General features: G+C 72.8%; 49 protein-coding genes. 21 read left to right on the forward strand and 28 right to left on the reverse strand.

Annotated features, from left to right (window positions below):
* Positions 1-181: 181 nt before the first annotated feature.
* Positions 182-1,438 carry a phosphoserine phosphatase SerB gene (gene serB / locus IE274_RS16465; protein WP_229909593.1) on the forward strand — a complete coding sequence of 419 codons (1,257 nt, stop codon included), beginning with the start codon at positions 182-184 and terminating at the stop codon, positions 1,436-1,438.
* A 153-nt stretch (positions 1,439-1,591) separates the two neighbouring features.
* Here the strand turns inward: serB and IE274_RS16470 are convergent, their stop codons facing one another.
* From IE274_RS16470 to IE274_RS16480, 4 genes are all read right to left on the reverse strand, one after another.
* Positions 1,592-2,110: a SixA phosphatase family protein gene (locus tag IE274_RS16470; protein ID WP_190116536.1), complete on the reverse strand. Its 519-nt coding sequence runs from the start codon at positions 2,108-2,110 to the stop codon at positions 1,592-1,594.
* Positions 2,111-2,327: 217 nt separating this feature from the next.
* Positions 2,328-2,597 carry a hypothetical protein gene (locus tag IE274_RS16475; RefSeq protein WP_307822210.1) on the reverse strand — a complete coding sequence of 90 codons (270 nt, stop codon included), beginning with the start codon at positions 2,595-2,597 and terminating at the stop codon, positions 2,328-2,330.
* A gap of 140 nt (positions 2,598-2,737) precedes the next feature.
* A complete protein-coding gene (locus tag IE274_RS40065) occupies positions 2,738-2,854 on the reverse strand; it encodes an SGM_5486 family transporter-associated protein (protein WP_268255577.1) in 117 nt (38 codons plus the stop codon).
* A 99-nt stretch (positions 2,855-2,953) separates the two neighbouring features.
* The gene (locus IE274_RS16480; RefSeq protein WP_372447290.1) at positions 2,954-4,351 is read right to left on the reverse strand and encodes a CynX/NimT family MFS transporter; all 1,398 of its coding nucleotides are present in this window, start codon (positions 4,349-4,351) and stop codon (positions 2,954-2,956) included.
* Positions 4,352-4,463: 112 nt separating this feature from the next.
* On the opposite strand from IE274_RS16480, the gene IE274_RS16485 reads away from it, so the two are divergent.
* Positions 4,464-5,150 (forward strand): FadR/GntR family transcriptional regulator, encoded by a 687-nt coding sequence (locus IE274_RS16485; RefSeq protein ID WP_190116538.1) that lies wholly within the window; start codon positions 4,464-4,466, stop codon positions 5,148-5,150.
* Between the two features lie 31 nt (positions 5,151-5,181).
* Here IE274_RS16485 and IE274_RS16490 read toward each other — a convergent pair whose 3' ends face one another.
* The 3 genes from IE274_RS16490 to fabG all read right to left on the reverse strand — a co-directional run bounded on the left by IE274_RS16490 (position 5,182) and on the right by fabG (position 7,212).
* Positions 5,182-5,562: a hypothetical protein gene (locus tag IE274_RS16490; protein ID WP_229909594.1), complete on the reverse strand. Its 381-nt coding sequence runs from the start codon at positions 5,560-5,562 to the stop codon at positions 5,182-5,184.
* A 148-nt stretch (positions 5,563-5,710) separates the two neighbouring features.
* Entirely contained in the window at positions 5,711-6,487 is a 777-nt protein-coding gene (gene fabI / locus IE274_RS16495; protein WP_190116539.1) for an enoyl-ACP reductase FabI, read from the reverse strand.
* 5 nt (positions 6,488-6,492) lie between these two features.
* Positions 6,493-7,212 (reverse strand): 3-oxoacyl-[acyl-carrier-protein] reductase, encoded by a 720-nt coding sequence (fabG, locus tag IE274_RS16500; protein ID WP_190116540.1) that lies wholly within the window; start codon positions 7,210-7,212, stop codon positions 6,493-6,495.
* A 233-nt stretch (positions 7,213-7,445) separates the two neighbouring features.
* Here fabG and IE274_RS16505 point away from each other — a divergent pair, with 233 nt between their 5' ends.
* The 3 genes from IE274_RS16505 to tyrS all read left to right on the forward strand — a co-directional run bounded on the left by IE274_RS16505 (position 7,446) and on the right by tyrS (position 11,730).
* The gene (locus tag IE274_RS16505; RefSeq protein WP_190116541.1) at positions 7,446-8,969 is read left to right on the forward strand and encodes a TldD/PmbA family protein; all 1,524 of its coding nucleotides are present in this window, start codon (positions 7,446-7,448) and stop codon (positions 8,967-8,969) included.
* Positions 8,966-10,366, forward strand: coding sequence for a TldD/PmbA family protein (locus tag IE274_RS16510; RefSeq protein ID WP_190116542.1), 1,401 nt, complete (start codon positions 8,966-8,968; stop codon positions 10,364-10,366). The genes IE274_RS16505 and IE274_RS16510 overlap by 4 nt, the downstream gene beginning before the upstream one ends.
* Positions 10,367-10,464: 98 nt before the next feature.
* The gene (gene tyrS, locus IE274_RS16515) at positions 10,465-11,730 is read left to right on the forward strand and encodes a tyrosine--tRNA ligase (RefSeq protein ID WP_190116543.1); all 1,266 of its coding nucleotides are present in this window, start codon (positions 10,465-10,467) and stop codon (positions 11,728-11,730) included.
* A gap of 119 nt (positions 11,731-11,849) precedes the next feature.
* Here the strand turns inward: tyrS and IE274_RS16520 are convergent, their stop codons facing one another.
* The gene (locus IE274_RS16520) at positions 11,850-12,125 is read right to left on the reverse strand and encodes a GlsB/YeaQ/YmgE family stress response membrane protein (RefSeq protein WP_190116544.1); all 276 of its coding nucleotides are present in this window, start codon (positions 12,123-12,125) and stop codon (positions 11,850-11,852) included.
* Positions 12,126-12,339: 214 nt separating this feature from the next.
* Between IE274_RS16520 and IE274_RS16525 the strand changes: the two genes are divergently transcribed.
* Positions 12,340-12,729 carry a DUF3099 domain-containing protein gene (locus IE274_RS16525; RefSeq protein WP_190116545.1) on the forward strand — a complete coding sequence of 130 codons (390 nt, stop codon included), beginning with the start codon at positions 12,340-12,342 and terminating at the stop codon, positions 12,727-12,729.
* Positions 12,730-12,907: 178 nt separating this feature from the next.
* Complete coding sequence (locus IE274_RS16530) at positions 12,908-13,132, forward strand: hypothetical protein (protein WP_190116546.1); 225 nt, start codon at positions 12,908-12,910, stop codon at positions 13,130-13,132.
* 19 nt (positions 13,133-13,151) lie between these two features.
* Here IE274_RS16530 and moaA read toward each other — a convergent pair whose 3' ends face one another.
* The 3 genes from moaA to IE274_RS16545 all read right to left on the reverse strand — a co-directional run bounded on the left by moaA (position 13,152) and on the right by IE274_RS16545 (position 16,396).
* A complete protein-coding gene (gene moaA, locus IE274_RS16535; protein WP_229909595.1) occupies positions 13,152-14,195 on the reverse strand; it encodes a GTP 3',8-cyclase MoaA in 1,044 nt (347 codons plus the stop codon).
* 192 nt (positions 14,196-14,387) lie between these two features.
* Positions 14,388-16,031, reverse strand: a complete 1,644-nt coding sequence (locus tag IE274_RS16540) for a monocarboxylic acid transporter (RefSeq protein ID WP_190116548.1) — start codon at positions 16,029-16,031, stop codon at positions 14,388-14,390.
* Positions 16,028-16,396, reverse strand: a complete 369-nt coding sequence (locus IE274_RS16545) for a DUF485 domain-containing protein (RefSeq protein WP_190116549.1) — start codon at positions 16,394-16,396, stop codon at positions 16,028-16,030. The genes IE274_RS16540 and IE274_RS16545 overlap by 4 nt, the downstream gene beginning before the upstream one ends.
* A gap of 375 nt (positions 16,397-16,771) precedes the next feature.
* On the opposite strand from IE274_RS16545, the gene IE274_RS16550 reads away from it, so the two are divergent.
* The 5 genes from IE274_RS16550 (at position 16,772) to IE274_RS16570 (ending at position 23,392) form a co-directional block, all read left to right on the forward strand.
* The gene (locus IE274_RS16550) at positions 16,772-18,355 is read left to right on the forward strand and encodes a S8 family peptidase (RefSeq protein ID WP_190116550.1); all 1,584 of its coding nucleotides are present in this window, start codon (positions 16,772-16,774) and stop codon (positions 18,353-18,355) included.
* Between the two features lie 13 nt (positions 18,356-18,368).
* Positions 18,369-19,970, forward strand: a complete 1,602-nt coding sequence (locus tag IE274_RS16555) for a S8 family peptidase (RefSeq protein ID WP_190116551.1) — start codon at positions 18,369-18,371, stop codon at positions 19,968-19,970.
* A gap of 69 nt (positions 19,971-20,039) precedes the next feature.
* A complete protein-coding gene (locus IE274_RS16560) occupies positions 20,040-20,609 on the forward strand; it encodes a hypothetical protein (protein ID WP_190116552.1) in 570 nt (189 codons plus the stop codon).
* On the forward strand, positions 20,606-22,066 hold the full coding sequence (locus IE274_RS16565; protein ID WP_190117025.1) for a CoA transferase: 1,461 nt from the start codon (positions 20,606-20,608) through the stop codon (positions 22,064-22,066). The genes IE274_RS16560 and IE274_RS16565 overlap by 4 nt, the downstream gene beginning before the upstream one ends.
* 291 nt (positions 22,067-22,357) lie before the next feature.
* Entirely contained in the window at positions 22,358-23,392 is a 1,035-nt protein-coding gene (locus IE274_RS16570) for a CopD family protein (RefSeq protein WP_190117026.1), read from the forward strand.
* Here IE274_RS16570 and IE274_RS16575 read toward each other — a convergent pair.
* The 7 genes from IE274_RS16575 to IE274_RS16605 all read right to left on the reverse strand — a co-directional run bounded on the left by IE274_RS16575 (position 23,361) and on the right by IE274_RS16605 (position 30,222).
* On the reverse strand, positions 23,361-23,990 hold the full coding sequence (locus IE274_RS16575) for a lysoplasmalogenase (RefSeq protein WP_229909597.1): 630 nt from the start codon (positions 23,988-23,990) through the stop codon (positions 23,361-23,363). The genes IE274_RS16570 and IE274_RS16575 overlap by 32 nt on opposite strands.
* A 197-nt stretch (positions 23,991-24,187) precedes the next feature.
* Positions 24,188-25,075 (reverse strand): sterol desaturase family protein, encoded by an 888-nt coding sequence (locus IE274_RS16580; RefSeq protein WP_190116554.1) that lies wholly within the window; start codon positions 25,073-25,075, stop codon positions 24,188-24,190.
* Positions 25,076-25,198: 123 nt separating this feature from the next.
* Positions 25,199-25,921, reverse strand: coding sequence for a VIT1/CCC1 transporter family protein (locus tag IE274_RS16585; protein ID WP_190116555.1), 723 nt, complete (start codon positions 25,919-25,921; stop codon positions 25,199-25,201).
* 55 nt (positions 25,922-25,976) lie between these two features.
* Positions 25,977-27,215, reverse strand: a complete 1,239-nt coding sequence (locus IE274_RS16590) for an amidohydrolase family protein (protein ID WP_190116556.1) — start codon at positions 27,213-27,215, stop codon at positions 25,977-25,979.
* Complete coding sequence (locus IE274_RS16595; RefSeq protein ID WP_190116557.1) at positions 27,212-28,528, reverse strand: amidohydrolase family protein; 1,317 nt, start codon at positions 28,526-28,528, stop codon at positions 27,212-27,214. The genes IE274_RS16590 and IE274_RS16595 overlap by 4 nt, the downstream gene beginning before the upstream one ends.
* Positions 28,529-28,538: 10 nt before the next feature.
* On the reverse strand, positions 28,539-29,423 hold the full coding sequence (locus tag IE274_RS16600; protein WP_190116558.1) for an SDR family NAD(P)-dependent oxidoreductase: 885 nt from the start codon (positions 29,421-29,423) through the stop codon (positions 28,539-28,541).
* Between the two features lies 1 nt (position 29,424).
* A complete protein-coding gene (locus tag IE274_RS16605; protein WP_190116559.1) occupies positions 29,425-30,222 on the reverse strand; it encodes an acetoacetate decarboxylase family protein in 798 nt (265 codons plus the stop codon).
* Between the two features lie 72 nt (positions 30,223-30,294).
* Between IE274_RS16605 and IE274_RS16610 the strand changes: the two genes are divergently transcribed.
* From IE274_RS16610 to IE274_RS16635, 6 genes are all read left to right on the forward strand, one after another.
* Positions 30,295-30,936: a TetR/AcrR family transcriptional regulator gene (locus tag IE274_RS16610; RefSeq protein ID WP_190116560.1), complete on the forward strand. Its 642-nt coding sequence runs from the start codon at positions 30,295-30,297 to the stop codon at positions 30,934-30,936.
* A gap of 182 nt (positions 30,937-31,118) precedes the next feature.
* The gene (locus IE274_RS16615) at positions 31,119-32,267 is read left to right on the forward strand and encodes a DEDDh family exonuclease (RefSeq protein WP_190116561.1); all 1,149 of its coding nucleotides are present in this window, start codon (positions 31,119-31,121) and stop codon (positions 32,265-32,267) included.
* Between the two features lie 122 nt (positions 32,268-32,389).
* Complete coding sequence (locus IE274_RS16620; RefSeq protein ID WP_190116562.1) at positions 32,390-32,623, forward strand: metallothionein; 234 nt, start codon at positions 32,390-32,392, stop codon at positions 32,621-32,623.
* A 146-nt stretch (positions 32,624-32,769) separates the two neighbouring features.
* Positions 32,770-33,564, forward strand: a complete 795-nt coding sequence (locus tag IE274_RS16625; RefSeq protein WP_190116563.1) for an SURF1 family cytochrome oxidase biogenesis protein — start codon at positions 32,770-32,772, stop codon at positions 33,562-33,564.
* 145 nt (positions 33,565-33,709) lie between these two features.
* Positions 33,710-35,530, forward strand: coding sequence for a glycoside hydrolase family 15 protein (locus IE274_RS16630; RefSeq protein WP_190117027.1), 1,821 nt, complete (start codon positions 33,710-33,712; stop codon positions 35,528-35,530).
* A gap of 4 nt (positions 35,531-35,534) precedes the next feature.
* Positions 35,535-36,290 (forward strand): SDR family oxidoreductase, encoded by a 756-nt coding sequence (locus IE274_RS16635; protein WP_190116564.1) that lies wholly within the window; start codon positions 35,535-35,537, stop codon positions 36,288-36,290.
* Positions 36,291-36,362: 72 nt separating this feature from the next.
* Here the strand turns inward: IE274_RS16635 and amaP are convergent, their stop codons facing one another.
* The 5 genes from amaP to IE274_RS16660 all read right to left on the reverse strand — a co-directional run bounded on the left by amaP (position 36,363) and on the right by IE274_RS16660 (position 38,898).
* Positions 36,363-36,941: an alkaline shock response membrane anchor protein AmaP gene (gene amaP / locus IE274_RS16640; protein ID WP_190116565.1), complete on the reverse strand. Its 579-nt coding sequence runs from the start codon at positions 36,939-36,941 to the stop codon at positions 36,363-36,365.
* Between the two features lie 7 nt (positions 36,942-36,948).
* Positions 36,949-37,635 carry a DUF6286 domain-containing protein gene (locus IE274_RS16645; protein ID WP_190116566.1) on the reverse strand — a complete coding sequence of 229 codons (687 nt, stop codon included), beginning with the start codon at positions 37,633-37,635 and terminating at the stop codon, positions 36,949-36,951.
* Positions 37,632-38,012: an Asp23/Gls24 family envelope stress response protein gene (locus tag IE274_RS16650; protein WP_229909598.1), complete on the reverse strand. Its 381-nt coding sequence runs from the start codon at positions 38,010-38,012 to the stop codon at positions 37,632-37,634. Before IE274_RS16650 ends, IE274_RS16645 begins: the two co-directional genes overlap by 4 nt.
* A gap of 18 nt (positions 38,013-38,030) precedes the next feature.
* Entirely contained in the window at positions 38,031-38,216 is a 186-nt protein-coding gene (locus tag IE274_RS16655) for a hypothetical protein (protein WP_190116568.1), read from the reverse strand.
* Between the two features lie 196 nt (positions 38,217-38,412).
* Positions 38,413-38,898 (reverse strand): Asp23/Gls24 family envelope stress response protein, encoded by a 486-nt coding sequence (locus tag IE274_RS16660; RefSeq protein ID WP_190116569.1) that lies wholly within the window; start codon positions 38,896-38,898, stop codon positions 38,413-38,415.
* 91 nt (positions 38,899-38,989) lie between these two features.
* Here IE274_RS16660 and IE274_RS16665 point away from each other — a divergent pair, with 91 nt between their 5' ends.
* Positions 38,990-39,799, forward strand: coding sequence for a nucleopolyhedrovirus P10 family protein (locus IE274_RS16665; RefSeq protein ID WP_190116570.1), 810 nt, complete (start codon positions 38,990-38,992; stop codon positions 39,797-39,799).
* Positions 39,800-39,834: 35 nt separating this feature from the next.
* Here IE274_RS16665 and IE274_RS16670 read toward each other — a convergent pair whose 3' ends face one another.
* The 3 genes from IE274_RS16670 to IE274_RS16680 all read right to left on the reverse strand — a co-directional run bounded on the left by IE274_RS16670 (position 39,835) and on the right by IE274_RS16680 (position 43,068).
* Positions 39,835-40,671, reverse strand: a complete 837-nt coding sequence (locus IE274_RS16670) for an enoyl-CoA hydratase/isomerase family protein (RefSeq protein ID WP_190116571.1) — start codon at positions 40,669-40,671, stop codon at positions 39,835-39,837.
* Between the two features lie 186 nt (positions 40,672-40,857).
* Entirely contained in the window at positions 40,858-41,079 is a 222-nt protein-coding gene (locus tag IE274_RS16675) for a helix-turn-helix domain-containing protein (RefSeq protein ID WP_016645426.1), read from the reverse strand.
* Between the two features lie 390 nt (positions 41,080-41,469).
* Complete coding sequence (locus IE274_RS16680) at positions 41,470-43,068, reverse strand: ABC-F family ATP-binding cassette domain-containing protein (protein WP_190116572.1); 1,599 nt, start codon at positions 43,066-43,068, stop codon at positions 41,470-41,472.
* A 393-nt stretch (positions 43,069-43,461) separates the two neighbouring features.
* Between IE274_RS16680 and ypfJ the strand changes: the two genes are divergently transcribed.
* Positions 43,462-44,349, forward strand: coding sequence for a KPN_02809 family neutral zinc metallopeptidase (gene ypfJ / locus IE274_RS16685; RefSeq protein ID WP_190116573.1), 888 nt, complete (start codon positions 43,462-43,464; stop codon positions 44,347-44,349).
* Positions 44,350-44,442: 93 nt separating this feature from the next.
* On the forward strand, positions 44,443-44,856 hold the full coding sequence (locus IE274_RS16690; protein WP_190116574.1) for a VOC family protein: 414 nt from the start codon (positions 44,443-44,445) through the stop codon (positions 44,854-44,856).
* Between the two features lie 30 nt (positions 44,857-44,886).
* Here IE274_RS16690 and IE274_RS16695 read toward each other — a convergent pair whose 3' ends face one another.
* Together IE274_RS16695 and IE274_RS16700 are read right to left on the reverse strand one after the other, a co-directional pair.
* Positions 44,887-46,554 carry a hypothetical protein gene (locus IE274_RS16695; RefSeq protein WP_190116575.1) on the reverse strand — a complete coding sequence of 556 codons (1,668 nt, stop codon included), beginning with the start codon at positions 46,552-46,554 and terminating at the stop codon, positions 44,887-44,889.
* A 121-nt stretch (positions 46,555-46,675) separates the two neighbouring features.
* Positions 46,676-47,812, reverse strand: a complete 1,137-nt coding sequence (locus tag IE274_RS16700) for an alpha/beta hydrolase (protein ID WP_190116576.1) — start codon at positions 47,810-47,812, stop codon at positions 46,676-46,678.
* Positions 47,813-48,148: the final 336 nt, after the last annotated feature.

Genomic DNA, 48,148 nt, shown 5'->3' on the forward strand with positions numbered 1-48,148 from the left:
GCCGTGCGGTGGGAGCGAGCTACTGCGGTGGGGAGGGCGGAGCTGCGGCGCGGCGGCAGTGAGGCGACGGGTCGCCCAAGACTCCCGAGCAAAGGGACCGTCAGCGTCCGGGCGCACCCCAGTCCGAGGACCGGACACCCCCGCCCCCAAGGCGCCCCCGCCAGCTACCGTGGGGATCACCATGAGTGCCTCGACGCCCCCGCCGACCTCCGGCGCGCCCACCGCTGCAAGTCCCGGCGCCCCCGCCGACCTCCCGACCCTCCTGGTCAAGATCTTCGGCAAGGACCGCCCAGGCATCACCGCCGGACTCTTCGACACCCTCGCCGCGTACGCCGTCGACGTCGTCGACATCGAGCAGGTGGTGACCCGTGGCCGGATAGTGCTGTGCGCCCTGGTCACCGCCCCGCCGTCGGGCCTGGAGGGTGACCTGCGGGCCACCGTCCACAGCTGGGCGGAGTCCGTGAAGCTGCAGGCCGAGATCATCTCGGGCCACGGCGACAACCGCCCGCGCGGGCTCGGCCGCTCCCTGGTGACGGTGCTCGGCCACCCCCTCACCGCCGAGTCGACGGCCGCGATCGCCGCCTGCATCACGGGCACGGGCGGCAACATCGACCGTGTCTTCCGCCTCGCCAAATACCCGGTCACGGCAGTGGAGTTCGCCGTCTCCGGCACGGAGACCGAACCGCTGCGCACCGCCCTCGCGACGCAGGCGCACGCCCTCGGCGTGGACGTCGCGGTCGTGGCCGCCGGCCTGCACCGCCGCGCCCAGCGCCTGGTGGTGATGGACGTCGACTCGACCCTCATCCAGGACGAGGTGATCGAGCTCTTCGCCGCGCACGCGGGCTGCGAGGAGGAGGTCGCCGCCGTGACCACGGCGGCCATGCGTGGCGAGCTGGACTTCGAGGAGTCGCTGCACGCCCGGGTCGCCCTGCTCAAGGACCTGGACGTCTCCGCAGTGGACAAGGTCAGGACCGAGGTCCGGCTGACCCCCGGCGCCCGTACGCTGATCCGCACCCTCAAGCGCCTCGGCTATCAAGTCGGCGTCGTCTCGGGCGGCTTCACCCAGGTCACCGACGACCTGAAGGAACGTCTCGGCCTGGACTTCGCCCACGCCAACACCCTGGAGATCGTCGACGGCAGGCTCACCGGCAAGGTGACCGGCGAGATCGTCGACCGCGCGGGCAAGGCCCGGCTCCTGCGCCGCTTCGCCGCCGAGGCGGGCGTACCGCTGGAGCAGACCGTGGCGATCGGCGACGGCGCCAACGACCTGGACATGCTCAACGCCGCCGGTCTGGGCGTCGCCTTCAACGCCAAGCCGATGGTCCGCGAGGCCGCCCACACCGCGGTGAACGTCCCCTTCCTCGACACCGTCCTGTATCTCCTGGGCATCACCCGCGAAGAGGTCGAGGCCGCGGACATGCACCTGGACCAGGACTAGGACTAGGACTAGGACCTGTCCGACGGGGCGGCCCTGGCGAACAGTCGGCGGGCCCGGCGTCCCTCGACGCCGGGCCCTTTTCGTGGGCCGGAGCAGATCCGAGCAGGCCGGAGCAGATCTGAGCAGTGCGGACCGTGTCGGAGTGGGGTGTCCCTACTCCGACGGCGCCCAGTAGTCCACCAAGGTCGCCGTCCCCGGCTCCAGTGCCTTCCACGATCCGGAGTACGTCAGGACGGCGAACGCCGACGTCGGGAAGCCGCGCCGGTTCATCCGCACCTGGGCGTCGCCCTCGGCCGCACCGGCCAGGACGTCGGCGAGGCCGTGGACGCCGGGGTTGTGGCCGATCAGGATCAGGTCCCTGGCGTCGTCCGGGGTTTCGTTGAGCACGGCGATCAGCTCGCCGGGGGACGCTTCATAGATCCGGTCCTCGTACACCGTCCGGGGCCGCTGCGGGAATTCCTGGACGGCGAGCTTCCAGGTTTCGCGGGTCCTGGCGGCGGTCGAGCAGAGGGCCAGATCGAAGGCGATGCCGGACCCGGCCAGCTTGCGACCGGCCACGGGTGCGTCCCTGCGGCCGCGGTCGGCGAGCGGGCGCTCGTGGTCGGTCACCTGGGGCCAGTCGGCCTTCGCATGCCGGAAGAGGACAATCCTGCGGGGTTCTGCGACGCTCATACGTCCCAGCTTCGCATGAAACATGCCACCGGGCGCAGGGAGTTGACGGGCTCCGCCAGCACGGGTGACAGGGCTTTCCCCGGGTGACTCACGAGGTCAGAGGCGGTGCCGGGGCCGCCCCCGACGCCGTGAGGACAATCGCTCACGTTCCTCGGGCCGGGTCCGGAGGGGACCGGGGAAGGGCCGGAGGGGATCACGGCGGGGCCCGGGGAAGGCGTCACGCGGCGAGGCTCAGCATGGCCCGCAGGCGCTCCAGGATGTCCGTGACCGCGGGCTCGCTGCTCGCCGCGTGGGCGTCCGCCGGGTTCAGTATCAGCAGGAGCAGGGCCGCGAAGGCGATCGCGGGGAGGGCGATGGACCACCACGGCAGCTGGATCTCGATGCCGGTCGGCTTCGCCTGGTCCGCCGAGTCGCGTCGGGTGTGCGAACGGGCCGACATGCCGCCTCCAGGGTCTTCGAGTGCTCCGTGCCGCGTCTTCGCGGCCACATCTCGAAGGTACGGAGTCCGGCGCCCTCAACCCATCCGGTGATCCACCCAGTTAACCCTGACACTGGCCCCCTAGGGGATGGTGGTGCTAGCCCCACCATTGGGCGACGCGGGGGCCCGCGCCGCCTGCTGAGGGAACGTCAGGGCGAGGCCACCGACGCGACGATTCCGATGATCACGGTGATGGCCAGCATCGCGCCGAGCACGAGGAGCAGCTTCTTCTGGCCGTTCTGGGGGTTCGGGTCAAGCACTGGCATGGGGCAAGTCTCGCACCTCCCGGGCGCACCGCGGCCTCCGGGGTCGCGCTCCCGCCCGCGCGGCTCACAGCGCCGGACCCGCCCGCACGGCCCGAAGCCTCAGGCCCCCGCCCCCGCGGCCGCCGCCCGCTGCGCCACCTCGTCCTCGATCGTGCGGTCGCGGCCCGCCAGGACGCCGACGACGATCTGCGGCACCATCAGGCCCGCCATGAGCGCGATCGGCAGGCCCCAGCCGCCGCTGTGCTGGTAGAGGACGCCGACGAGCAGCGGCCCCGGGATCGAGATCAGATAGCCGGTGCTCTGCGCGAATGCGGACAGCTTGGCCACGCCCGCGCTGCTCTTGGCGCGCATGCCGACCATCGTGAGGGCCAGCGGGAAGGCGCAGTTGGAGATGCCGCACAGCAGCGCCCAGGCCCAGGCGCCGCCCGCCGGGGCGAAGTACAGGCCCGCGTACCCGGCGAGCCCGCAGGTGCCGAGGGCGACCACCACGGGACCCTGGTGGGACAGCCGCGTCGCCACGCGCGGGATGACGAAGGCGAGGGGCACGCCCATGGCCATCGTGACGGCGAGCAGCACCCCCGCCTCGCCGGCGGGCACGCCCGCGTCCCGGAAGATCTGCGGCAGCCACCCCATCGTGATGTACGCGGCGGTGGCCTGGAGGCCGAAGAAGCAGGCCAGCGCCCACGCGGTGCGGCTGTGCGTGATGCGCAGGTCCTCGTCCTGGCGCCGCACGGCCGCGGGCACCCGCTCGGTGGCCGCCCCGTCCGTGCCGCGCTCGCGCACCAGCGGGATCCACGGCACGATCGCGACGACGGCGACCGCCGCCCAGACGGCGAGGCCCGCGCGCCAGCTGCCGCCCAGCGCGTCGGTCACCGGCACGGTGATGGCGGCCGCGAGGGAGGTGCCGAGCGCGAGAGCCATCGAGTACAGGCCGGTCATGGAGCCGACGCGGTCGGGGAACCAGCGCTTGACGATCACCGGCATCAGGACGTTGCTGACGGCGATGCCCATCAGAGCCAGCGCGCTCGCGGCCAGGAAGCCGACGGTGCCGCCGAGGAAGGGACGTATCAGCAGGCCGGTGGCGATGGCCACCATGCCGCCGCACACCACCGCGCCCGCGCCGAAGCGCCGGGCGAAGCGCGGTGCCAGGCTGCCGAAGGCCGCGAAGCACAGCGGGGGCACGGAGGTGAGGAGACCGGCGAGGGTGCCGCTCATGCCGAGCCCGTCGCGCACCTCTTCGAGGAGGGCGCCGAGGCTGGTGATGGCGGGCCGCAGGTTGAGGGCCGCGAGGACGATGCCGACGATGACGAGACGCGTCGCCCACGCGCGCGTGGCGGCCTGTTTCCCGGCGGCCGCCGCGGCCCGCGCGGACCCGGCTTCGCCGGTCAGGTCCGTGCCGCCGGTGCTACCTGTACGTCCGGTGGGCACCGCCGGTGCCGTCGTCGCCGTACCCGTCGCGGAACTCGTCGTCACTTCCTCACTCGCCATGAGACCCATCATAGAATCATGGGATGATTGGCTGTCCAATCCGTTTCACGATGCAAGCACCACCCGACCCCCGTCGGCGCCACGCCCGACCCCCGTCCGACCGCTCGCCCGAAGGAACGTCATGCCCCTGACCACCCCTCGCCGCTCGGCGCTCTCCGAGCAGGTCATCTCCGAGCTGCGCAACCAGATCTCGTCCGGCGAGTGGCCGGTGGGCTCCCGCATCCCCACCGAGCCCGAGCTGGTCGAGCAGCTCGGCGTGGCCCGGAACACGGTGCGTGAGGCGGTCCGCGCCCTCGCCCACAACGGCCTGCTCGACATCCGGCAGGGCTCGGGCACCTATGTGGTCGCGACCAGCGAGCTGGCGGGCGTGATGCAGCGCAGGTTCGCCGACGCCAGCCCCCGGCACATCGCGGAGCTGCGCGCCACGCTGGAGTCGAGCGCGGCGAAGCTGGCCGCCGAGCGGCGTACCGAGCGGGACCTGCGGCAGCTGGACACGCTGCTCGCGCGCCGTGAGGAGGCGTGGGCGTCGGGCGACGCCGAGGCGTTCGTGACGGCCGACTCGACGCTGCACCTGGCAGTGGTGGCCGCGTCCCACAACGACGTCATGACGGCGATGTACGCGGACCTGGGCGAGGTGCTGCGGGACTGGCTGCGCGAGGACATCGGCCGGGAGCTGACCCCGGAGGCCTACATGGACCACGGGCGGCTCGTCGAGGCGATCCGCGCGCGGGACGCGGAGGCCGCCGCGGTGGAGGCGGCGAGCTATCCGTACCTGTGCCGCCCGGAGCGCTTCGCTGCCGACGCCTGAGGGCTCACGGGCGGGCGCCGCTCCCGGGGGGTCACCGCTGGTGGCTGACCCACACCGAGCGGATCTCCTTCCAGCACCGCCCCGTGAGCCGCACCGTCGCGGCCGCTCCGGCGGCGACCGGGGCGCTGTCGCTGTCGACGTCCCACCACCGGTCGCACTCGATGTGCAGCCGGACCCGGTCGGTCTCGGGGTAGGGGTTGTGGCAGTACGCGACGGCCGTCGACCCCTGGACGCTGCTGCGGCACTCCGCGCCGAACGGCCGGTCCGCGCGCGCGGGTTGCGCCGCCCCGCCCGTGCTGCCGCCGTCGGCCGCGCGGGTCACCGCTCCCTGGGCCCCGTGGGACGCGGCGTCATAGGGCAGGGCGACCAGCAGGGCGAGGGCGGCGAGCACCGCACCAGGTGACCAGCGCACACTTCAGGGTGCGCGGTCCGGGCCCGCCCCCGCCCGGTCAGACGGGCCGAACGGGCGACGCCCCGCCTCCCGCGCGCTGCGGGAAACGGGGCGTCGGCCACGTATGAGGCACACCTACGGGGCGCACCTACGAGAACGTACGACCTGCTCAGGCACCCATCATGTGGACGCCGCCGTCGACGTGCACGACCTCGCCCGTCGTCTTCGGGAAGAAGTCCGACAGGAGGCCGACGACGCCGCGGCCCGCGGGCTCCGGGTCGGTGAGGTCCCAGCCGATGGGGGCGCGGTGGTTCCACACGTCCGCGAGCTCCTCGAAGCCCGGGATGGACTTGGCGGCCATGGACTTGATCGGACCGGCCGAGACCATGTTGACGCGGACGTTGCGGCCGCCGAGGTCACGCGCCAGGTAGCGCCCGGTGGACTCCAGGGCGGCCTTGGCGACGCCCATCCAGTCGTACTTCGGCCAGGCGATGGACCCGTCGAAGGTGATGCCGACGACCGAGCCGCCGCCGCGCTTCTCCATCAGCGGGAGCAGCGACATGGTGAGCGACTTCAGGGAGTACGCCGAGACCTGGAGGGCGGTCGAGACGTCCTCCCAGCTCGCCTCCAGGAAGTTGAAGGCGCCCTGCGGGCCGAAGGCGATCGAGTGGACGATGCCGTCGATGCCCTCGTCGTCGCCGAAGTACTCGTTGACCTTGGCGGCCAGCGAGTCCAGGTGCTCCTGGTCGGTCACGTCCATCTCGATGACCGTGGTGGGCTTGGGCAGCCGCTTGGCGATGCGCTCCACGAGCGTGACCCGGCCGAAGCCGGTGAGGACGACCTCGGCGCCCTGCTCCTGGGCGACCTTCGCCGCGTGGAAGGCGATGGAGCCTTCCGTGAGGACGCCCGTGACGAGGATGCGCTTGCCGTCGAGAATTCCGCTCATGGTGATCAGTGACCCATGCCCAATCCGCCGTCAACCGGGATGACGGCTCCAGTGATGTACGAGGCGTCGTCCGACGCGAGGAACTTCACCGCAGCGGCGATCTCCTCGGGCTTGGCGTAACGGCCGAGCGGCACCTGCGACACGATGTTCGCGCGCTGCTCGTCCGTCAGCACCTGGGTCATGTCGGTGTCGACAAAACCGGGCGCGACGACGTTGAAGGTGAGGTTGCGCGACCCGAGCTCCCGGGCGAGGGAGCGCGCGAAGCCGACCAGGCCGGCCTTGGACGCGGCGTAGTTGGCCTGGCCGGGCGAGCCGTAGAGACCGACGACCGAGGAGATCAGGACGACGCGGCCCTTCTTGGCGCGCAGCATGCCGCGGTTGGCCCGCTTCACGACGCGGAAGGTGCCGGTGAGGTTGGTGTCGAGGACGGACGTGAAGTCCTCCTCGGACATGCGCATCAGGAGCTGGTCCTTGGTGATGCCCGCGTTCGCGACCAGCACCTCGACGGCTCCGTGCTTCTCCTCGATCTCCTTGTAGGCCTGCTCCACCATCTCGGCGTCGGTGATGTCGCACTTGACGGCGAGGACGCCGGCCGCGGTGAGGTCCTTGGGCGGCTCACCCGAGCGGTAGGTGATCGCGACCTTGTCGCCGGCGTCGGCGAACGCGCGGGCGATGGCGAGGCCGATGCCCCGGTTTCCTCCAGTGACGAGAACCGAGCGGCTCAACGGATCACCCTTTCCTTGGCTGTGTGGTCTTCCGAAAACCTATCGGTACCGTGCGCGATACGGAGAATCGGCGACCGACAGTGGCGCAGATGAGTCGCTGTTGGATCCCTACAGAAAAGTGTGGCCACCGTCCGGTTCGCACGCCATGATCGGACGTGGCCGGTGCCGGGACGGCGGCCGCGATCGAGCCGGGGCGAGCAGGCCCACCACAGGCGACAGCAGGGAGACATTCCGTGCCTCATTCCATCGATGAAGCCTTCACGGCGTTGCCGTTGCGGGCGCTCGCCGACGCGGCGCTCGCCCGCGCGCGTGCCCTCGGCGCCGAGCACGCGGACTTCCGCTTCGAGCGGGTGCGCAGCGCGGCCTGGCGGCTGCGGGACGCCAAGCCTGCCGGGTCGTCCGACACCACGGACCTCGGATACGCGGTGCGGGTGGTGCACGGCGGGGCGTGGGGGTTCGCCTCGGGCGTCGATCTGACGATGGACGCGGCGGCGCGGGTCGCCTCGCAGGCCGTCGCGATGGCGAAGCTGTCGGCGCAGGTGATCAAGGCTGCGGGGTCCGACGAGCAGGTGCAGCTCGCGGCCGAGCCGGTGCACGCGGACCAGACCTGGATCTCCTCGTACGAGATCGATCCGTTCTCCGTACCGGCCGAGGAGAAGGCGGGGCTGCTCGCGGAGTGGAGCGCGCGGCTGCTCGCGGCCGACGGGGTCGCGCACGTGGACGCCTCGCTGCTCACCGTGCACGAGAACAAGTTCTACGCGGACACGGCGGGCACGGTGACCACGCAGCAGCGGGTGCGTCTGCATCCGCAACTGACGGCCGTCGCCGTCGATGACTCCAGCGGTGAGTTCGACTCGATGCGGACGATCGCGCCGCCGGCCGGCCGGGGCTGGGAGTACCTGACCGGGAACACCTGGGACTGGGAGGGGGAACTCGCCCGGATTCCGGAGCAATTGGCGGAGAAGATGCGGGCGCCGAGCGTCGAGGCGGGCCGCTACGACCTCGTCGTCGACCCCTCGAACCTGTGGCTGACGATCCACGAGTCCATCGGCCACGCCACCGAGCTGGACCGCGCGCTCGGCTACGAGGCCGCGTACGCGGGCACCTCGTTCGCGACCTTCGACCAGCTCGGCAAGCTCGCGTACGGCTCGTCGCTGATGAACGTGACCGGCGACCGCACGGCCGAGCACGGGCTCGCGACCATCGGGTACGACGACGAGGGCGTGGCCGCGCAGTCCTGGGACCTGGTGAAGGACGGCACGCTGGTCGGCTACCAGCTGGACCGGCGGATCGCGAAGCTCACCGGCTTCGAGCGGTCCAACGGCTGCGCGTACGCCGACTCCCCCGGGCACGTACCGGTGCAGCGCATGGCGAACGTCTCGCTGCAGCCGGACCCGGGCGGGCTCTCCACGGAGGACCTGATCAGCGGGGTCGACCGGGGCATCTACGTGGTCGGCGACCGGTCCTGGTCCATCGACATGCAGCGCTACAACTTCCAGTTCACCGGCCAGCGCTTCTACAGGATCGAGAACGGGCGGCTCACCGGGCAGCTCCGCGATGTCGCGTACCAGGCGACGACCACCGACTTCTGGGGCTCGATGACGGCGATCGGGGGCCCGCAGACGTACGTCCTCGGCGGCGCCTTCAACTGCGGCAAGGCCCAGCCGGGCCAGGTCGCGTCGGTGTCGCACGGCTGCCCCTCGGCCCTCTTCTCGGGCGTCAACATCCTCAACACCACCCAGGAGGCGGGCCGATGAGCTCTCGTACGCACGCGACCAAGCCGCACGAGATCGTCGAGCGCGCCCTCGAGCTGTCCACGGCGGACGGCTGTGTGGTGATCGCCGACGAGGAGTCGACGGCGAACCTGCGCTGGGCGGGCAACGCGCTCACCACCAACGGCGTCACCCGCGGCCGCACCCTCACCGTCATCGCCACCGTCGACGGCAAGGAGGGCACCGCCTCCGGCGTCGTCTCGCGGTCCGCGGTGACCGCCGACGACCTGGAGCCGCTGGTGCGGGCCGCCGAGGCCGCGGCGCGCACGGGCGGGCCCGCGGAGGACGCGCAGCCGCTGGTGTCCGGCGCCCCGGCGTCCCCGGACTTCACGGACGCGCCCGCCGAGACGTCCTCGGCGGTGTTCGTGGACTTCGCGCCCGCGCTCGGCGAGGCGTTCGCCCTCGCCCGGGCGGGCGGCCGGGAGCTGTACGGCTTCGCCAACCACGAGCTGACCTCCACCTATCTGGGTACGTCGACGGGGCTGCGGCTGCGGCACGACCAGCCGAGCGGCACCCTGGAGCTGAACGCGAAGTCCCCGGACCGCACGCGTTCGGCGTGGGCGGGCCGGGCGACCCGTGACTTCAAGGACGTCGACCCGGGCGCCCTGGACGAGGAGCTCGCGCGGCGCCTGGCCTGGGCGGAGCGCCGGGTGGAGCTGCCCGCCGGACGGTACGAGACGCTGCTTCCGCCGACCGCCGTCGCGGACCTGCTGATCTACCAGCTCTGGTCGTCGGCGGGACGGGACGCCGCGGAGGGCCGCACGGTGTTCTCCAAGCCGGGCGGCGGCACCCGCGTCGGCGACCGGGTCTCGGAGCTGCCGCTGACGCTGCGCAGCGACCCGAACGAGCCGGGCCTGGAGTCCTCGCCGTTCGTGCTCGCGCACTCCTCCGGCGACGACGCGTCGGTGTTCGACAACGGGCTGCCGCTGCGGCCCACCGAGTGGCTGCGCGCGGGCGAGCTGGCGCAGCTCACGACGACCCGGCACAGCGCGGCGCTGACGGGCCTGCCGGTGGCCCCGGTGATCGACAACCTGATCCTCGACGGCGGTACGGACCGCTCCCTCGACGACATGGTCGCGGCCACCGAGCGCGGCCTGCTGCTGACCTGCCTGTGGTACATCCGCGAGGTGGACCCGGCGACGCTGCTGCTCACCGGCCTGACCCGGGACGGCGTGTACCTGGTGGAGAACGGCGAGGTGGTCGGCGAGGTGAACAACTTCCGCTTCAACGAGTCGCCGGTGGACCTGCTGTCGCGGGCCAGTGAGGCGGGCCGTACGGAGAAGACGCTGCCGCGCGAGTGGGGCGACTGGTTCACCCGGGCCGCGATGCCCGCGCTGCGGGTCCCCGATTTCAATATGAGCTCTGTCAGCCAGGGCGTATAACCTCAAAGACCGCACCCGAGGTACGCCCGGGTGCACGAACCTCTGACACCGCACCCCGAGGTGCGCGGTCGAAGCACACCCAAGGAGACACGAGACCCGTGACGGACATCGTCGACGAGCTGAAGTGGCGGGGGCTGTTCTCGCAGTCCACCGACGAAGAAGCACTGCGCAAGGCGCTCGCGGACGGTCCCGTCACGTTCTATTGCGGCTTCGACCCGACGGCGGCCAGCCTGCACGTCGGGCATCTCGTGCAGGTCCTGACCGTGCGCCGCCTGCAGCAGGCGGGCCACCGCCCGCTCGCCCTGGTGGGCGGCGCCACGGGCCAGATCGGCGACCCGCGGCCGACCGCGGAGCGCACCCTGAACGACCCGGAGACGGTCGCGAACTGGGTGACGCGGCTGCGTACGCAGATCGAGCCGTTCCTGTCCTTCGAGGGCGAGAACGCCGCGGTCATGGTCAACAACCTGGACTGGACCGCGGGGATGTCCGCGATCGAGTTCCTGCGGGACATCGGCAAGCACTTCCGTGTGAACAAGATGCTCACCAAGGACTCGGTCGCCCGCCGCCTGGAGTCCCAGGAGGGCATCAGCTACACGGAGTTCAGCTACCAGCTGCTCCAGGGCATGGACTTCCTGGAGCTCTACCGCCGGTACGGCTGCACCCTCCAGCAGGGCGGCAGCGACCAGTGGGGCAACCTCACGGCGGGCATCGACCTGATCCACCGCCTGGAGCCGAACGCGACCGTGCACGCGCTCGCGACGCCCCTGATGACCAAGTCCGACGGCACCAAGTTCGGCAAGACCGAGGGCGGCGCCGTCTGGCTCGACCCGGAGATGACGACGCCGTACGCGTTCTACCAGTTCTGGCTGAACGTGGACGACCGGGACATCTCGACGTACCTGCGCATCCTCAGCTTCCGCTCCCGCGAGGAGCTCGAGGAGCTGGAGCGGCAGACCGAGGAGCGCCCGCAGGCGCGTGCCGCGCAGCGCGCGCTCGCCGAGGAGCTGACCACGCTGGTGCACGGCGCCGACCAGTGCGCGGCCGTGATCGCCGCGTCGAAGGCGCTGTTCGGCCAGGGTGACCTGGCCGACCTCGACGAGGCGACGCTCGCGGCGGCACTGTCCGAGCTGCCGCACATCCAGGTCGCCGAGCTTGGCCCGGTCGTCGACCTGTTCGCGGAGGTCGGCCTGGTGGCGAGCAAGTCGGCCGCGCGCCGCACGGTCAAGGAGGGCGGGGCGTACGTGAACAACGCGAAGGTCGCCGCCGAGGACGCCGTGGCCGACCGCGCGGACCTGCTGCACGGGCGCTGGTTGGTACTGCGCCGCGGCAAGAAGAACCTGGCGGCGGTCGAGGTCACGGCCTGACCCCGTAGGCGCGGCAAACGGCCTGACCACGCAGGTTCAGCAAACGGCCTGAGCACGCAGGCGCAGCAACAGGAAGCGGGGCCGGTCCGCACGGACCGGCCCCGCTTGTCTCCCCGCCACTATGTCGTCTGTTTACCGCCCTTGATCATCTTGTACGCGGCGTCGCCCAGGCCCACCACCACGAGTGCCGCGGCCAGCTGGAGGGCGTGCCGCCCCCAGTCGATGCCCTTGGTCTCGTCAATGCCGAAGCCCGCGGCCATCCAGTTGCCGAGTACGGCGCCGATGATGCCGAAGATGGTCGTCAGCCAGAGCGGACTGTGCTGCTTGCCCGGCAGGATCGCCTTGGCGATGAGCCCCAGCACGAATCCCACGATGATCGCCCACAACCAGCCCATAGCTGCCTCCTCAGACGGCTCGACATGAGCATTACGCTCAGTGTCGGCCCATCTGCCATACGGCGCATGTCGGGCACCTCCATACGTGGCGCGACGCAGCCCCCACCAGGAGCCGAGCCGCCCCCCGGTCTACGCGTCGGCGCAGCCGCGGCGTAACGTGGTGGGGCGTCCAGGCCGGGGAGAGCCTGGCATAACGGGCAGGCGGTGGAACGCGATGCGGAAGCAGAGCAGCGCGCAGGTCTTCCGGATCACCGGGGCCCGCCAGGGCCTCGCGGACGACATCCGGGGGCGGCAACGACGCTATGTGATCTCGATGTCGGTCCGCACTGTTTCAGTCATTGCCGCCGCGGTGCTCTGGAACGTGGAGCGGCACGTCGCTCTGGTCGCGCTGGTACTCGGAGTGCTCCTTCCTTACGTCTCCGTGGTGATCGCCAACGCCGGGCGGGAGAACGCTCCGTCGCTGCCGTCAACCTTCGTACCGGCACCGTCACGGCCGATGCTGCCGCCGACGGCGCCCCCCGAAGGGGCCGCGGAACCCGTCCCGGAAGATGTGACCGGGGTCACGTACGAGGACTTCAAGGCACGGTCGAGCGAACAGAGTTGACCGTCGACCTTACGCCAAGCTCAAGAAAACCTCAGATCAATCATGTAGTTCCAGTGCCAGGCGGCCGGTTCCCCGTGACATACTTCGTACGCGCTCCGCATCCCCCGTCGGAGCGACAGACCGACGCCGGGCAGCTCCCCCCGTGGCTGCTCGGCGTCGCCTTGTTTGGGATGAGTACGTGAGCGACGAAACACCGATCTGTTCCGCCAAGGGCTGCCGCGTCGACGCGGTCTGGGTGCTCGCCTGGAACAACCCGAAGATCCACACTCCGGAGCGCCGCAAGACGTGGCTCGCGTGCGACGAACACCGCGAGCACCTGTCCCAATTCCTGGGCGTACGGGGCTTCTTGAAGGACGTCGTCCCGCTCGCCGAGTGGGAGCAGCCGGAGGGCTCGACCGGCTGACCGCCGGTCCGGATCCGGTCTAGCCGCCGATCGCGGACATCGGGCGGTCGGGCTGGAGGAACGACGGGTCGTCGAGGCCGGAGCCCGCCTTCTTGCCCCACATCGCGAGCCGCCAGATGCGGGCGATCTCCTCGTCCGAGCCGTCCGAGCCGTCGGCGTCACCGGAGCCGTCGGCGCCGTCCGCGGCGCCCTCGGGCGCGGCCCGCAGCGCCGCCCGCAGATCGGTCTCCTCGGTGGCGAACAGGCAGGTGCGCACCTGGCCGTCGGCCGTGAGCCGGGTGCGGTCGCAGGCCGAGCAGAACGGGCGGGTGACGGAGGCGATCACGCCGACGCGGTGCGGGCCGCCGTCGACGACCCAGCGCTCGGCCGGGGCGGAGCCGCGCTTCTCGGTGCCCTCCTCGGTGAGGGTGAAGCGGGTGCGCAGCGAGGCCAGGATGTCACCGGCCGTGATCATGCCGTCGCGCTTCCAGCCGTGCTGGGCGTCCAGGGGCATCTGCTCGATGAAGCGCAGTTCGTAGTCGTTCTCGACGGCCCAGGCAAGGAGGTCGGGGGCCTCGTCGTCGTTCAGGCCCGGCATCAGGACCGTGTTCACCTTGACCGGGGTCAGGCCGGCGTCGCGGGCGGCTTCGAGGCCTTCGAGGACGTCGCGGTGGCGGTCACGGCGGGTGAGGGTCTTGAAGACGTCCGGGCGCAGGGTGTCCAGGGAGACGTTGACCCGGTCCAGGCCCGCTTCCTTCAGGGCCTTGGCGGTGCGCTTGAGGCCGATGCCGTTCGTCGTCAGGGACATCCGGGGGCGCGGCTCCAGGGCGGCGCAGCGCTCGACGATGCCGACGAGGCCGGGGCGTAGCAGGGGCTCACCGCCGGTGAAGCGGACTTCCTGGATGCCGAGGCGCGTGACGGCTATGCGGACGAGGCGGACGATCTCGTCGTCCGTGAGCAGGTCGGGTTTGGCCAGCCACTGCAGGCCCTCTTCCGGCATGCAGTACGTGCACCGCAGATTGCATCGGTCGGTCAGCGACACCCGCAGATCGGTGGCCACTCGGCCATACGTGTCAATGAGCACGTGGGCCCCCTCCCCGGTCCGGATCGGCATGGCGGCGTTGCTACGCCCTTTGACCATGAGCCTACGTGACGGTGCTGACATCGAAGAGGGGCATGATCCAACAGGAGCGGCGCGGCCGCGTCGTAGAGATCTACGACGATCTCGACGGCGCGGCCGCGACGTGGGCCCTTCAGACAGCGGGCCGCAGCGGGCTCAGTGGGCTCCGGTGCCGGTCAGGGACCTGACCTCCAGCTCCGCGTACTTCTCCTTGTCGGGCTCCTCCTTCGACAGGACGGTGCCGAGCCAGCCGAGCAGGAAGCCGACCGGGATGGAGATCAGGCCCGGGTTCTCCAGCGGGAACCAGTGGAAGTCGACGCCCTTGAACATGGATGTCTTCGCGTTGCCGGAGACGACGGGCGAGAAGAGCACCAGGACGACGGCCGTGGTGAGGCCGCCGTAGATCGACCACAGCGCGCCCTGGGTGGTGAACCGCTTCCAGAACAGGCTGTAGAGGATCGTCGGCAGGTTCGCGGACGCGGCCACCGCGAAGGCGAGGGCCACCAGGCCCGCCACGTTCAGGTCGCGGGCGAGGGCGCCGAGGCCGATGGAGATCAGGCCGATGAAGACGGTCGCCCAGCGCGCGGCCCTGACCTCTTCCTTCTCGCCCGCCTTGCCCTTCTTGATGACGTTGGCGTAGATGTCGTGCGCGAACGACGAGGACGAGGCGAGGGTGAGGCCCGCGACGACCGCGAGGATCGTGGCGAACGCGACGGCGGAGATGGTGGCGAGCAGGATGGCGCCCCAGTTGGAGTCCACTCCGCCCAGATGGAGTGCGAGCAGGGGCGCGGCCGTATTGCCCGCCGGGTTGGAATCGGTGATCTCCTTGGGTGTGATCAGCGCGGCAGCGCCGAAGCCGAGGGCGATCGTCATCAGGTAGAAGGCGCCGATGATGCCGATCGCCCAGTTCACGGACTTCCGGGCGGCCTTGGCCGTCGGCACCGTGTAGAAGCGGATCAGGATGTGCGGCAGGCCCGCCGTGCCGAGCACCAGGGCGATGCCCAGCGAGATGAAGTCGATCTTGGACGTCGTCGTGACGCCGTACTTCAGGCCGGGCTCCAGGAACGGCGCGCCCTTGCCGCTGTTCTCCGCGGCGCTGCCGAGCAGGTCGGAGATGTTGAAGTCGAACTTCAGCAGGACCAGGAAGGTCAGCAGCAGCGCCCCGGCGATCAGCAGGACCGCCTTGACCATCTGCACCCAGGTGGTGCCCTTCATGCCGCCGATGGTGACGTACACGATCATCAGGATGCCGACGAGGGCGACGATGCCGACCTTGCCCGCGTCGCTGGTGATGCCGAGGAGCAGCGAGACCAGGACGCCCGCGCCCGCCATCTGCGCGAGCAGGTAGAAGATCGAGACGACGATGGTCGAGGTGCCCGCCGCGGTCCGCACCGGACGCTGGCGCATGCGGTACGCGAGGACGTCGCCCATGGTGTAGCGGCCGGAGTTGCGCAGCGGCTCGGCGACCAGGAGCAGCGCCACCAGCCAGGCGACCAGGAAGCCGATGGAGTACAGGAAGCCGTCGTAGCCGAACAGGGCGATGGCGCCCGCGATGCCGAGGAAGGACGCGGCGGACATGTAGTCGCCGGAGACGGCGAGGCCGTTCTGGAAGCCGGTGAACTGCCGTCCGCCCGCGTAGAAGTCGGCGGCGCTCTTGGTCTGCCGGCCGGCCCACACGGTGATGACGAGGGTGGCGACGACGAAGACCGCGAACAGTGTGATGATCAGCGGCCGGTGCTCGCTGGCCTCGTTCGCGGCCAGCACGGTGCTCTGCGCCGAGTGGAGCTGAAGGGTGCTCACGCGCCGCCCTCCATCCGGGACTTGATCGCCTCTGCCTTGGGGTCGAGCTTGGTGGCGGCGTGGCGGGAGTACCACCAGGCGATGAGGAACGTGGTCAGGAACTGGGCGAGGCCGAGGACGAGGGCGATGTTGATGTTGCCGACGACCTTGGTGCCCATGAAGTCGCCCGCGTAGTTCGAGAGCAGCACGTACACGAGATACCAGGCGATGAACGCGATGGTCAGCGGGAACGCGAACGAGCGGTGGGCGGTGCGCAGTTCACCGAACTCCGCGCTCTGCTGCGCCGCGACGAACTCCTCCGTGGAGGGCGTGACGGGGGTGGGTTCTGAGCCGCCCTTCGATGGTGGCGGTACGTCGGTGGCCACGGAGTCTCCTCGTGGGACGGGGGTGGTGGGGAGGTGGGGGGAGTCGGAGGCGGTGCGGTGCATGGGGGTCTGCGTTCTCTGCTCTCGGGGCCGTCGTGAGTGACACGGATAGTGACACGGATCACGTGGCCGCGGATGGTGATGCTAAGCCCCGGGGACGTGATCCGACAGGGGGTTGATATTGCTTCTGTCCGCTGTTCAACGTCTCGGCGGCACGCCCGAAGCGGTCGAACTCACGCTTTTCCCGCTTTCTTCGGGAAGGCATTGCTGGCCTGGGAGTTCGGGGGATAGCTTCACCCTGCACCACTCGTCATGCACCTGCCCGAGCACCAGCAGTGTTCGGGCAGTTCCGTATCCGGATGATGTGGAGATCCCATGGCTCATCTGCGCTCGTCACGCACGTCGCGCTCCAGACGACTGGCGCTCGCGCTGCCGCTCGGTGTCGTGCTCGCCGCAGCGGTCGGCTTCGCGCCCGGCGCCGCGACCGCCGCCCCGCTCGACGCCCCCGGCTCCAGCACGGCGCGGGCCGCGGACACCGACGCGGCCGGCAAGCTGGCGTACGTCATCAACACCAGGTCGGACGCCAAGACCCTGGCGTACGTGAAGAAGGCGATAGCCAAGGCCGACGGCACGGTCGTCGTCACGTACGCGAAAATAGGCGTGATCGTCGCCCACTCGGCCAATCCGGACTTCGGCAAGACGCTGCGCGACGTGCGCGGTGTGCACTCCGCGGGCGCCACCCGCACCTCGCCGCTCACCCCGGCCGCCACCACGCAGGAGGGCGCGCCGTCCTTCGTGTCGAAGGAACAGGCCAAGGCGCTCAAGCAGCGGGCCGCCGCGGGCAAGGGCGGCGCCGCCGCCCAGGAGCCCCTGGAAGCCGACCAGTGGGACCTGCGGGCCATCGGCGCCGACAAGGCGGCGAAGATCAACCCGGGCAGCAAGAAGGTCACCGTCGGCGTCATCGACACCGGCGTGGACGACACCCACCCCGACCTCGCGCCCAACTTCTCGGCCTCGCAGTCCGCGAGCTGTGTCGGCGGCAAGGCCGACACCTCCCCCGGCGCCTGGCGCCCGGCGAAGCCCGAGCACTACCACGGTACGCACGTGGCGGGCGAGGTCGCCGCCGCGCGCAACGACGTCGGCGTCGCGGGTGTCGCACCCGGTGTGAAGGTCGCGGGCATCAAGGTGGCCGACCCGGTCAGCGAGCTGTTCTTCCCGGAGAGCGTGGTCTGCGCCTTCGTGTTCGCCGCCGACCACGGCATCGAGATCACCAACAACAGCTACTACGTGGACCCGTGGCTGTACAACTGCAAGGACGACCCGGACCAGCGGGCCATCCTCGACGCGGTCAACCGCGCCCAGCGCTACGCCCAGCGCAAGGGCACCCTGAACCTCGCCTCCGCGGGCAACTCCAACCACGACCTGGACTCCGACGCGATCGTCGACGACTCCAGCCCCGACGACTCCACGCCGGTCACGCGCACCATCGACCCGCACAAGTGCCTCGACATCCCGACCCAGCTCCCGGGCGTCGTCACGGTCAGCGCGACGGGCGTGTACAAGGCCAAGTCGTACTACTCGACGTACGGCAACGGCGTCATCGACATCGCGGCCCCCGGCGGCGACCGGCGCTACCAGAAGCCGACCGACACCCCGTCCAAGGACGGCGGCATCCTCTCCACGATGCCGGGCGGCCAGTACGCGTGGCTGCAGGGCACGTCCATGGCGTCCCCGCACGCGGCGGGCGTCGCGGCGCTGCTGAAGTCGACGCACCCGAAGGCGGGCCCGGCCGAGTTGCAGCGGCTGCTCAAGCGCCAGGCCGACAACCCGGGCTGCCCGACGAAGCCCTACGACCCGGACGGTGACGGCAAGGTCGACGCCGTCTGCGAGGGCGGCAAGAACCGCAACGGCTTCTACGGCTACGGGATCGTCGACGCGCTCGACGCCGTGAAGAAGTAAGGGGAACAGCACCTTGAACAGCACGAAGACCAGTCAGCACGGCAAGTCCGTACGGTCCACGCCGTACGCGCGCCGCGCCGTCGCCCTTCCCCTCGGCGTCGCGGTGGTGTCCGCGCTCGCGTTCCTGCCGGGCACCGCGTCGGCGCAGAGCGACTCTCCGGCCGCCCCGGCTCCGGCTGCCGCGGGCATCGGCGTGCTCGCCTCAGCCGCGGACGGCTCGTCGATGAGCTATGTCGTCAACGTCCGCACCGGGCACGGCGGTTGGGCGGCCAAGTACGTCAAGAAGGCCATCGCCAAGGCCGACGGCAAGGTCGTGATCTCGTACGACAAGATCGGTGTCATCGTCGTGCACTCGGCGAACCCCGACTTCGCGAAGACGATCCGCAAGGTCAAGGGCGTGCAGTCGGCCGGTGCCACCCGCACCGCGCCGCTGCAGGCGCAGTCCAGCGACGACATCGACGCGTCCAGGCCGCTGTCCGCCAAGGAGGCCGAGGCCGCCGCGGGCGAGGCGGGGGCCGGGCAGGACGAGTTGGAGCCGCTGCAGTGGGACCTGCCCGCCATGAAGGCGGACCAGGCCCACAAGGTCTCCCTCGGCAGCTCGAAGGTGACCGTCGGCGTCCTCGACTCCGGCGTCGACGACACCCACCCGGACATCGCGCCGAACTTCGACAAGCGCGCGTCCGCGAGCTGTCTGGGCGGCGTGCCCACGCAGAAGGACAACGCGTGGCGGCCGGTGGCCAAGGAGAGCGACCACGGCATGCACGTGGCGGGCACCATCGCCGCCGCGAAGAACGGCACCGGCGTCACCGGTGTCGCTCCGGGCGTGAAGGTGGCGAGCCTGAAGGTGGCGGAGCCCGCGACCGGCATGTACTACACGGAGGCCGTCGTCTGCGGCTTCATGTGGGCGGCCGACCACGGCGTGGACGTCACGAACAGCAGCTACTACACCGACCCGTGGCTGTTCAACTGCCGTACCGACGCCGACCAGAAGGCGCTGGTCGACGCGGTCGGGCGGGCCACCAAGTACGCCGAGCGCAAGGGCGCGGTGAACGTCGCCGCGGCCGGCAACGCGGAGACGGACCTGGCCCAGGACGAGATCGTCGACGAGTCCAGCCCGGACGACACGACGCCCGTCAAGCGGACCATCAAGACCGCGGACTGCCTCGACATACCGTCGCAGCTTCCGGGTGTGGTGACCGTGTCGTCGACGGGCGCCAAGGGCATCAAGTCGTCGTTCTCGAACTACGGCAAGGGCGTCGTCGACATCGCGGCCCCGGGCGGCGACTCCACCGCCTTCCAGAAGCCGCAGCCGCCCGCCACCAGCGGTCTGATCCTGTCGACGCTGCCGGGCGGCAAGTTCGGCTACAAGGCCGGTACGTCGATGGCCTCGCCGCACACCGCGGGCGTGGCCGCGCTCATCAAGTCGACGCACCCGAAGGCCTCCGCGGCCCGGGTGAAGGCCCTGCTCTACCGCCAGGCCGACGCGATGGCGTGCACCGACCCGTACGACATCGACGGCGACGGCAAGGTCGACGCGGTGTGCGCGGGCGGCAAGAACAAGAACGGCTTCTACGGCGTGGGCATGTCCGACGCGCTGGACGCCGTACGGAAGTAGCGCCTCGGTGAGGCGGTGAAGGGCCGGGCGGTGTGCGGACCGTCCGGCCCTTCGCGAGAGGATGCCGGCATGTACGCGTATCAGGACTCGTCGTTCGTCTACCAAGGTCAGCAGGAGTGGCTGGCCGAACCCACGCGCTCCGCATGGCAGTTGTGGCCCCGCTTCGTGCTCACCGTGCTGATCCTGCCGGTGTGGTGGCTGCTGCTGGTGGTCGTCGCGCTGGCCACCATCGTGGTCGCGATGTTCGCCGAGCTCCTGACCATCATCCCGGGCTTCGAGCGCGGCGCCGAGCGTGCCATGGACGCCGTCATCAGCAAGATCTCCCTCTGGCCGCGCTGGTCCGTGACGTGGTCCGAGCTGTGGCACGAGGGCGACGCCGCCTTCTGCCGCGCGCGGGTCGACGAGTACCTGGACAAGTGGACCAAGCGCGCGTCGGCCCCCAAGGTCCCGAAGAAGCCCGCGCCGCCGGTGGAGTGCGAGGTGCCGTGGCGCACGTACCGGGGCGTGGGCGGCGCGTACGTGGTCGAGGCGGCGGCCCGGCGTGGCTGGGAGCTGCGGCCGTCGGACCCGGCGGAGGAGATCCGGCTGTGGTGGTCGGCGGCTTCGGCGCCGGGGGCCACGGGACCGGGCAGCGGATGAGCGGGGCCGCGGGGCCGGAGCCGTCGAGCGGGGCCGCCCGCCGGGGGTCCGAGGACGTGGTCCCGGAGCCGCTGCACGGGGCCGCCGTCGCCTGGGACGCGCTCGGGGGCGACCCCGCGCTCCTGTCCCGCCTCTCCCCCGTCGTACGGGACGACACCCTGCCCGCGCGGCTCCCCGTACGGGCGCTCGCGCGGTCCTGTGTGGGCGTCTGCGCGCTCGCCGCGGCCGAGTTGGCGGCTCTGCGCACGGGGCGGGACGTGCCGCACGCGCGCGTGGACGACGGTTCCGTGGCCGCCGCGTTCACCAGTGAACGGCAGCTCCTCGTGAACGGGCGCGCGCCGGAGTCGTTCGCGCCCCTGTCTCGCTTCTGGCGCGCCGCCGACGGCTGGGTGCGCACGCACGCCAACTACCCGCACCACCGGGCCCGCCTCCTCGCCGCGCTGGGCCTCGACGGCGACGCGTCCGTGGAGCGCGTCGGCGCCCGGCTCGCGGAGCTGCCCGCGGCCGAGGCCGAGGAGGCCGTGTACGCCGCCGGAGGTCTGGCCGTGGCCCTGCGGACGCCGGCGGAGTGGGCGGCGCATCCGCAGGGGGCCGCGGTGGCCGGGCTGCCCCTGGTGGGCCGGGAGCAGTTCGGGGGGCCGTCCGAGGTGCCGCCGCCGACGCCCCTGGGCGAACCGGGCGACGCGCACCCGCTCCTGCCCGCCGCCGGGCTCCGCGTCCTCGACCTCACGCGCGTCATCGCCGGACCGGTCGCCACCCGCACCCTCGCCCTGCTCGGCGCCGACGTGCTGCGCGTCGACCCGCCGCACCTGCCCGAACTCCCCGACCAGCACGCGGACACGGGCTTCGGCAAACGCTCCACCACCCTTGACCTCAGCGCCCACGCGGACCGGCGCGCCTTCGCGGACCTGCTCGCCCGGGCCGACGTGGTCGTGACCGGCTACCGGCCCGGCACCCTCGACCGGTTCGGGCTCGCCCCGGAGGCGCTGGCCGAGCGGCGGCCCGGCCTGGTCGTGGCGCAGCTCTCGGCGTGGGGCACGAGCGGCCCGTGGTCCGGCCGCCGCGGCTTCGACAGCCTGGTGCAGGTGGCCACGGGCATCGCGGCCGTCGAGGGCGCGCCGGAGGCACCCGGTGCGCTGCCCGCGCAGGCGCTGGACCACGGCACGGGCTATCTGCTTGCCGCGGCGGTGCTGCGGTCGCTCTCGGAGCGCCTGGCCGGGGGTGGCGACGGCACGGGCGGTGCGGGCGGCACGGCGGTCGTGCGGCTCGCTCTGGCGCGGACGGCGGCGTGGCTCACGGGGTGGCCGACGTACGCGGCGGACCCGTGGCTCACCGGGATGGACGGTCCCCTCGGGCGGCTGCGGTACGCCCTGCCGCCGGTGACCTTCGCCGCCGGGCCCGTGAACTGGGAGCGGCCGCCGGGCGGTTGGGGCGCGGACGGCCCGGTGTGGCGGTGACCGGGCCCCGCTCCACGGAATGACGTTCCGCCAGTTGTTTGCCCGGACTTGCCCGGGAGTGCGACGACTGGTGAAGATCTTGTGGTGAGCTCCATACGACCGCCAGGGGAACCGGGAGGCGAGGCCACGGCCGGGACGGCCGCCGCCTCGTCGCACACGGGGTATCCGGCCGCGCCGCACCATCCCGGGTACGCGGGCCCGGCCGACGCGCACGCGGCTCCGCCCGACACGGCGTACCCGGCCGCGCCCGACACGACGTATCCGAACCCGGCCGACACGTTGCACCTCACCGTGCGGCGCGCGGAGTACCCCCCGGCGCCGCCCGCCGCACCCCCGGCCCCCCATGCCACCGCACCCCGCCGCCCCTCCTCCGGCCGGGCCGTCGCCCTGCTCGTCCTCGTGGCCGTCGCCGCGGTCGTCCCGCTGTTCGGGCCCGCCGCCGTCCTGGACGGCACCGGTGAGGCCGAGGCGCCCGGTACGCCCGGCATCACGTTCCTGCGGACGGTGCTGTTCGCCGCGCTGTGCGTGCAGGTGGGCGAGGTGTTCGTACGGCGGCTCGCGCGCCGCGTACCGGGGGCGCCGCTCGCCTCGGCGCCGCCGCGGTGGGGGTGGTGGGCGGCCACCGCGGGCGGTGTCGCCGCGCTCGGCCTCGCCTCGGTCGTGGCCAGCGGCAACCTGGTGCCGCACCAGCTGTCCGACCTGGACGTCGGCGGGCTCTACCAGTCGCGGGACGGCCGCCTCGCGCTCCTGGAGGTCAACGCCTTCGTCGCGGCCGCCCTCTGCGCCCGCTCGCGCCGCCCGGACAGCGCGGTGCTTCCGCTGGCCGCCGTGATCGTGGCGGAGGCGCTGCGCGCGCACCCGCCGACGGAGGAGGCCGCGCTCGTCGGCTCGGGGCTCACCCTGGTGCACCTGACGTGCGCGGCGCTGTGGGCGGGCGGCCTGCTGTACGCGCTGCGTACCCTGCGGAGCTGGCGAAAGGGCGCCCCGGAGGCGGGCGTTGCCGTACTGGGCCTCTACGCGCGCGTGGCTGCCGTCCTGTTCGCCGCGATCACCGCGAGCGGGATCGTCAGCACGCTGCGCCGCATGCCGCCGGACACCGTGGTGGACCAGCTCACGGAGACGGCCTACGGCCGCACCCTGGTCGCCAAGGTGCTGCTCGTGGGCGTCGTCGCCGTCCTCGCGCTGCTCGCCCGCCGCCGGCTGAAGCGGTCCCCTCGGGGCGGGCTCACCACGTACGCGCCCGCGCGCGCCGAGGTGATGGTGCTCGGCGCCGTCGTCGCGGTGTCGGCGCTGCTCACGGCCGTGCCGGTGCCGATTCGCTGGTGAGGGTGCCGGTGCGGACGCCGGTCGTCAGGAGGATCTGGGCGGCCAGGTAGGTCAGCATGATCCAGAAGTCGGGGCGGGGCGCCTGGGCCCAGTCGGCGACGTCCGTGGCGATGAGGGTGTCCGACAGGAGGAAGAGGCCGCCGCCCGCCGCGGCGGTCAGGCCGAGGGTGGTCGCGCCGAAGGCCATGGCGGTGAGGAGCAGGCTGTAGCCCGCCACCGGGATGCGCATGTCCGGCGGGAGGTCGGGCCAGAGGAGGGCCACGGTGATGATCAGGGCGCAGGCGTACGTGGCCACGATGAAGGTGCCTCGGGCGGTGCCGTGGCCCTCGCCGTTCCTGCGGAACAGGGCCAGGTAGCAGAGGTGGCCGAGGGCGAAGGAGCCCATGCCCGCGAGGAAGACGAGGTCGCCTTCACCCAGGAGGAGGACGTCGCCGCCCCAGCCGAAGAGGAGGGCCGCGGTCAGGAGGGGTGGGCCCTGGCGCAGGACCACGTAGGCGGCGAGCAGCGGCATCAGGAGCGGCTTGAGGATCGTGTGGCCGAGGTCGGCCCCGAGGGCCAGGGCCGCGAGGTCACCGGCTGCCGCCAGGCCGAATGCCACGAGTGCGGCGGTGCCGTAGCGGTGCCTCGTGAGCGCGGGCGTTCGGGCACCCGGCACCGGGGGCTGTGCCCGCCCTCCCCCGCTCTCGGCCGCGCCCGAGCGGGGGGACCCCCATCGCCCTGCGGCACGGTGGCCCACGACGGGGGGCGGCAGACTCGGCTCACCGTCGGCCACGCGGCGGCCCGGCTCCACGCGGCTCACGCCGCTGGCTCCGTTGTGCGTTCCTGGGGTGCCGGTGCCGCGGTCGGCGGCTGGGGCGGTTGCCAGCCGGGACCTCGGAAGACGTGGCCTGCTCGGTCGCTCCAGGTGGCTGCCTGCTTCAGGTCCCTGGCCATGGCCGCGTACTCGTGGGTGGCCACGCGCAGGGGGTTGTACGTCGTGATGTTCTTGGTGAGGCCGTAGACCGGGCGGTCGGTCTCGGCGACCCAGGAGCGGAACAGGCGGTCCCAGACGATCAGGATGCCGCCGAAGTTGCGGTCCAGGTAGCCGCCCTGGGACGCGTGGTGGACGCGGTGGTGGGACGGGGTGTTGAAGACGTACTCGATGGGCCGGGGCAGCTTGCCGATGCGTTCGGTGTGGATCCAGAACTGGTAGACGAGGTTCGTCGCGGAGCAGAAGGCGAGGGCGGCCGGGTGCACGCCGAGCGCGATCAGCGGCAGGTAGAACGGCCACACCGTGAGGCTCGTCCAGGGCTGGCGCAGCGCGGTGGTGAGGTTGAACTTCTCGCTGGAGTGGTGCACCACGTGGCAGGCCCACAGGACGCGGATCACGTGGTGGCCGCGGTGCGACCAGTAGTAGAAGAAGTCCTGCGCGAGCAGCATCAACGGGACCGTCCACCACAGGACGGGCACGTGCAGCGGTGTCACCGTGTACAGCGCGGTGTAGATCGCGACGATGGGGATCTTCCAGAGGAAGTCGAAGGCCAGGCTGCCCAGCCCCATGGTGATGCTGGTGGCGGCGTCCTTGGTCTCGTACCCGGCGGCGTCCTCGTCGGGGTGGACCCGGTGGCTGATGATCTCGACGACCGTGAGCAGCACGAAGGCGGGGATGGACCACAGCACCACATCGGGCAGGTTCGGGGACATGCGTGCACGGTAGAACGGCGTCCGGGCCGCCGCTAGGGGTTGTTACTGCTAAGTATTACCGTGGGTACGACCCTGGTTTTTGGTGATCTCCGCCAATGCGGGGCGCGGGTCCGGACCACCGCGTCACACCCCGGCCGCACCGAGCAGCGCCCCCGCCCCGTACGTCACCGCCATCGCCAGCGCCCCGCCCGCCACGTTCCGCACGACGGCGGGCCGCACCGCCGCGGCGCCGAGCCGGGCGCTGCTGAAGCCGGTGAGGGCGAGCGCGCCGAGCACCGAGAGGACGGTGACGCCGAGGCGCCAGTCGACGGGTGGCAGCACCATGGCGAGCAGCGGGAGCAGCGCGCCCGCGGTGAACGCGAGGAAGCTCGCCCACGCGGCGTGCCAGGGGTTGGTGAGCTCGTCGGGGTCGATGCCGAGCTCCACGCGCGCGTGGGCGCGCAGGGCGTCCCGCTCGGTGAGCTGTTCGGCGGCCTCGCGGGCCACGTCGCGGCTGAGCCCGCGCCCTTCGAGGAGGTCGGTCAGCTCGGCGAGTTCGGCCTCCGGCTGCTCGCGCAGTTCGCGCTTCTCCAGGGCCAGGGCGGCCTTCTCCGAGTCGCGCTGGGTGGACACGGAGACGTACTCGCCCGCGGCCATCGACATCGACCCGGCGAGCAGTCCGGCGAGGCCCGCCGTCAGGATCGTGGCGCGCTCGCCGGTGGCACCGGCGACGCCGACGACGAGGCCCGCGGTGGACACGATGCCGTCGTTGGCGCCGAGCACCGCGGCGCGCAGCCAGTTGAGGCGGGTGCCGAGCGCGCCGCCGTGGGCCTCGTCGTGGTCGGGGACCGGGGCTTGATCGCTCATCCGGGGAGGGTCTCACCCGGTGCGCCGCTCGTGGGTGAGCGGCGCACCGGGGCGTTCACCACACCCTGGTCTGGCCGCCCGGCGCGAACACCGGGCTCGTCGCCCCGGCCGGGGGCTCCTTCAGAGGCTCGGCCAGCTCCTGGACGGTGGGCCCGACCCGCGCCGCGACCGCGTCAAGACGCCGCAGGTCGAAGCCGTACACGCGGGCCGCGTTGCCGCCCGCCATCGCCGCGACCTCGGCCGGGGGCAGGCCCGCGTAGGCGGCGCGCAGGCCCTCGCGCGAGAAGGGGTGGGTGCCCTCGTCGTGCGGGTAGTCGCTGCCCCACATGATCTTGTCGAGGCCGACGCGGTCGCGCAGCGCCGCCTCGTGCGGCCGCATGAAGCTGGCGCCCACGTAGCAGTTGTCCCGCCACACCTCGGAGGGCCCCTTGCCCATGGCCTCGAAGAGCCCGGCGCCGAACTTGGACTCGGCGGTGTCCCGGCGGGCGACGGCCGCGACGAGCCGCCCGTGGTAGTAGTCCAGCATCGCGAGGACGCCCGGGATCCAGCCGGAGCCCTGCTCGGTGAGGACCAGCCGCAGCTCCGGGTGGCGCCGGAACGCGCCGCCGAACATCAGGTGCCACAGCGCCCGGTGCGAGAACCACGTCGTCTCCACCATGAACACCGCGCGCGCGGCGGGCTCGTCGCCGAGCGGCGGCGAGGCCGAGCCCGCGTGGTGGTTCACGGGCACACCGAGCTCCGCGCAGACCGCCCACAGCGGGTCGTACGTCTGCGAGTACAGCTCGGGCAGGCCCGACCCCGGCGGCGTGCCCGGCACCAGGACCCCGCCGGTGAGGCCCGCGCCGACGGCCCAGCGGACCTCCCGCACCGCCTCCTCGACGTCGTTGAGCAGGATCTGGAAGACGCCCGCCCGGCGTCCGGGCGCCGCCGCGCAGAAGTCCGCGAGCCAGCGGTTGTGGGCGCGCAGGCCCGCCCAGCGCTGCTCGTACTCCGCACGGGTCGGCGCCGGGGCCATCAGGGACGCCGAGGGGAAGAACGGCGGGATGGTGTTGGGGAACACCACCTCGGCGACGATGCCGTCGGCCTCCAGCTCGGCGACGCGGCGGTCGGAGTTCCAGTTGCGGTCGGCGGTGTCGGCGAGCAGGTCCTCGTACGGATTGACGTAGGTGGCCGCCCAGGCGTCGAAGGCGTCGTGGTGGCGGGCGGCCAGGTACGGCTTGTAGTCGAGGAGGTCGGCTCCCGCGTGGCAGTCGGCGGAGATGACGGTGTAGCGGTCGGTCTCGGTGTACGTCATGGGGTCACCCCGAGTGTCGGGAAGTCGTGGCCGGTCAGCCAGTGGCGGCCCGCCTCGCGCGAGCGGGCCCAGGAGGCCTCGACGGCGCCCTGGTCGGCGTCCTGGCCGAGGTCGGCGGGGGTCGGGCCGATGCGGCGGGCCAGCGGGGCGAGCTTCGCGGTGTCGAAACCGAAGACCTCGGCGGCGGCCAGGCCCAGCATGCGGCGGGTCTCGGCGACGGGGATGTCGTGGAAGGTCTTCGCGAGCCACGCGCGCGTGTCCGGCCAGGTGCCCTCGGGGTGCGGGAAGTCGCTGCCCCAGAGGATGTTGTCGACGCCGATCTCGTAGCGCTGGGCCAGCTCGCGGCGTTTGGTGTTGGTGGCGCAGACGAAGATCTGCCGGTCCAGGTACTCGTGCGGCGGGCGCTTCAGCTCGGCGAACGGCGACAGCTTCTTGCCGCCGTGCGCGCCCAGGTAGAGCCGGTCCATGAACCAGAGCAGGTTCGGCAGCCACCAGCAGCCCGACTCCGCGACCCCGAACCGCAGCCCCGGGTGCCGCTCGAACACCCCGGACCAGAGCAGGAACCACAGGGGTCGGGCGGGCCACCAGGTCACTTCGGAGACGTAGATGCCGAGGTGGTCGCCGTACTCGTCGCGGGGCGCCGCCCCGGAGTGGGTGAGCACGGGCATCGCGCACTCGGCGGCCGCGGCCCACACGGGGTCGTAACGCCGGTCGTGGTAGGGCGCCTTGTCGACCCACATGGAGGGGATCATGAGGGCGCCGAGGCCCGACTCCTTGGCGCGGTGGATCTCGGCGACGACCCTGGGGACGTCCCCGGTGACGGGCAGCAGGGCGACGCCGCAGTGCCGTTCGGGGTGCTGCGACACGAACTCGGCGAGCCACCGGTTGTGCGCCTGGGCGCCCGCCATGCCGAGGTCGGGGTCCTGGTCGCCGGAGAGGCCGAGGCCCACTCCGAAGGGCGCGGCGGTCCGGCTGTCCACGGCGTCGGCGTCCGGGAAGACGACCTCCGCGGCCACCCCGTCGCCGTCCAGTTCCTTCAGCCGCTGCGCGGGGTCCCAGCCGCCTCTGAGGCCTTCCTCGTTGTCGCTGAACCACCGGTCGGCGAAGGCCTCGTTGCGGATGCCGAGCCGGGTCATCTCCTCGCGGCGCCGCTCGCGCCCGCCGAGGAACTCGTCGAAGTCCCGGTGGAACCGGGCGTCCAGGTAGGGCCGGTACTCCTCGGTGGGCAGCCCGGCGTGGCAGTCGGAGGAGACGATCAAGTAGGGCTCTTGGAGCCGCTGTCGGGGTTCTCGGGTGTCGTGCGGGTCCGTCATGACGGCTCCCTCAGTCCAGGATGAAGCTCTCCAGGTACGACGGGTCGGTGCGGCCGAGCATCGACTGCGCCCGCGCCCGGATCTGCCGGTCGCTGTGCTCGCTCGCGGGCAGCAGCCAGAAGCGGCCCGCCGTGACGCCCTCGGCCACGAGGTCCGCGACGTCCTCCACGGGCGTGAACTCGACCTCCTGCCCGGCCTCCCGCATGGCCGCCTCCCACTGGCCGAGGCTGCGGTAGGGCGCCTTGCGGGGGCGGGACTTGGCGTACCGCTCGGGGCGGTTGCGGTGGGACTCCCACAGGCCCGTACGCAGCATGTGGGGCCCGGGGAAGAGCACGGAGGCGCCCACGCGCGCGCGGGCGGCCTTCAGGTGCGCGTACAGGGACTCCGTCATCGTGACGACGGCCGCCTTGGTGACCGCGTACACGGACGCCGTCGGCAACGGCGCGATGCCGCCGTCCCCGGAGGAGGTGTTGACGACGTGGCCCTCCTCGCCGCCCGCGAGCATCCTCGGCACGAACGCCTGGATGCCGTGGAAGACGCCCCACACGTTGACTTCGAAGGCCCACTTCCAGTCGTTCGGCTCGTGCTCCCACATCCGGCCCTCGGCGCCGGAGCCCACCCCGGCGTTGTTGCACAGGACGTGCACGGCGCCGAACCGGTCGTACGCGTCGTCCGCGAGCGCGACCACCTGCTCGCGCACGCCGACGTCGACCACGCGCGCGTGCACGGTCGCCCCGTCCGCACGCAGCCCGGCCGCCGCCTTTTCCAGGGCGTCCGCCTCGACGTCGGCGAGCACAACGGCGAGGCCGTCCGCCCCGAACCGCCGGGCGAGGGCGAGCCCGACGCCGCTCGCCGCGCCCGTGACGACGGCGACCTGCCCGGCGCGCAGCTCCATGTCAGACGCTCCCCTCGGGCGGGCCGTCCAGGATCTGCCGCGGGTCGTCGTAGCGCTGGTGGATGTAGGGCAGCAGGGCCTGCGCGTCGACGCGCTCCACCACCCGGCCCCGCTGGTCGCTGGTCTTCTCGCCGATGGTGAGCTCCACCAGGCGGCGCACGGGCAGGTCGGCCACCGGGTCGTACATCGACTCGCGCAGCACCACGTCCCCGGTGACGCTCTCCAGCTTGCGGACCCGCTCCTCGCGTACGCAGTGCACGAGCACCGGATCCGCGTCGAAACCCGAACCGTCCACCGCGGGCAGGAACTTGAAGTAGAAGTCGGTCTTCCGCGCGGGCTCCGGCAGCGGCAGGCCACCGCTCACCGCGCCGCGCACCTCCACGAACGCGATGCCGTGCCGGGCCAGCGAGGCCCGCACCACCAGGCCGTTGCGCTCGACTGTGACCTCGCCCAGCTTCTTCGGCTCGCCGAAGACCTCACGGCCGCCGGTCAGGGCCCGCTCGTGCGTCATCGGCATCACCAGCGGATACCAGCCCGCCACCGCGCCGTGCTCCGCCGCGACGGCCACCGAACCCGCGCCCAGCGGATAGCCGGCCAGCTCGACCCGGCTGATGCCGGCCCGCACCAGGGGGCGGCCCGTGGGCTTCAGCGGCGGCGGCAGGACCGCGGCGACCGCGTCCGGGTCGCTCTCCCACACGGCCACCACACCCGTGGACCAGATGTCGGGGAGCTTGGACGTCGCGGTGCGCGTCGCGGCCATTTCGGCCTCGGTGCGCGCGCCGTACCGTACGCGTGCCATGCCGTACCACCCTTTCGCCGACGGACAGTCAGATACTTGCGGGGGTTCTGTAACACAGTTACAACAGGAGCCGTGAAGGGTAAAGAGACGCGCGCGCATCTCGACCGGGAACAGGTCCTCGCCGCCGCGGCGGGCCTCGTCAAGCAGCACGGCCCCGGCGCCCTGACCATGCGCAAGCTCGCCGCCGAGCTCGGCACCGCCGTCACCTCGATCTACTGGCACGTCGGCAACCGCGAGCAGCTCCTGGACGCCCTCGTCGAGCGGACCGTCGCCGACCTCGGCGAGATCCGCCCCACCGGCGCCGCGCCCGCCCAGCGCATCGCCTCCGTGGCGCGCGCCCTGCGCCGGCTCCTTCGCGACCATCCGCACCTCATCGCGATGGTCCACGAACGCGGCCTGACGGAGCGGATGTTCCTGCCCGCGCAGCGAGCCCTGGTGCACGAGGTGCACGCGGCGGGACTGCGCGGCGCCCGGGCCGCCGACGCCGTGCGCGCCGTCCAGGTCCATGTCGTCGGCCACGTCCTGGTCGAGCGCAACCGCGAGCGCGCGCCCGTGCAACGCCCCGGCGAACAGGAGCTGTGGGACGCGCGGACGGCCGAACAGGACCCGGCCCTCGCCCGTGCCCTGGCCCGGCCGCCGGACACGGAGCGGCTGTTCGCCCTGTCGGTGCGGGCCCTGGTGGCGGGGTTGCTCGAACCCCCCTCCGGGGACTGACGGTCCGACACCGGGAGCCGACCGCCGCCCCCGAAGGGGACCGACTCCGCCTCCGAACGCGGCTGACCCCACCCCCGAGGTGACGGTCGCCACCTCCGAAGGTGGCTGATTCCGCCCCTCGAAGGTGGCTGCCCCCGGCCCTGGGACCTGACTGTCAGTCGCGGCCCGTATCCTCATGGACCATGCTCGAAGACCGCACGACCGCATCGCCGACGGCGCCGACCGTCCCCTCGGCGACTCCGGCGACGCACGCGACTCCGGCGCCGACCGACGCGACCGCGCCGGGGTCCGAGACCCCCTGGCCGGCCGCCTACCCCTCGGGGTACGCGGTAGTCGACGTCGAGACCACCGGCCTGTCCAGAGACGACCGGATCATCTCGGCCGCGGTCTACCGCCTGGACGCCCGGGGCGAGGTCGAGGACCACTGGTACACGCTGGTGAACCCGCAGCGCGACCCGGGCCCGGTCTGGATCCACGGTCTGACGAGCGACAAGCTGGCCGGCGCCCCGCTCTTCGCGGACATCGCCGAGGAGTTCGCGACCCGTCTCGCGGACCGCGTCCTCGTCGCGCACAACGCCGTCTTCGACTGGTCGATGATCGCCAGGGAGTACGCCCGCGCGGAGCGCACCGCACCCGTCCGCCAGCGCCTGTGCACCATCGCGCTCTCCAAGGAGCTCGGCCTGCCGCTGCCCAACCACAAGCTGGAGTCCCTGGCCGCCCACTTCGGCGTCGTCCAGCGCCACGCCCACCACGCCCTCGACGACGCCCGGGTCCTCGCCGAGGCGTTCCGGCCGAGCCTGCGGGCGGCGGCGAGCGACGGGGTGCGGCTGCCGCTCCTGGAGTGCCGCCCGCTGACGGAGTGGGCGGACGGCGGGGCACGCGTCGGCCGTCAGGGCGGGCACTCCGCCGGGTCGGGTACGGCGTCGTTCTCGGCGTACTCCGCGTACCAGTCCGGCAGTTGGCGCCCCTCGCGGAAGCGGCCCGCCTGCCCGTTCCCGAACCCCGGGCGGTGGGAGGACGGCAAGCCGCTCAAGCAGGGCATGCGCGTCGCCTTCTCCGGGGACACCTCCGTGGACCGCGAGCTCCTGGAGGACCGCGCGTTCGAGGCGGGCCTGCACATCGCGACGAGCGTGTCGCGCCTGACGAGCCTGCTCGTCACCAACGACCCGGACTCGGGCACGTCGAAGACGACGAAGGCACGGTCGTTCGGCACGCCGGTCATCGACGAGGCGGCCTTCGGCCAGCTCCTCCAGGACGTGGCCCCGGCAGACGGCGCACCGCGCGCGGCCGCCGTACCCCCTCCCGGCGACCCGTCCGCGTCGGACGGGTGACAGCAGGACGATCCGCGTCGGAAAGATGACAGCAGCACGGTCCGCGTCAGACGGGTGATTGCCGGGCGACTCGCCCGCCCACCGCTCGCCCCGCGCCGCCGCCGCGTCCCACTCTGTGGCGCATGGCACGTTGCGAGGTCTGCGGAAACGACTACGGCATGTCCTTCGAAGTGCACGCGCAGGGCGCGGTGCACGTCTTCGACTGCTTCTCCTGCGCCATCCACCGCATGGCGCCCATCTGCGAGCACTGCCGCTGCCGCATCATCGGGCAGGGCGTCGAGGTCGAGGGCCACTGGTACTGCGGGGCGCACTGCGCCCGCGCGGAGGGGCGGGTGGGGATCGTCGACAGGGTGTGAGCGGGCTCGGCGCCCCCGACCGCTCACCGTCCGCGCCCGAGCCCACCCGCCCCTGAGCGCCCCGCCCGCTCGCCCTCCTCACACCAGCGCCCCCGACCGGGCCCCTCCCGTCGGGGGCTTTACGCGCGCGGGGTAACGTCGAAGCCGTGTACCGCTTCCTCTTGACCCGCCAATGGGTGATCCTCACCCTCATCGGCCTCGTGCTCATCCCCGTGATGATCGAGCTGGGCTTCTGGCAGCTGCACCGCCACGAGAACCGCGTGGCGCACAACGAGAAGATCGGCAGAGCGCTGGACGCGGCGCCGGTCCCCGCCGAGCGGCTGACCGCGCCGGGCCGTGACGTACCGGACTCCGCCGTGTACCGCCGGGTGACGGCCAAGGGCAGCTACGACGCCGAGCACGAGGTCGTCGTGCGCCGCCGCACCAACTCCGACGACGAGGTCGGCTTCCACGTCCTGACCCCGTTCGTCCTCGACAACGGCAAGGTGCTGCTCGTCAACCGCGGCTGGATCCCGGCCGACGGACCGCAGACCGCCTTCCCCAAGATCCCCGCCCCGCCCCGCGGCGAGGTCACCGTCACCGGCCGCCTCATGGCCGACGAGACGTCCGCGGCCAGCGGCATCAAGGACGTACGCGGACTGCCCGACCGCCAGATCATGCTGATCAGCAGCGGCCAGCAGGCGCACGCCCTCGGCAAGAAGGTCCTCGGCGGCTACGTCGAGCAGACCTCGCCGAGCGCCGACTCCCCCCAACTCCTCGCCGAGCCCGACCACAGCGGGATCGGGGCGCACATGGCGTACGCCGTGCAGTGGTGGCTGTTCGCCGCCGGGGTGCCCGCGGGCTGGGTGGTCCTGGTCCGCCGCGAGCGCAAGGACCAGGCGGAGGCGGCGGCGAAGCAGGCGGCCGAGGAGGCGCCCGAGGCCTCCCCCGCGACGGCCTGAACCCGGCACGCGCCGCGCGTCTACCGCTGCCCGATTGGCGCTTCCCCGAACCGGGAACCCGTCACCCGTGTCCCGACGCCGCGCCCCACACCACTCCCCACACCCTTCCCGACCCCACTCCCCGCCCCACTCACCACGTCGTCCCATCGAGGACTACGCCCTGATCGGCGACCATCAGACGGCCGCCCTGGTCTCCCGGACCGGTTCGGTGGACTGGCTGTGTCTGCCCCGCTTCGACTCGGGGGCCTGCTTCGCCGCGCTCCTGGGCGACGACGAGCACGGTCACTGGCGCGTCGCGCCGAAGGACGCCGACGTCTGCACGCGCCGCGCCTACCGCCCCGACACCCTCGTCCTGGACACCGAGTGGGACACCCCGGACGGCTCGGTCCGCGTGACCGACCTCATGCCGCAGCGCGACCGCGCCCCCGACCTCGTACGCGTCGTCGAGGGCCTGCGGGGCGAGGTGACCGTGCGCAGCACGCTCCGGCTGCGCTTCGACCACGGCTCGGTCGTGCCGTGGATGCGCCGCGCCGACGGCCACCGGGTCGCGGTCGCGGGCCCCGACTCCGTCTGGCTGCGCACGGATCCGGCGGTCCGTACCGAGGGCCAGGACTTCACCACGTACTCCGATTTCACCGTGGCCGCCGGGGAGCGCGTGACGTTCGTCCTCACCTGGCACCCCTCGCACGAGCCGCGCCCGAAGCCGCTCGACGCCGAGCAGGCGCTGCGCGACAGCGTCGCGGACTGGCAGGCGTGGGCGGCGCGCTGCCGGTACGACGGCCCGCACCGCGACGCGGTCGTCCGCTCCCTGATCACGCTCAAGGCCCTCACCTACGCCCCGACCGGCGGCATCGTCGCCGCCCCCACCACGTCCCTGCCCGAGGAGATCGGCGGGGTCCGCAATTGGGACTACCGCTACTGCTGGCTGCGCGATTCCACGCTCACGCTCGGCGCGCTGATCTCGGCGGGCTATCTGGAGGAGGCCGAGGCGTGGCGCGACTGGCTGCTGCGCGCGGTGGCGGGCGACCCCTCCGACCTGCAGATCATGTACGGGCTCGGGGGTGAGCGGCGGCTGCCCGAGTACGAGGCGGGGTGGCTGCCCGGGTACGAGGGCTCGGCGCCGGTACGCATCGGCAACCAGGCCGTCAGCCAACGCCAACTCGACGTCTACGGAGAGGTCGTCGACTCCCTGACCCTCGCCCGCCGCTCGGGCCTCGCCACCCGCCCGCACGGCTGGCGGCTGCAGCTCGCCCTCATGGAGTTCCTGCGGCACTGCTGGCGCGAGCCGGACGAGGGCCTGTGGGAGGTCCGCGGCCCGCGCCGCCACTTCGTGCACTCCAAGGTGATGGCGTGGGTCGCCGCGGACCGCACCGTGCGCGCGATGGAGGACGACCCCGCGCTGCCCGGCGACGTGGAGCGCTGGCGGCGGCTGCGCGACGACATCCACGCGGAGGTGTGCGAGCGCGGGTACGACGCGGAGCGCCGCACCTTCACGCAGTCGTACGGCTCGCGGGAGCTGGACGCCGCGGTGCTGCTGATTCCGCGGGTGGGGTTTCTGCCGCCGGACGATCCGCGGGTACTGGGGACGATCGAGGCGGTGCGGGCGGAGCTGAGCACGAAGGAGGGGTTGCTGCGGCGGTATACGGCTGGGGGTGCGGGGGGCGAGGGCGCCGCCGTGGTCGACGCGGCCGTGGAGAGAGCCACCGTGGACGGCCTGCCCGGCGGCGAGGGGACCTTCCTCGTCTGCTCCTTCTGGCTCGCCGACGCGCTGCACCTGACGGGCCACGGCGAGGAGGCCCGCGACCTCTTCGAGCGGCTGCTCGCGCTCCGCAACGACGTGGGGCTGCTCGCGGAGGAGTACGACCCCGTGGCCGGGCGCCAGTTGGGCAACTTCCCGCAGGCCTTCAGCCACGTGGGGCTCGTGGGCACCGCCCTCGCCCTCTACGGCCCGGACGCGGCAGGATAGGGCCATGGATCTTGGACTGAACAACCGTGTGTACGTCGTCACCGGAGCGACCCGTGGCCTCGGCAACGCCGCCGCGCGTGAGCTGGTCGCGGACGGCGCGAAGGTCGTCCTCACCGGCCGCGACGAGAAGACGGCCGCCGCGGCGGCCGCGGAGCTCGGCCCGAACGCGGTCGGCATCGGCGCGGACAACGCCGATCCGGACGTCGCGGAGCGCCTGGTGGCGGCGGCGCGTGCGCACTTCGGCCGCTTCGACGGCATCCTCATCAGCGTCGGCGGGCCGCCGCCCGGCTTCGTCGCCGACAACACCGACGAGCAGTGGCAGGCCGCGTTCGACTCCGTCTTCCTCGGTGCCGTACGCCTCGCCCGCACCGCCGCGGCGGAGCTGGGCGACGGCGGTGTCATCGCCTTCGTCCTGTCCGCGTCCGTGCACGAGCCGATCCCCGGCCTGACCGTCTCCAACGGCCTGCGCCCCGGACTCGCGGGCTTCGCGAAGTCCCTCGCCGACGAGTTGGGCCCGCGCGGCATCCGGGTGGTCGGCCTGCTCCCCGCCCGCATCGACACCGACCGCGTACGCGAACTCGACGGCTTCTCCGCCGACCCGGAAGCGACCCGCGCGGCCCACGAGTCCCGCATCCCGCTCCGCCGCTACGGCACTCCCGAGGAGTTCGGCCGCACCGCCGCGTTCCTCCTCTCCCCCGCGGCGTCCTACCTCACCGGCGTCATGCTCCCCGTGGACGGCGGCGCCCGGCACGGCTTCTAGGGCCCGCGTCGGCTCCCCGCCTCCCGGCCGTCCGTCCCCCGCCTGCGGCCCGGGGGCGGGGCGGGGCCGGGATCAGCTCACGCGTTCGGCGCGGTGCTTCACGGCGCGGAGGAGAACCGTGGCCGGCAGCCGCCCCAGGCCCGCGGAGTCCCGCGCATGCGCCAACGCCTCCTCGCAGGTACCGTGCAGCGCGTCCGCGGGCACGGCGTCGGCGCCGAGGACGAGTCCGACGCGCGCCTCGGGGGCGTTGCGGCGCCCGGTGAGGCGGACACGGGCGCGCTCGACGCCGTCGAGGGCGGCGGCCTCGGTCTCGAGGACGCTTTCCATGGCGCGCCCGCGCAGCAGCGCGCCCTCACCGTCGCCGGTCTCGACGAGGACCTCGGCGAGGCGCCGCCGCCGGAGTTGGGCGGTGAGCCACCACAGGGCGAGCAGCACGAGCGCGGCGAGCACGCCGATGACGGTGGGCCACCACCACCCGTCGTCCCGCCACCGCGCCCGGTCGGCGTCGCTGAGGAGCACGTCGTGGCGGGAGTCGTGGACCCACCAGGAGGGCGGTTCGACGCCGAGCCCGACGGCGAGGACGGACCCGCCGGCCAGCACGAGGACGAGCCCGAGCAGGCCGAGCAGTACGCGGTTCACGGTCCGCAGCATGGCGCGGTCACCCCTTCCGGCCCGGCCGGGCGACGTGCACGGACAGGGCGGGCGGCCTGCCGAGCCCGAGGTCGTGGATGGCGTCGGCGAGGGTGGCGTCCAAGTCGCCGCGTACATCGTCGAGTGCACGGAAGTGCGACACGGCCCGCACGTCCACCTTGGCGCGGCTCATGCGCACCCGTACGGACCGTACGCCTGCCACGTCCATGGCCCGGTCGCGCAGCGCCGTCGCGGCGGCGGCCCGGTCGAGCCCGGCCCGCACGTCGGCGTGCGTGCGCCGCATCGGCAGCAGGGACCGCAGGCCGGGCGTCACGGCGAGGACGAACAGCCACAGCCCGACGGCGACGGCCGCCGCGCCCCCGGCGACCACCGCCGTGCTGTCGAGGGGCCGTTCGGCCAGTTCCCGGGCGAGGTCGCGGCGCCACCGCATGGCGGGGTGGTCGGCCCGGACGGCGACGACGTCGTACAGGAGCAGCCCGGCACCGCCGAGGATCAGCAGGGCGAGCAGCCCGGCGGGCACGCGCCGCGCGGACCAGAAGCGGGGGGCGCCGTCGTCGTCGGTGAGGGTGGGCAGCGGCTGGTAGGCGGCCGCGGACGCGGACTGGCCGAGTTCGGGTTCGGCGCGTTCGATGACGGGCACGGCCTTCCCCGTCTTGGTCAGGTCGGTGCCGCCGGTCTGCCGGGGCTCGCTCATCGGGTCCTCCCCTGCGCCGCGGCCCGCGCCTGTGCCGAGTGCAGCCGTTCCACCTGGACGGCCACCTCGGGTACTTCCATGCCTGCCAACGCCTTTACCCGCTCGGCGACGCGCCGACGCACGGCACCGCACTGGCTGCCGATGTCGCTGGGGTAGTCCAGTTCGACGCTGACGCGGACGCGCGCGCTGCCGTGCGGGGCCTCGCCCGACCGGGCGGAGCCGACGGCGGGGGGCCGCACGCTCACGGTGGCGTGCGGCGGCGCCGCCTCAGCGGGCAGTACGGGCAGCGCCTCGCGTGCCGCGCGCGCGGCGATCTTCGCGACGACGCGGTCGGCGATCCGGGTCGCGCCGCGCTCGCCGGGCGGTACCTGCCCCACGACGTCGGCCGCCACCGCTCAGCGCCGCCGGTCGCCGCGGGTACGGAAGAAGTCCCCGGGCTCCAGGTCCCCGTCCAGGAACCGCCCGGCCACGAAGCCGATGGCGCCCAGGGCGGCCACCAGCAGGAAGGCGCCGAACCCGCCGAAGTACCCGGCGAATCCGAGGGCCATTCCGGCGATCATGCCGATCACGGCAAAGCTCATCGTGCGCTCCTTCGCTGCTGCGCGCCTCGTACTCCCCTGCGTCCGCGCCCGCCACCGCGTACGCCTCGTGCTTCTCACCTACCCGGGGCCGCACGGCGAGACCGCCGCACCCGCGGGTGCGGAACGCCGGTCGACGCGAACCACGACCTCCGTCGAAGCCGCGGCCCCTGTCGAGAGCCGCAAGCCGCGTCTTCCGCTATTGAAGCCGCGACGGCTGCTCGTCGTCCTCGTCGTCGGGCAGCTTCACATCGCTCACCGCGATGTTCACCTCGACGACCTCAAGGCTCGTCATCCGCTCCACGGCGGCGACCACGTTCTCCCGTACGTCCCGTGCGACATCGGCGATGGATACGCCGTAGTCGACGACGATCTCCAGGTCGAGGGCTGTCTGCACCTCGCCGACCTCGGCCTTCACACCACGGGTGACGGCCTTGGAACTGCCGGGCACCCGGTCCCGTACGGCCCCGAAGGTCCGGGCGAGGCCGCCGCCCATCGCGTGCACGCCGACCACGTCACGGGCGGCGAGGCCCGCGATCTTCTCGACCACACCGTCCGCGATGCTGGTGCGCCCGCGCGTCGCGGGGTCGCCGCCACCGCGCCGTGTCGCACCGCCCGTCCCGGCTTCGTCGGGCGACTCCTTCGCGAGCGGCTGGGACGTCGTGCGCTCTCCGGTGTCGGTCATCGCATGGTCCTTTTCAGCAGGGGATCTGCTCTTTGTTCCACACTATGCGCGGCCCGGGACCCGCGCGCCCGGGATGGGGCAGGCTGGAGCCATGACGGGTGACGGGTGGACCGCGGCGGTACGGCGCCAACTCGGCCTCGGCCGGATGCTCCCGCTGGGCGGCACAGGTGACGGCGCCTGGCTCGCGGAGTCGGCGGCGCGGGGAGTGCTGCTCGGCTCGGCCGCACGGGTGGCGGGGGTGCGCGTGACCCGCCTGCGGCTGGCCCTCGTGGACCCGCACGTCGTACCGCTTTCTCCGGACGCGTACGTCTCCACCGTGCCGTCGCCGCCGAGCGCGCTGCCGCCGGGGCCGCTGCGGATCAGCGCGGAGTTCCAGGCCGCGGCGGCGGAGCCCCTGTCCGGGGCGGCGGACCGGCTGCGCACGGCGCTCGGCTCGGCCGCGGCGGAGCGGCTGGGGCTGGTGGTGGCGGAGGTGGATCTGCGGGTGACGGGGCTTCTGGAAGGGGATGCGGTGTCCGGGGTGTCCGGGGATGGGGCGTCCGGGGGCGCCGCCTCGGAGCATGCCGCCGCGGCTGGCGGCGACCCCGTCCGCGTACCCCCGGAGCCTCGCCCCGGATCTGAGGAAGAGCCCCCGGCCGACGACGAGGCGCGGGTGGCACGAGCCGCCCTCGCCGTGCCGGGCGTGACGCGGCTGGCGGGCCTCCTCGGCGGCCCGCTCCGGGCCGTCCACATCGAGGAGCACGGCGCGCCGCTCACGCTGCCGCGCCGCCACGTCCGGGTGGAGCTGGCGGCGGACGCCCGGCTCCGCACCCTGGACGTGGCCCGCGCGGTCCGCGCGGGCGTCGGCGAGGCCCTGCCGGACCGGCCGTCGGTGGCGGTCCTGGTCACGGCGGTGGACTGACCGCCCCGCCGCTTCTCGTACGCGACGGGACCCCGTCAGTCCCCGATGCCCGCCAGGTCCCGCAGCCTGCGCGCCTGCGCGGCCCGCTCGGCGCGGCGCTGCTCCTCGTACGGGCGCCCCACGGCGCCCTGGAGGAGCGCCTTGGTCTCGATGACCGCAGCACGGGGCGCGGCGAGCAGGGCGGCGGCCAAGTCCTGTGCGGCGGCGTCGAGTTGGTCGCCGGGCACGACGAGGTTGGCGAGGCCGACGCGCTCGGCCTCGGCGGCCTGGACGAAGCGGCCCGTGGCGCAGATCTCCAGCGCGCGGGCGTACCCGACGAGGGAGACCAGCGGATGCGTGCCGGTGAGGTCGGGGACCAGGCCCAGGCTGGTCTCGCGCATGGCGAACTGCGCGTCGTCGGCGGCGACCCTCAGGTCGCAGGCGAGGGCGAGCTGGAACCCGGCACCGATCGCATGGCCCTGGACAGCGGCGATGGACACGATGTCACCGCGCCGCCACCAGGTGAAGGCGTCCTGGTACTCGGCGATGGCGGCGTCGAGGACGTCGTCATCGCCGCGCGCCAGGTCGAGGAAGGACGGTTCGCCGTCGAAGCCCTCGGGCGTGAAGGCCTGCCGGTCGAGGCCCGCGGAGAAGGACTTGCCCTCTCCGCGCAGCACGACCACACGGACGCTGCCGGGCAGCACCCGGCCGACCTCCGTCAACGCCCGCCACAGCACGGGAGATTGGGCGTTGCGCTTGGCCGCGTTGGTGAGCGTCACCGTGGCGACGGCCTCGTCGACCGTGAGGCGTACGCCGTCCCGGTCGAGGACCGGCGCCGTGGTGCTTGCGACGCTCGGGCCGCTCTCGGGCGAACCGCTGTCGGGCGAAGCCATCAGTGCCTCCGGGTGGGTGCAGTCATGGTGGACACACGCATGACAGCGCCCAGGGGACGCGTGTCGGCGCGCCCTGCGGGCACTGGCGTGCCCACAAGTGACTGCACAGTAACCACCCGGTCGATCAGCCGATCGACCGGGTGGCCACACCGGACCACCCGGAGCCGGACGGCCGCGAGAAGCCGACTAGCTGGAAGCGGCCTTCTTGCCTCGCGTCGCCCCGCCGCGTCCCCGCAGCGTGACTCCGGACTCACTCAGCATCCGGTGGACGAACCCGTAACTCCGGCCGGTCTCTTCGGCCAACGCCCGGATGCTCGCACCGCCGTCGTACTTCTTCTTCAGGTCTGCCGCGAGCTTGTCGCGCGCGGCGCCGGTTACCCGGCTGCCCTTCTTCAGAGTCTCGGCCACCCGTGCCTCCTCATGGGAAGTGCGCTCTGGACTTCTCATGATCACCCCTCCCGAGCGTCCTGGCCACCCATTCGGCAAGGTCCATGCGACTTGATTCGCCGTGCGTCAAGCGGCCGTCACGAGCGGAATTAACGATTCCGCACGTCACGGGACGTACCGCCGAATGGGTTCTGCCGGGAACCGGCAGGTCAGCGCCGTGCCGGGGAAGGACGGGACAGCGGGTCCCGTGGGACGGGGAAATCCGTGTATGACACACCTCGGTACGAGGACGTCTCACACAGATGAAGGATCACGGATCGGCCGAATGATCCATACCCAGTGGATCAGCCATTCGATCAAGCCCGGTGGACCCCGGACGATCACGTCCGGGGAGACTCCGCTTCGGGTCCGTCAGGCGAGGGCCACCAGGTCCGCGTAGTCCGCGCCCCACAGGTCCTCGACGCCGTCCGGCAGCAGAATGATCCGCTCCGGCTGCAGCGCCTCGACAGCGCCCTCGTCGTGCGTGACGAGGACGACGGCGCCCTTGTAAGTGCGCAGCGCGCCCAGGATCTCCTCGCGGCTGGCCGGGTCGAGGTTGTTGGTGGGCTCGTCGAGGAGCAGCACGTTGGCGGAGGAGACGACCAGGGTCGCGAGCGCGAGCCGGGTCTTCTCACCGCCGGAGAGCACGCCCGCGGGCTTGTCGACGTCGTCTCCGGAGAACAGGAACGAGCCCAGCGTCTTGCGCACCTCGACGAGGTCGAGGTCGGGGGCCGCGGAGCGCATGTTCTCCAGGACCGTGCGCTCGGGGTCGAGGGTCTCGTGCTCCTGGGCGTAGTACCCGAGCTTGAGGCCGTGGCCCTCGATGACCTGGCCGGTGTCGGGCTTCTCGGCGCCGCCGAGGAGTCGCAGCAGGGTGGTCTTGCCCGCGCCGTTGAGGCCGAGGATGACGACGCGCGAACCCTTGTCGATGGCCAGGTCGACGTCGGTGAAGATCTCCAGGGAGCCGTACGACTTCGAGAGCCCCTCGGCCATGAGCGGCGTCTTGCCGCACGGCGAGGGCTCGGGGAAGCGCAGCTTGGCGACCTTGTCGCTCTGGCGCACCGCGTCGAGACCGGCGAGGAGCTTGTCGGCGCGGCGGGCCATGTTCTGCGCGGCGACGGTCTTGGTGGCCTTGGCGCGCATCTTGTCGGCCTGCGAGTGCAGGGCCGCGGCCTTCTTCTCGGCGTTCTGGCGCTCGCGCTTGCGGCGCTTCTCGTCGGACTCGCGCTGCTGCTGGTAGAGCTTCCAGCCCATGTTGTAGACGTCGATCGCGGAGCGGTTGGCGTCCAGGTAGAAGACCTTGTTGACGACGGTCTCGACCAGGTCGACGTCGTGGGAGATCACGATGAAGCCGCCGCGGTACGTCTTCAGGTAGTCCCGCAGCCAGACGATCGAGTCGGCGTCGAGGTGGTTGGTCGGCTCGTCCAGGAGGAGCGTGTCGGCGTCCGAGAAGAGGATGCGGGCCAGCTCGATGCGGCGGCGCTGGCCTCCGGAGAGCGTGTGCAGGGGCTGGCCGAGCACGCGGTCGGGGAGGTTCAGGGCGGCGGCGATGGTGGCGGCCTCGGCCTCGGCGGCGTACCCGCCCTTGGTGAGGAACTCCGTCTCCTGGCGCTCGTACTGCTTGAGGGCCTTCTCGCGGGTGGCGCCGGAGCCGCTCGCGATGCGCTGTTCGTTCTCGCGCATCTTGCGGATCAGGACGTCGAGGCCGCGCGCGGACAGGACCCGGTCGCGGGCGAGGACGTCGAGGTCGCCGGTGCGCGGGTCCTGCGGCAGGTAGCCGACCTCTCCGGAGCGGCTGATCGTGCCGCCCGCCGGGGTGCCCTCACCGGCGAGGCACTTGGTGAGCGTCGTCTTGCCCGCGCCGTTGCGGCCGACGAGGCCGATGCGGTCGCCCTTGGCGATGCGGAACGAGGCGTTCTCGATGAGGATGCGGGCGCCGGCACGCAGCTCGATACCGGAGGCGGTGATCACGGTCAGACTCCTGGACAGGGGATATGGACGGCTGGAGGGAGGCAAGGACGATGCACGATGCGTTGTCGCGCGGAGCGCGCCGCTCAGCCGTCTAATGCAGGAGGAGAATGGCCATGGGCCAATTCTAACGGTGCGCCGCAACCTCTTTTCCGGCACGCCCCTCGGTGCCGCTTCCCGGGGGCGCGGTGCCGGTGCGGCGCCTGGGCAGTACTTGTCAGGGGCATGGCGCTGTGTGGGGATCACGGGCGGCGTCGCCCGTTCGGACCTCCGTCCGGCGCCGGGCGGTGGGGGGCGTACCAGGATGAGATAGCCGGGGTCCGGCGCGGGGCGGCGGAGCGCCGTCCCGCAGGTGAGGCAGCGCGGCTCGTACGCGAGGCAGAGGGTGGTGCGCCCATGCAGTTCGACGACGACGCGAATCTTGACTCCTCGGAGGTGCAGGATGTGCGCGGCAGTCGCGTCCCCGGCGGCAAGGCGACCATCGGCGGCGGTGTCGCCGGTCTGATCGCGCTGCTCCTCGGCCTCTTCTTCGGCGTGGGGCCGGATCAGCTCGGCCTGACGGACGGCAGCGAGGAGCCCGCCGCCTCGTCGTCCTCGCTCGCCGAGGTCAAGCGGAGCTGTCACACCGGCAAGGACGCGAACGCCCGCGAGGACTGCCGCATCCTGGGGGTCGTCAACAGCGTCCAGGACTACTGGAGGCAGGAGTTCCCGCGCCGCCGGGGCCAGTACGCGCCCGCGCAGACCGTGTTCTTCACCGGCCGCATCGGCACGGCGTGCGGCGCCGCGTCGTCGGCGGTCGGGCCGTTCTACTGCCCCGGCGACCGGCGGGTCTATCTGGACCTGGGGTTCTTCGAGGAGCTGCGGACGAAGTTCGGCTCCAGCGGCGGCCCGTTCGCGCAGGCGTACGTCGTGGCGCACGAGTACGGGCACCACGTGCAGAACCTGATGGGCACGCTGGGCCGGGCGCAGGACGGCCGGACGGGCGAGGGCAGCAACGCCGTCCGGGTCGAGCTGCAGGCCGACTGCTACGCGGGGGTGTGGGCGCAGCACGCCACGCGGACGCCCGACGAGGAGGGCCGGCCGCTGATCAAGGAGCTCACGGACGCCGACATCCGTGACGGCCTGGACGCGGCGGCGGCGGTCGGCGACGACCGGATCCAGGAGCGGTTCCAGGGCCGGGTGACCCCCGAGTCCTGGACGCACGGCTCGGCGAAGCAGCGCCAGGACTGGTTCTACCAGGGCTTCCGCACCGGCGACATGGCGCAGTGCAACACCTTCCGCTGAGCCCCGCGGCGGGCCCGTTCGGCGCTCCGGGGCCGTTGTCAGACCCGGGTGCCAGACTGTGGAACAGGTCAGTCGAACGAAGGAGTGATCGCCATGGCAGGTGCTGCCAGGGGGCGTCCCAGCATCTTCCCGACGATGTTGTACGCGGACGCCAAGGCCGCGATCAAACAGCTCACGGAGACCTTCGGCTTCACTGAGACGAGCGTGTACGAGAGCGAGGACGGCACGGTCCTGCACGCCGAACTCGCGTACGGCAACGGCGCGGTGATGCTCGGCTCGAAGGACCGCGGCGGGCTCTTCGCCGAGACGATGAAGGACGCGGGCCCGACCGCGACGTACATCGTGGTGGACGACGTCGACGCCCACCACGAGCGGGCCGTGGAGCACGGCGCGGACATCCTGATGCCCCCGACGGACCAGGACTACGGCTCGCGTGACTACATGGCGCGGGACGCGGAGGGCAACATCTGGAGCTTCGGCACGTACGCCCCGGAGATAGCCGGCTGACCCGCCCCGGGCACGGGGCGGGCGCGGCCGTCACACGCCGCCGGTGTGCACCTGGAACGCCGCCCTGCGCACGGCCTTCGCGAGCGCCGGGTCGGGGTGGGCGGCGGCGAGGGCGACGAGGACCTGCACGGTCCGCGGGTGGCCGACGGTGCGCACCTCGTCGATGAGCGCGGGCACGGTGGGCTGCGGCGCCGACTCCAGATGGCGCACGAGCAGTTCGGCCTCGCCGTGGTCGGACACGGCCGCCGCGGTGTCGACCCACAGCCAGGTGGACTCCGCCCGCGTCAGGACGAGGTGGACGTCCTCGGGGTCGGTGCCCTCGTGCTCGGCGAGCCACAGCAGGGCGTAGGGGCGCAGCGAGGGCTCGTCGACGACGGCGCGCACGTCGGGTTCGGCCGGGGCGCCGACGACCCGCAGGGCCTCGAAGGCGAGGCCGCGCAGCAGGGCGTCCTCGCCCCGGGCGGCGTCGAGGAGTTCGGTGACGGCGCTGCCCACGTCGCGGGCGGCGAGCCAGGCGCGGTATTCGGCGCGGGCCGCGTTGGGCCGCAGCCGGGCGCAGCCCCGGAGCATGTCGTCGGCGGCCTGCTCGATGTGCCCCGCCGGACTCTGCGCGGCCACGCAGATCTGCTCCAGCTTGACCCACACCGCCCAACTGCCCAGCGGGGTGAGCGTGGCCTGGCCGTCGGCGCAGGTGAGGGCGCCGACGGCGGAGAGGGCGCGCAACGCCCAGTCGAGCAGGGCGGGCAGCGGGGGCTGCTCCGCGCAGCCGTCGGGCTCGGCGGTGCCGGGGGCGGCGTCGGGGGCCGGGGCGGCTGCGGCCGGGGGCGGGACGGCTTCCGCGTGCGGGACGGGCTGGGGCCCGGGCTCCGCCTGCGGGCCGTACGGGATCTCGCAGCGCTCGGTGCGCAGTTCCCGGACGCGCTGGTCCAGGAGGTCGAGGAGTTGCGGTACGGGCACGGGGCCCGCCGAGAGCTGCAGGAAGGAGAGGAGCTGGGGGACGGCTTCGACGGCCTCCGCGACGGTGGCGGGCGGCAGTTCGGCGGGGGCCGGGTGGACGAGCGACCAGGCGTCGAACAGGGCGACCCAGCCGCGCAGGACCGCGGCGTCGTCCCGGTCCCAGGCGCGCAGCCGCCAGCCGGGCCGTGCGACGTCGCCGTGCACCTCGACGAGTCCGGCGAGGCGGGCGGTGTCCCAGTCGGCGCGGACCTGGTGCACCGTCATGTCCAGTTCGGCGGCGGCGCGTTCGGCGGCGGCGGCGGAGAGTGCGCCGCCCGTCCCTTTGCCCGCTCCGGCGTCCGCGTCGGTCTTCGGGGCGGTTTTCGGGGCGGTCGACGAGTCGGTGCCCGGGTCCGCTCCCGTGCGGGTGTTCTTGCCGCCCTTCGCGGCGCCCGGGGCGCCCTTGCTCGTGCCCGCCGCGCGCAGGGGGCCGGTTTCGGGGCGCAGGGCCAGGTCGGCCCAGCGGGCGATGCGTACGGCGCTCGCCAGGCCCGCGCGGGCCTGGCGGGCCAGTTCGGCGGGCGCGGGGGTGCCCTCCGGCGGCGGGGGCGCGGGACGGCGCGAGCGGCGCTGGGTCACCGCGCCGGGGGCGCCGAGGGGGCCGCGTGCTCGGCCGCGCTCGGCCTCCGCTCGCCTTTCGGCCCTCGGGGACGGTGTGCGGACGAGGTGGAGCCGGGAGTCGCGCGGGATACGGGACGTCACGGGAGCAGTCTTCCTGTTGACGGTCCGAAAACCCAAACGGAATCCCGTCGGCGGCCTGGCAGGCGGATCCGACAGCGATAGCGGAGCGTCAGGCCCGGGGGTGAGGAAGGGGCCGCATCGGCTACATCAAGGGGGTGAGGAAGCGGCGCAGGGCCTCTTCGTACCGGGCGGGGTCGGCGTTCCACATGGCGCCGTGGGGCGCATCCGGAACCGTGTGCAGGGTGACGAGGTCGGGTCGTTTTCCGGCCAGTCGCCGGGAGCGGGACCAGGGCGCGACGATGTCGCCGGGGCCGTGCACGACGAGGGTCGGCACCCTCAGGGCGGCGGGGTCGGCGGCGTCGGGGAGGCGGTCGCCGCGCAGCCCGGTGCGGCCCTGGGCGGCGCGCACGGCCAGCGGGAGCAGCGGGCCCGGGGTGCGGCGGGCGGTGGCGAGGGCGCGCAGCGTGGCCTCCCAGTCGAGCACCGGCGAGTCCAGGATCAGGCCGCTGACACGGTCGCGCAGGCCGGAGCGGGCGGCGGCGTGCAGGGCCATGGAGGCGCCGGTGGACCAGCCGTACAGGACGACGTCGCGGGCTCCGTAGCGCACGGCGTAGCGGATGGCGGCGTCCAGGTCGCGCCATTCGGTCTCGCCGAGGTGGCCGAGACCGTCCGGTGGCCGGGGCGCACCCAGGTCACCGCGGTAGGCGAGGTCGAGCACCGGGAGCTGCTGGCGGCGCAGGAAGTCCATGACGACCATCGGGTGCTCGCGGGTGGTGCCGAGGCCGTGCACGGTGATCACCCAGGTGTCGCGGGCGCCGGGCACGAACCAGGCGGGCAGCGGACCCAGTTCGCCGGGGATGTCGATGTCGGCGTGGTCGATGCCGAGGGCGGCGTGCGGGTCGCCGATGTGGACCTGCGGGGTGAGCCACACCCGGGCGCCGGGTTCCAGGGTGCCGTGGGTGACGCGTTCGAGGCGGCGGACGACGGTGTCGGCCTCGTGCGGGGCGGCGTCGAGGACCGGGCCGACGACGGCGTGACAGCCGTTGCCGCTCAGGCCGTGGATGCCGGGGCGCTGGGAGGCCAGGGCGCGGGTGAGGGTGATCTGCCCGGCGGCCGTGGAGTGCACGGTCAGGCGTGGTTCCGTCGGCAGGGGGCGGCCCGCGGGGGCCTTCAGGGCGGCGTCGCTGGCGTAGCGCCCGGCCGCGATGGCCAGGGCGGTGGCGCCTAGGACGGCGGTTGCGGTGGTGACGGCGGCGGTCGTCGCTTTGGCTGGGCGCACCCCCACAGTGTCTGCGGGGTTGGGGGACGCTGCCAGTGGGCGGAGGCCCGGGAGTGTGTTCCACACGGACGACCGGCGGGTCTCGGCCCGCGCCCACCGTGGACGGTCGGCCGGTCTCGGCCCACGCCCGCCCCGCACGACCGACCGGTCTCGGCCCACGCCCGCCCCGCACGACCGACCGGTCTCGGCCCACGCCCGCCCCGCACGACCGACCGGTCTCGGCCCGCGCCCGCCCCGCACGGCCGACCGGTCTCGGCCTGGGCGCGCCCAGGCCGACCGGCGCGTCTCAGCCCGCACCCGTCCCGCGCCGTCGGCCGGTGCCCCCCCCCCCCCCCC

This window comes from Streptomyces flavofungini (genome assembly GCF_014650815.1).
GTDB classification, from domain to species: domain Bacteria; phylum Actinomycetota; class Actinomycetes; order Streptomycetales; family Streptomycetaceae; genus Streptomyces; species Streptomyces flavofungini.

What these genes read in the sequence shown, in the direction of transcription:
- IE274_RS16600 (WP_190116558.1), bottom strand. Translation starts at nt 29,423, where the DNA reads ATGGAGCTGCGCGCCGGGCAGGTCGCCGTCGTCACGGGCGCGGCGAGC.
- IE274_RS16660 (WP_190116569.1), bottom strand. Translation starts at nt 38,898, where the DNA reads ATGACCGACACCGGAGAGCGCACGACGTCCCAGCCGCTCGCGAAGGAG.
- IE274_RS16585 (WP_190116555.1), bottom strand. Translation starts at nt 25,921, where the DNA reads ATGAGCGATCAAGCCCCGGTCCCCGACCACGACGAGGCCCACGGCGGC.
- IE274_RS16665 (WP_190116570.1), top strand. Translation starts at nt 38,990, where the DNA reads ATGACGGGTGACGGGTGGACCGCGGCGGTACGGCGCCAACTCGGCCTC.
- IE274_RS16655 (WP_190116568.1), bottom strand. Translation starts at nt 38,216, where the DNA reads ATGAGCTTTGCCGTGATCGGCATGATCGCCGGAATGGCCCTCGGATTC.
- IE274_RS16470 (WP_190116536.1), bottom strand. Translation starts at nt 2,110, where the DNA reads ATGAGCGTCGCAGAACCCCGCAGGATTGTCCTCTTCCGGCATGCGAAG.
- IE274_RS16580 (WP_190116554.1), bottom strand. Translation starts at nt 25,075, where the DNA reads ATGTCCCCGAACCTGCCCGATGTGGTGCTGTGGTCCATCCCCGCCTTC.
- serB (WP_229909593.1), top strand. Translation starts at nt 182, where the DNA reads ATGAGTGCCTCGACGCCCCCGCCGACCTCCGGCGCGCCCACCGCTGCA.
- IE274_RS16620 (WP_190116562.1), top strand. Translation starts at nt 32,390, where the DNA reads ATGGCACGTTGCGAGGTCTGCGGAAACGACTACGGCATGTCCTTCGAA.
- IE274_RS16645 (WP_190116566.1), bottom strand. Translation starts at nt 37,635, where the DNA reads ATGAGCGAGCCCCGGCAGACCGGCGGCACCGACCTGACCAAGACGGGG.
- IE274_RS16520 (WP_190116544.1), bottom strand. Translation starts at nt 12,125, where the DNA reads ATGGGCTGGTTGTGGGCGATCATCGTGGGATTCGTGCTGGGGCTCATC.
- ypfJ (WP_190116573.1), top strand. Translation starts at nt 43,462, where the DNA reads ATGCAGTTCGACGACGACGCGAATCTTGACTCCTCGGAGGTGCAGGAT.
- IE274_RS16510 (WP_190116542.1), top strand. Translation starts at nt 8,966, where the DNA reads ATGAGCTCTCGTACGCACGCGACCAAGCCGCACGAGATCGTCGAGCGC.
- IE274_RS16595 (WP_190116557.1), bottom strand. Translation starts at nt 28,528, where the DNA reads ATGACGGACCCGCACGACACCCGAGAACCCCGACAGCGGCTCCAAGAG.
- amaP (WP_190116565.1), bottom strand. Translation starts at nt 36,941, where the DNA reads ATGCTGCGGACCGTGAACCGCGTACTGCTCGGCCTGCTCGGGCTCGTC.
- IE274_RS16480 (WP_372447290.1), bottom strand. Translation starts at nt 4,351, where the DNA reads ATGGGTCTCATGGCGAGTGAGGAAGTGACGACGAGTTCCGCGACGGGT.
- IE274_RS16635 (WP_190116564.1), top strand. Translation starts at nt 35,535, where the DNA reads ATGGATCTTGGACTGAACAACCGTGTGTACGTCGTCACCGGAGCGACC.
- IE274_RS16485 (WP_190116538.1), top strand. Translation starts at nt 4,464, where the DNA reads ATGCCCCTGACCACCCCTCGCCGCTCGGCGCTCTCCGAGCAGGTCATC.
- IE274_RS16590 (WP_190116556.1), bottom strand. Translation starts at nt 27,215, where the DNA reads ATGACGTACACCGAGACCGACCGCTACACCGTCATCTCCGCCGACTGC.
- IE274_RS16615 (WP_190116561.1), top strand. Translation starts at nt 31,119, where the DNA reads ATGCTCGAAGACCGCACGACCGCATCGCCGACGGCGCCGACCGTCCCC.
- IE274_RS16560 (WP_190116552.1), top strand. Translation starts at nt 20,040, where the DNA reads ATGTACGCGTATCAGGACTCGTCGTTCGTCTACCAAGGTCAGCAGGAG.
- IE274_RS16605 (WP_190116559.1), bottom strand. Translation starts at nt 30,222, where the DNA reads ATGGCACGCGTACGGTACGGCGCGCGCACCGAGGCCGAAATGGCCGCG.
- IE274_RS16565 (WP_190117025.1), top strand. Translation starts at nt 20,606, where the DNA reads ATGAGCGGGGCCGCGGGGCCGGAGCCGTCGAGCGGGGCCGCCCGCCGG.
- IE274_RS40065 (WP_268255577.1), bottom strand. Translation starts at nt 2,854, where the DNA reads ATGCCAGTGCTTGACCCGAACCCCCAGAACGGCCAGAAGAAGCTGCTC.
- IE274_RS16690 (WP_190116574.1), top strand. Translation starts at nt 44,443, where the DNA reads ATGGCAGGTGCTGCCAGGGGGCGTCCCAGCATCTTCCCGACGATGTTG.
- IE274_RS16525 (WP_190116545.1), top strand. Translation starts at nt 12,340, where the DNA reads ATGCGGAAGCAGAGCAGCGCGCAGGTCTTCCGGATCACCGGGGCCCGC.
- IE274_RS16670 (WP_190116571.1), bottom strand. Translation starts at nt 40,671, where the DNA reads ATGGCTTCGCCCGACAGCGGTTCGCCCGAGAGCGGCCCGAGCGTCGCA.
- fabI (WP_190116539.1), bottom strand. Translation starts at nt 6,487, where the DNA reads ATGAGCGGAATTCTCGACGGCAAGCGCATCCTCGTCACGGGCGTCCTC.
- IE274_RS16550 (WP_190116550.1), top strand. Translation starts at nt 16,772, where the DNA reads ATGGCTCATCTGCGCTCGTCACGCACGTCGCGCTCCAGACGACTGGCG.